Origin of the sequence: Castellaniella sp. (assembly GCF_034674885.1) — a bacterium.
GTDB lineage: Bacteria > Pseudomonadota > Gammaproteobacteria > Burkholderiales > Burkholderiaceae_B > Castellaniella.
The window spans coordinates 1-56808 of record NZ_JAUCDS010000009.1 but is presented as its reverse complement, the minus strand read 5'-3'; the positions used below and the strand labels follow the sequence as shown (position 1 = coordinate 56808).

Sequence of the window (56808 nt, the reverse complement as noted above, 5' to 3'; positions counted from 1 at the left end):
TGGCAGCCACCAGTTCGTGGGGGAAGGCTGCGAACAGCGCGACGACGGTAGCCCCGAAAATACCTGTCAGCAGGTAGAACGCGCCGGCCCAGACGGAAGCCTTGTAGCGTTCGCGGGTATCCGGATCGGCGTCGGGGCTCATGCAGATGGCCGCCGTGATGGCCGCCAGGTTGTAGGCGAACCCGCCGAACGGCGCCAGGACGATGCCGGTCAGGCCAGTCCAGGAAATCAGCGGCGAAGCGGGCACCCTGGCATAGCCGTTGGCCCGCAGCACGGCCAGGCCCGGCACGTTCTGAGAAGTCATCGTCACGATGAACAGGGGCAGCGCCACGCCAACCAGGGCGGATACGGAAAATGCGGGCGCCATCCAGACCGGGTGGGCGGGAGTCCAGTCCAGCCCACCCAGGGACAGCGTGCCTTGCAGGATCGCGCAGACCATGCCCGCCAGCAGGGCCAGCGGCACGCTGTAGCGTGGCAGCAGGCGCCGTGCGGCGACGAAGGTCGCAAACATGGCGATGACCAGCGTCGGCTGGCCTTGCATGGAGGTGAAGAGATCCATGCCGAAGCGCAGCAGGATGCCGGCCAGCATGGCCGATGCCAGATGGCGTGGCACCCAATCCATGATTTTCTGGAACCAGCCGGTCAGGCCGCAGAGCGTGATCAGCAGGGAACTGGCGATGAAGACCCCGATCGCCTGGGCCAGTCCGATATCGCCCAGGCTGGTGGCCAGCAGGGCGGCGCCTGGGGTGGACCAGGCAGTCAGGACGGGTGCCCGCCAGGCCAGGGACAGGCCGATGCAGGTGATGCCCATGCCGATGCCAAGCGCCCACATCCAGGATGCCAGTTGCGCGTCCTGCGCTCCGGCCGCGCTGGCCGCCTGAAAGACGATGGCCACCGAACTGGTGTATCCCACCAGCACGGCGATGAATCCCGAGGCAACGTGCGAGATCCGCAACCATCCGGCCAGCCCGCGTGACACGGGCTGGCCGGAAGATGACGCTGGGTCGGACGGTGTGGTCATGGGGCGGCGCGGGTGATGCCGTGCGCCCAGATGAAGGCCTGCTGAATCAAGGGGTTGACCTGCTCGGCCTGGATACCCATGGTCTGCAGCAGAGGCGCTGGATCTTCGGCTATGTCGCGGTCCGAGGGGAAGATCAGGGTGGCCAGGCGCAGATCGGTGCCCAGGGCGCCTTCGTGTCGCAGCAGGGCGTCGCGGATGGGGACGTCGACGTTCACCTGAGCCAGCAGATCCTTCATGGTGCCCTGGAAGAGCTGGTCCATGATGGACAGGATGCCGGTGGTGAAGGCCGATTCCGCCCGGACCGGCTGGTCAGGGTAGCGCAGCGTGGACATGGATTCCATCAGGTGGGCCCGGGCGCTGGCCTGGATCAGGATGGGGGACAGGTACCCCGCTGGCCGGCCGGCCTCGGTGTACATCAGGACCTGGATCCAGCGTTGCAGCTGGCGGCGTCCCAGCAGCATGATGGCCTGGCTCAGGGATTCGATTTCCTGGCTGAGCCCATAGGCCGGAGTGTTGACCATGTCCAGCAGGGTCTTGACCAGCTCGGCGTCCTGCTTCAGGCAGGCTTCGATTTCGGGGGCTTCGCCCTCGCCCATGATCAGAGTGATCAGGCGCAGCAGGGTTTTCTGGCGCGGCGTCAGTGAAGCTGCAGCCACCAGGTCCGTGGGCCAATGCCCTTGGAACACCGTGAAGCCCAGCAACTGGAAGTTGTCCAGGGTGGCCTTGTCGGGGGTGTTGATCGCCATCAGCAGGCGGCTGGCTTGCTTGTGCTGGAAGCTTTGGCGGAAGATCTCGGCCTTGGTGCTGCGCGCGGGGTCGAAACCCACGACCTTGACGAAGGGCAGCAAGGCTGCGCGTTCGGCTTGCGCCGCCAGGTCGCCGCGCAGGGAAAATTTCAGGCCTGTGTGGGCCAGCCCCTGCAGGGACTGGATCAGTTCGGGCGTGATTTCCAGCGATTCGGGAAATTCCAGATAACAGCGGTTGCGCGGCAACGTCAGGGTGAAGGCATTATGCAGCAGCGCCGGAGTCGCATCGATCCAGTGCGGCGCATAGGCCAGGAAACTGCCGGCGCCGTGTTCACTGGCCTCTTTTATCAGGGCGGCGCCCGGGTCGATGTCGGCTGATTCGGCGTCTGTCCATAGAATACGCAGCCGATAGCCGCTCAGGCCTCGGTTCTGGTCCAGGATGGGTTCCCGGCGGATCAGGTGGGGGGGGACGATGGCGGGGGCCTCGTGGTGTGGTGCGGCTGCGTCTGGCTCGGCCATCAGGGTTGTCTCCATGGTTGCTCGTCTTGGTGCAGGGGCAGCTTTTGGTGGCTGCCCAGCTCTTAGCGCATGACATTATATGGAAGTCTACAATCGGAAGGTCCTTTAACTGGAGAAACCCATGCCAGGATTGCTACCCCAGGTCGACCCGGATGGTTTGCTGGAATATTCCGTGGTCTATACCGATCGCGCCCTGAATCACATGTCCCAATCGTTTCAGGCGGTCATGCGCGATATTTCCAGCACGCTGAAGAGCGTGTACGGCGCTCATTCCGCCATCGTGATACCCGGCAGCGGCACATTCGGCATGGAAGCCGTGGCCCGCCAGTTCGGCACCGGCAAGCGCTGCCTGGTGATCCGTAATGGCTGGTTCAGCTATCGCTGGACGCAGATCTTCGAAGCCGGCGACATCCCGTCCGAATCGCGCGTGCTCAAGGCCCGCCCGGTCGAATCCGGCGCCCAGCCGCATTTCGCGCCGCCGCCTGCGGACGAAGTCATTGCGGCGATTCGGGAATTCAAGCCCGACGTCGTCTTCGCGGCCCATGTGGAAACGGCGTCCGGCATCATGCTGCCGGACGATTACATCCGCCGGGTAGCCGATGCCGTGCACGCCGAAGGCGGCCTGTTCGTGCTGGATTGCATCGCATCGGGCACGATCTGGGTCGATATGCGGGATGTGCGCGTGGACATCCTGATTTCGGCCCCGCAAAAGGGCTGGACCTCGTCGGCCTGCTGCGGTCTGGTCATGCTGGGCGAGGCTGCCCGCCAGAGCATCGAATCCACGCAGAGCACCAGCTTTGCCTGCGACCTACGCAAATGGCTGGGCATCATGGAGGCCTACGAAAAGGGCAGCCACGCCTACTACACGACGCTGCCCACGGATTCCCTGACCGTGCTGCGCGACGTCATGGCGGAAACCGGGTCCTACGGCTACGACCGCGTCAAGGCCGAACAGCAGCAGCTGGGCAATGCCGTTCGGGCCCTGTTGCGCGAACGCGGCTTCAAGAGCGTCGCGGCGCCAGGCTTCGAAGCCCCCGGCGTGGTGGTCAGCTACACCACCGACGACGGCATCCAGTCCACGCGCAAGTTCGCCGAGGCCGGCCTGCAGGCGGCCGCCGGCGTGCCCCTGGCCTGCGATGAGCCGGCGGACTTCAAGACCTTTCGCATCGGCCTGTTCGGCCTGGACAAGCTGCACAACATCGAACGCACCGTCGGCACCCTGGCGCAGGCGCTGGACCGCATGCAATAGACCTGCCCTGGCCTGCGCCTGCGCAGCGTGGGGGCTTTTTTACCGCCGGGCCGCCCCAAGGTAAAAACGCCCCCTCGGGGGGCAGCAAGCGGGCGTCAGCCTGCGCAGCGTGGGGGCACAACACCCCACCCCTAGGGGCGCAGCCGGTAGCCGGTGCGGAAGATCCAGGCGACGATGGCCAGGCATGCCGCCAGGAACAACGACGTCATGCCCAGGCTGAGCCAGATGTTGACGTCGGCCAGGCCGAAGAAGCTCCAGCGAAAGCCGCTGACCAGGTACACCACCGGGTTCAGCAGCGTGACCTGCTGCCAGAAGGGCGGCAGCATGTCGATGGAATAGAAGCTGCCCCCCAGGAATGTCAGGGGGGTGACGATCAGCAGCGGCACGAACTGCAGCTTTTCGAAATTGTCGGCCCAGATGCCGATGATGAAGCCCAGCAGGCTGAACGTGAAGGCCGTGAGCACCATGAAGGCGATCATCGCCAGGGGGTGGTCGATGCGCAGCGGCACGAACAGCGTGGCCGTGGCCAGAATGATGACGCCCAGAATGATGGATTTCGTGGCGGCCGCCCCGACGTAGCCCAGCAGGATGTCCAGGTAGGACAGCGGTGCTGACAGGATTTCGTAGACGGTGCCCGTGAACTTCGGGAAATAGATGCCGAAGGCCGCATTCGAGATGCTGTGGGTCAGCAGCGACAGCATGATGAGGCCTGGCACGATGAAGGCCCCATAGCTGACGTCGCCCACCTGCTGGATGCGCGAGCCGATGGCCGTGCCGAACACCACGAAATACAGCGACGTCGAAATCACCGGTGCGATGATGCTCTGCATCAGGGTGCGCCGGGTGCGGGCCATCTCGAAACGGTAGATGGCATAGATGGCGGGCCAGTTCATGCCGGACTCCTGATGAGGTCGACGAAAATGTCTTCCAGGGAACGTTGTTCGGTATCGAGGTCGGCGAGCAGCAGCCCCTCGGCCTGCAGCGCGGCCATCAGGGCGGGAACCTCGGCGCCGGCCTGCGGCGATTCGTAGCGATAGCGCAGCGCGCGTCCGTCCTCCGTCAGATCCAGCGGCCAGGACTTCAGGCCGTCCGGGATGCGGGGCAGGGGGTCTTGCAGGTGCAGGGTCAGGCCCTTCTGGCCCAGCTGGCGCATCAGGCTGGATTTCTGCTCGACCAGAAGCAGCCGGCCCTGGTTGATGATGCCCACCCGATCGGCCATTTCCTCGGCTTCCTCGATGTAGTGAGTCGTGAGGATGATCGTCACCCCGGTCGCTCGCAGGGAACGCACCAGGTTCCACATGTCCTTGCGCAGGGCCACGTCCACACCTGCCGTCGGTTCATCGAGGAACAGGATGGCGGGTTCGTGCGACAGGGCCTTTGCGATCATCACGCGCCGCTTCATGCCGCCGGAAAGCGCCATCAACTGACTGTCGCGCTTTTCCCAGAGCGACAGGGACCGCAGGATGCGTTCCAGGCCGACGGGGTCCGGCGCCATGCCGAACAGTCCGCGCGTGAAACAGACGGTGTCCCAGACGGTCTCGAAGGCATCGGTGGTCAATTCCTGGGGCACGAGCCCGATGGCGGAGCGGGCCGCCCGATAGTCGCGTACGATATCGTGGCCGGCCACCTGAACCGTGCCCGTGCTGGGGTTGACCAGGCCGCAGACGATGCTGATCAGCGTGGTCTTGCCAGCGCCGTTGGGGCCCAGCAGGGCGAAGATCTCGCCCGCCCGGATGTCCAGGTCGATCTGTTTCAGGGCCTGGTGTCCCGAGGCATAGGTCTTGCTCAGGTTCCGGATGGCGATGACCGGGTCGGCCAGGCGCGCGCGCGTAGGTAGGGCTGTAGTCTCTGGCATGGTGCGAAGGATTCCCGAAAACCCCTTAGCGTAACCCGGATGAACGGAGAAATCAGTGCGATCCAGCATCACCTTCAAGCTGTTTCTGGCGATTCTGGCAAGCTGCATCCTCGTGGCGCTGGCCATGGGTGTCGCGGTGCGTGTCAGTTTCGACAGCGGCTTTGACGATTACGTGCAGGAACGCGAACATCAGCGTCTGGATGCGCTGGCGCAACTGCTGGCGACGGACTACGCCGAAGCCGGCAGCTGGGAATTCCTGTCGGATCGGCGCGACCGCTGGTGGCGCAGTCTGCGGTTGTCGCGGCGCGACCTGTCCGATGATCGAGGCCATGACGGCCCTCCGCTGCGGGTGACGCTGGTGGATGGCCAGGGCGACTGGCTGGCGGGGCCCCGGGTGCGGGCGGATGCCGGCATGCGCCGGGTCCCGATCGTGTCCCAGGGGCGAACCGTGGGGTGGTTGCTGACGCCGCCATTCGTGCCGCGCGTGGTCAATGACGATATCGATCAGCAGTTCCAGTCCCGGCAGTTGCGGGCGACCTGGGTGATCGTAGGGCTGTCGGTGCTGCTGGCGGCGCTGGTCAGTCTCCTGCTGGCCAGGGTCCTGCTGGTGCCGGTGCGGCGCCTGGCTCAGGCTACGCACCGGCTGGCCGGTGGGGACTATCGGACGCGAGTACGGGTAGGGGCGCTGGATGAACTGGGTCGCCTGGCCCGGGATTTCAACCGCCTGGCTCACAGTCTCGAACGCCATGAACAATGGCGGCGCGAGCTGATGGCCGACGTTTCGCACGAATTGCGCACGCCGCTGTCGGTCCTGCGTGGCGAGATCGAGGCCTTGCAGGACGGACTGCGTCCGCTGGACCAGACAGCACTGTCCTCGCTGGCGCATGAAGTCGGCCAGCTCAGCGAACTGATCAATGATCTCTACGAATTGTCGCTGGCCGATGCCGGAGCCCTGACTTACCACATGGAGCCCGTCGATCTCGGAGCCGTGGTGTCGCAGGCGGCAGATGCCGTGCGGGATCGCTTTGATCGCCATGGCCTGGCGCTGGACTTGCAGGTGGCCCCTGGCTTGGTCATGCAAGGCGATGTGCGGCGCTTGTCCCAACTGGTGGGCAATCTGCTGGAGAACAGTCTGCGCTACACCGACAGCCCGGGGCGGGTGCGCGTGCGAGCCGGCCGCCAGGGGCAGGACCTGCTGCTGGAAGTCGCCGACACGGCCCCCGGCGTCGCTGCCGAACATCTGCCCAGGCTGTTCGAACGCCTGTACCGGGCCGAGGCATCCCGCAGCCGCCAGCATGGCGGCGCCGGCCTGGGGCTGGCGATCTGCCGCCATATCGTGCAGGCCCATGACGGGCAGATCAACGCGTCCGCGTCCGATCTGGGAGGGCTGGCCATCCAGATCCGCTGGCCGGCCAATGACACGAACGAGGAAACCGCATGAACATTCTTGTCGTCGAAGACGAACCCAAGCTCGCTGACGTCCTGCGCACCTACCTGGAAGCTGCCGGCTATGCCGTCCGTTGGGTGGACAATGGCCTGGAGGTCATGGACGTGGTGGCGCAATGGGCGCCCGACCTGGTGCTGCTGGACCTGATGCTGCCAGGGCGCGACGGTCTGGACGTCTGCCGCGACATCCGCGCCAGGACCCGCATCCCGGTGATCATGGTGACTGCTCGTACCGAAGAGATCGACCGCCTGCTGGGCCTGGAACTGGGGGCCGACGACTACATCTGCAAGCCCTACAGTCCTCGTGAAGTCGTGGCTCGGGTGCGGGCCGTGTTGCGGCGCTTCGAGACGGTTCCTCCGACGGCGCAACTCGAGGCGGCCGGACTGTTGGTCCAGGCCGATGCCTGGCAGGCGCGTCTGGACGGTGTGGTGCTGGATCTGACGCCGGTGGAATTTCGCCTGCTCGCCCTGCTGGCCAGTCAGCCCGGGCGGATCTTCACCCGCGACCAGGTGCTGGACGGCCTGTACGACGACCACCGGATCGTGACCGACCGCACAGTGGACAGCCACGTGAAGAACCTGCGCCGCAAGCTGGCCGAGGTGCGGCCCGGCGACGATCTGATCCGCTCTGTGTACGGGGTCGGGTACCGGCTGGACCTGCCTGCCGATGCCTCGTGACGCTGTCCGGCCCTGGAGAGGAGCCGGACAGCACGTTGCCTTACATGGGCTTGGGGTCGTGCCCGCTCAGGCGTCCGCCTGATGGCGTGGATCCGGCGCCCAGCACGATGCCGTTGATCTTCTGGCCGTACAGATCGTGTTTGCCACCGTGGTGGTCCTTGGTCGTGGCCTGCAGGTCGCCCGTGTAGCGTGGGTCCTGGGGGCGTTCATGGGCGTTCATGAAATACGCCACGTCCCAGGCTTGTTGTTCGCTGAGGCTGCCGCCGCGACTCAGGGGCATGTTGGCGTGGATGAAGGCGGCCGCCGTGCTGATGGAGTGCATGCCGGCGCCCCAGTTGAAGGAATCGTCTCCCCAGAGGGCGGGAAACACCATGCGGCCTGTGGCATCGTGCTGGCCTTGGCCTTGCGCTCCGTGGCACAGGGCGCATTGCTGTTCGAAGACTTTCTGGCCGCGCACATAGTCGGCCGGCTGTGCGGGCTCGGCCAGTTTCGGGAAGCCTTGACCGGCCAGTTTGACGCCGGTGGGCGCGCCCTGCGCCATCCAGTACATATAACTTTCGAGATCGACGATGGCGTCGCTGTCGGCGGGCGGCATCTTGCCGTTCATGCTGAACTGGAAGCAACCCTGCAGGCGTTCTGCCAGGGTATTGACGTGACCGTTCTTCGAACGGTAGGCGGGATACAGCACATAGGCTGCCCACAGGGGGGACGCGCCCGCCTGGCGGCCTGCATCCATGTGGCAACTGGAACAGTTCAGGGAATTGCCCGTGTAGTTTCCGGCGAATTTCTCGGTATGCAGGAAGATATCCTGGCCGCGCCGCACGGCATCGCCGAAAGGCCCGTCGGGGATCGTGTCTGCGGGCGGAGGCGTGAATTGCGGCGCGGGGGCCGCCGCCTGAGCGGGCTGCAGGGCGAAGATGGCAGCGCCGATCAGCGTGCCCGCAAGTTGCGTGCAAAATGGTTTCAGCGTCATTGTTTGGCTCCGGTAGCGGGGGCTGCCGCCTGGGGCAGGCCGGCAAAGTACGTGGCGACGGCGTCGATCTGCGTGTCGTCCAGCCGTTTGGCGATGTCGCCCATCAGCTCGCCCGGGCCGCTGGCGCGCTGGCCTTGGCGCCAGAGCTTGAACTGCTCAACGATGTAGGCCTTGCTCAGACCGGCAATGGCCGGGAAATCTTCGCCCACGCCGATGCCTCCTGCGGCATGGCATTGGGTACAGGCCGGCACCTGCTTGGACCAGTCGCCGCGATTGGCCAGCCATGCGCCGGCATCCTTGACGTCCGGGTAGGTCTGCGCCTGATCGGCCACCCTGGCGGGATCCCAGGGGTGGGGCAGGGATGCGACATAGGCTGCTACGGCTTGTCGTTGCGGGACCGACAGCGCCGAGGCAATCGGTTTCATGATGGCGTTCTGGCGGCTGCCGTCGGCCAGTGCCTGCAATTGTTCCTGCAGGTAGACGGCGCCCTGGCCTGCCAGGTACGGAAAATTGGCGGCGGCGGAGCCTTCGCCCTGGGCGCCGTGACAGGCCAGACAGGCGGGGGCGCCTGCCACCCCCTGGGTGTAGATCTGCTTGCCCTGGTCCAGCAGCGCGTCGGCCTGGACAGTGGACAGGGCCGACAAAGTCAGGCAACCTGCCAAAATAGATTTCCATCTCAGGCTTGGCCTGAGACCGTGGCGTGTATTCATGCTTCTTCCTCGGTATGGCATGGGGTCTATATGCCTCAATATTATAAACATGGACATTTTGGTCATTAAGGGGCGGCAGGGCTGTATTGCTCGTGTTGGCCGGCGCATGGCGCAGCTGTGGCTGATGATGGGGGCAGCGGCCATTCTGGTGGGCTGTGCCGGGCCTGCGGGTACCGGGCACACCAGCCGGGCGCTGTCGCCGATCAATCCCGCCGAGCGGACAGAGGTCGTGATGACGGCGCTCAGCCTGTTGGATACCCAGTACCGCTACGGCAGCGCCCGTCCGGCGCGGGGCTTCGACTGCAGTGGCCTGGTCAAATACGTATTTGCCACGGCAACGCGCACGGCACTGCCGCACAACACCGATCAGATCGCGCAGCTCAGCCGGCCGATCGCCCGCAGCAGGCTGCAGCCGGGCGACCTGGTGTTTTTCAATACGCTGGGCCAGCCCAATTCCCATATGGGGATTTATGTCGGGGATGGGCGTTTCATCAACGCGCCGTCCTCGGGCGGGCAGGTGCGTATCGATTCCCTGGACAACCCGTATTACCGCAAGCACTTCCAGTCGGTCGGGACCTTGTTCGGCAGCTGATCGTTGTCCAACAGAAAGGCCCCCGCAGGGGCCTTGGAAGTGATCAGGGAGAATGCGCCAGGATCAGGATTTCGTCGTCTTGGCTGTGCCCTTGTCCTTGCGTTGATGGTGTTCCGCCAGTGTCTGGCGCTGTTCGGGTGTCAGCACGGCGCGGATCTGTGCCATGGATTGCGCCCGCAGCAGGGCCAGCTGCCCCTGGGCCTGACCCAGGGCGTCGGCGGCCTGTTTGGCCTTCGCCTGATCGAACGAGTCTGCGCGGCCCAGTTCGCGCAGCGTGCCGGCAGCGGCCTTCACGGCTTTTTTCTGATCGTAGACGGCCTGTTCCTGATCATGGCGGATCTTGAAGATCTGGTCTTGCTGGTCCTGGGTCAGGTCCAGGCCACGCAGCCAGCGGTCGCCGTGCATGGATCGTGCGTGATGGTCTGCCCGCTGATGGGTGCGCATGCCTTCGGATTGCGGGCCGGGGGCCGCGCTGGCGGCCAGGGGCGCGGCGACGATGGCAGTTGCCAGGGCCAAAACGGAAAGAGTGCGGGAAGCGTGGATCGTCATGGTCGGTGTCCTTCTGATTTGACCGCGCCAGGGTGGTGCGGCGATGGAGACAGATTACGGACCGACTGCGGCGCAACCGTGGACGAAATGTGAAAAAAATATGAATCCCGCATTGGCCGTGAAGCAGGCCGCCGGAGCGCCGGCACCGACGGTAGCCGGACGCGGCGGCTGGCCACTGCGATTGGTCACTGCGGCTTGGCGGCGCCTTCGGGCCAGTAGTAGCTGTCTGGCAGCGCCCGCGAACCGAAGATCGCCTGGCCCACGCGCACGGTAGTGGCGCCTTCTTCGATGGCCCATTCGAAGTCTCCCGACATGCCCATCGACAGCTCGGCGAAGGCCTCGCCCTGGGGGGCGTCCTGGCGCAGTTGGTCGCGCAGGGAACGCAGCAGCACGAAACAAGGCCGTACATGGCTTTCGTCGGACGAGAACAGCGCCAGCGTCATCAGACCGCGCACCCGCAGGCTGCCATAAGCCGGCAGGGCGCGGACGAAATCCAGGACCTGGTCGGGCGGCAAACCGAATTTGCTGTCTTCGTTCGAGGTATTGACCTGCACGAATACGTCCAGGCTGCGGCCTTCTTCCTGCAGCCGGCGGTCCAGGGCTTCGGCCACGCGCAGGTTGTCCAGGGCCTGGAATTCCTGCGCGAAGCGGGCCACGAACTTCGCCTTGTTGGTCTGCAGGTGTCCGATGACCGCCCAGTGCAGGTCGTCCAGGTCGCTCATGGTTTCCCATTTGCCGTAGGCTTCCTGGACCTTGTTTTCGCCCAGCAAGCGGCAGCCCGCCGCATAGGCCATGCGGATCCGGGACTCATCCACGGTCTTGCTGACCGGCAGCAGGCGTACCTCGGCCGGGTCGCGGCCGGCGCGGGCGCAGGCACTGTCGATCCGGTGCCGGATGTCGGCCAGATTGGCCTGGATTTCTTCCTGGGAAGACGCCGTCTGGTAGGCCGGACGGATCGGGGAAACAGCGCTCATGGACAGCCTCGGGTCATGCGGTACGAAACCCATTAAGGATACCCTCAATTGCCGGCTGGGATCCGGGTCGGCAGCTGGCTTTGCGGGCCGGATCCCGTATCATGCTGCTGTTGAGGACAGGAGGTGCGAATGCGGGAACCGGCGACGGATCTGATGCCAGGCCTGGTGCTGGTGCACGGCAACCGGGCCGAACAGCTGCGCGACGTCCTGGTGGCCTGGATGCGGCACAACCCGCTGGCCCCGCTCGAAAACGAATGCCTGCTGGTACACAGCAACGGCATTGCCCAGTGGCTGCGCCTGGCGCTGGCTCAGGATGCCCATGGCGGCATCGCGGCAGCCCTGGATTTCCTGCTGCCCTCGCGGTTCATGTGGCAGGCCTATCGCAGCGTGCTGGGGGCCGGCGCCGTGCCGGAAGACTCGCCGCTGGACAAGGACGCCCTGGTCTGGCGCCTGATGCGCCTGCTGCCCGCAGTGCTGGATCGGCCCGAATACACCGTGCTGCAGCAGTTCCTGGCCGATGATGCCGACGTGCGCAAACGTTATCAGTTGGCCGGCCGCCTGGCAGACCTGTTCGATCAGTATCAGGTCTATCGGGCCGACTGGCTGCAGGCCTGGTCCGAAGGCCGCATGGTGCTCCCCGATGGCCGGGGGCAAGATCAGGACTTGCCCGCGACCCAGGCCTGGCAGGCGCATTTGTGGCGAGCCTTGCTCGATGACCTGATTGCCCGGCCAGATATCCCGGCCGCACAGGGGGACCGGGCCGGCCGCGCCGCCATCCACGAAGCCTTCATGTCCCGGGTGCTGTCGGCCGATGCGGCGGATCGCCCTGCCGGCCTGCCGCGCCGCATCCTGGTGTTCGGCATTTCCGCCATGCCGCGTCAGACCTTCGAGGCCTTGGCCGGCCTGTCGCGCTGGGTGCAGATCCTGGTCTGTGTCCATAATCCTTGCGCCCATTACTGGGCGGACATCCAGGGCGACCGGGACTTGCTGCGAGCACGGTTTCGCCGACAGGCCCGCCGGCCGGGCATGCCCGACGTCCTGGACGACGCGGCCCTGCATCAGCAGACGCATCCGCTGTTGGCGTCCTGGGGACGCCAGGGGCGCGACTATATCGGCATGCTCGACGATTTCGACGACCCTGCCCAGCGAGCCCGCTGGGATCCGCAATTCGCCGTCCTGCACCGACGCATCGACGCCTTCGAAGAACTGCCCGGCGCCAGCCTGCTGGCCCAGTTGCAGGACGACATCCGCGATCTGCGGCCGCTGTCGGAGACCCGGACGCTTTGGCCCGACGTGGACCCGGCACGCGATATGTCCATCCGCTTCCAGGTGGCCCACAGCGCTCAGCGCGAAGTCGAGATCCTTCAGGACCAGCTGCTGGCGGCCTTTCAGGCGGATCCCACCTTGCAGCCGCGTGACATCATCGTCATGGTGCCCGACATCGAGGCCTATGCGCCGCACATCCAGGCCGTGTTCGGCCTGTACGGTTCGCGCGACTGGCGCCACATCCCGTATGCCCTGGCAGACCGCAGTTCGCGCCGCGCCGATCCACTGGTGATCGTGCTGGAACAGCTGCTGTCGCTGCCGCGCCTGCGTCTGGGGATCAACGAAGTCCTGGAATGGCTGGAAGTTCCGGCCTTGCGGCAGCGCTTCGGGATCGCCGCCGAGGATCTGCCGTTGCTGCAGACCTGGGCTCGGGAATCCCAGGTCCGCTGGGGGTTGCATGCAGATCATCGGGCAGTGTTCGATCTGGATCAAAGCCCCCAGGCGGCGCATCGCCATACCTGGGATTTCGGCCTGCGACGCATGCTGCTGGGCTATGCGTCCGGCGACGACGCCCCCGCCTGGCAAGGGATCGAACCTTACGACGAACCTGCCGGCTTGCAGGCTGCCGTCCTGGGCGGGCTGGCCCATTTCCTGGATACCCTGGATCACTACTGGCGGCTGCTCAGCGAGCCCGCCAGCCCGTCGGCCTGGGGCAGTTGCCTGCAGGCCCTGCTGGATGATTGCTTTGCGCCGGATCAGGATGCCGATGCCTTGGTCCTGAGCCGTTTTCGCGAGAGTCTGCAGACGTGGCTGCAGCAGTGCCAGGCCGCCGGCCTGGACGAACCCTTGCCCTCGGCCATCGTGGTCGAGCATTGTCTGGGGGGGCTGGATCAGGGGGGGCTGTCCCAGCGGTTTTTTGCGGGCGCCGTGACCTTTGCCACGCTGATGCCGATGCGGGCCATTCCATTTCGGCGGGTCTGCCTGCTGGGCATGCAGGATGGCGCTTTTCCTCGAATCCGGCCGCCGTCGGACATGGATCTCATGGCCACGCACCCGCGTTCGGGGGACCGCTCGCGGCGGGAAGACGACCGCTACCTGTTTCTGGAAGCCCTGCTGTCGGCGCGCGAGCAACTGAGCATCTCCTGGATCGGCCACAGCATCCAGGACAATGCCGAGCAGCCGCCGTCGGTGCTGGTGGCCCAGCTGCGGGAACATCTGGATCGGGGGTGGCGCGGCGTGGATGCGAAGTCGTCCCTAGCCGAATCCCTGACCTGCCACCATCCCTTGCAGCCGTTCAGTCGGCGATACTTTTCCCTGCGGCCGGACGACGGCCAGCAGGGCCTGTTCACCTATGCCGTCGAATGGCGCATCGCGCAGTTGGCTGCCCGACAGGCGCCCGATACGACAGCCGCCATGGCTGGCCTGCTGCCGCTGGCGCCGTCCGACGCACCCCTCACCCTGGGGCGGCTGGGCGCCTTCCTGGCGCATCCTGTCCGGAATTTCTTCCAGCAGCGCTTGCAGGTCAGCTTCCGGGATGCCGATGCGGCGCTCGACGAGGATGAGCCCTACGTGCTTGATCAGCTCGAACGCTGGCGCCTGAACCAGGAACTCCTGGATGCCGCTGTCGCGGCAGAGCGAGGAACGTCGAAAAGGGACAGCCAGGAAGGCGTGGGGCCCCTGATCGATCAGGCGCTCGACCAGGGCCTGCAGCGCCTGCAGCGGCGCGGCGCTCTGGTCGACGGCGCTTTGGGCCGGGCGGCTGCCGGTGCCCTGCGCCGAGCGCTGGATCCGGCGCTGACGGCCTATGTGAAGGCTTGCGAAGAGTGGCCTGTCCAGGTGGCGGAGCCCCTGCGCCTGTGCACGGCGGCGCCAGTGGCGCAGAGCGAGGACTGGCGCTTCGAGGATGTCCTGAACGGCTGGCGGCGCGACGATCAGGGCGGCTGGTGCCGCGTGCTGTTGCAGGCCGGGCATCTGGTCAGCGACAGGAACCGGTACCGTTTCAAGGCCCTGTTGGGGGCCTGGGTGGAACACGTCGCGGCGCACGTGCAGGGCCGTTCCCTGACGACGCTGCTGATCAGCCCCAAGGGGCAAGTCACCTTCGAACCCTTGTCGCCGGAGGCGGCCCAGGCGATCTGGCAGGATTGGTGGGCCTGCTGGCGCACCGGCATGCAGGCGGCCCTGCCGGTGGACGTCAACGCCGCAGGCGCCTGGCTGCGCTCCGGATCTGATCCTCGGGAAGACGGCGGGGCCTGGCAAGCCGCTCGCGAAGCCTACGACCGGACCATCGAACGGGATCTGTACCTGCGCCGCTGCTACCCTGATTTCGCAGCCCTGGCCGAGAATGGGCAGTTCTTTGTCCTGGCCCGGTCCCTGTATGGCGCGCTATCGGACGAGCTGCCGGCGGATGCACGTCGGCGTGCCGCGCGGGCGGGCTCGGCATGATGGCTGATATGGCTCCGATCCCCCGTCAACCGCCTCAGGTGGATCCGCTGCGCTTCGTGCTGCAGGGCAGCCATCTGATCGAGGCCAGCGCCGGCACCGGCAAGACCTGGACGATTGCCGCGCTGTACGTGCGGCTGGTGCTGGGGCATGGCGGACAGGCGGCCAGGCTGCCCGGGCAGATCCTGGTCCTGACCTTCACTGATGCGGCCGCCCAGGAACTGCGCGACCGCATCCGCAGCCGCCTGTCCGAGGCGGCCGCCGGTTTTGCCAATGATGGCGATTCTCTCGACGCGCCGCCGCTGGACGATCCGTTCCTGGAAGCTTTGCGGGCCGAGTATCCGCAGGATCAGTGGTCCGCCTGCGCCCGGACCCTGGACCTGGCCGCCCAGTCCATGGACGAGGCCGCCATTTCCACCATCCATGCCTGGTGTGCCCGGATACTGCAGGAACACGCGTTCGACAGCGCCAGCCAGTTCGAACAGGAATTGCTGACCGATCTGAACGAGCTCAAGCGCCAGGTCGCCTGGGATTACTGGCGGGCCTGCGTTGCCGCGCTGGACGACCGGGCGCTGGCTGAAGTGCTGGCGGTCTGGGCCACGCCCGACGCGCTGCATCAGGCGCTGGCCCATCTGTTGACACAGGAGGGCCTGCCATCGCCTGAGGGCGGCACCCTGGCGCAGGTCTGCGCAGAGACGCTGGCCGGCCGCATGGCCGCCTTGCAGGCGCTCAAGGAACCCTGGGGCGTGCAGGCAGATGCCTTCCTGGCCTGGCTGGAATCCCAAGGCAAGCAGATCAAGATCCGGCCCAACGATCGCGGCAATTGGCTGCAGAGCCTGCGGGACTGGGCCGCCCAACCGGATCAGATCGAGCCTGCGCTCAGCAAGACGGCCTGGGATGCGCTCTCGCCCGAGGGGCTGCTGGGCCGCTGGCAGGGGGATGGCCCCGCGCCGGAACCTCCGGCCGCCAGCCTGGCCCTGCAGCGGCTGCAGCAGGATCTGCGGCGCCTGCCAGCCCTGCAACTGCCGGCGCGCAGGCATGCGCTGGCCTGGATGGCCGATCGGCTGCGGCAGATGCTGAGCCGTCGCGCAGCCATGGGTTTCGACGGCCTGCTGACCGGCCTGGATGCCGCCTTGCAGGGCACGCGTGGCGATCCCCTGGCGCACACTCTGCGCCAGCAGTTTCCTGTGGTGCTGATCGATGAGTTCCAGGATACGGATCCCGTCCAGTATCGGATCTTCGACCGGATCTATTGCGTGGCGTCGCCGCAGCCCCAGACGACGCTGATCTTCATCGGCGATCCCAAGCAGGCCATCTACAGTTTTCGGGGCGCCGACGTGCAAACCTACCTGCGGGCGGCCCAGGCCTGCGGCGACCGGGTGCAGACTCTGGATTGCAACTACCGCTCCGCGCGATCGTTGGTGCAGGCCGTCAATCATTGCTTCGACCGACAGGACGGCGAACCTGTGTTCCCGACGGGGCTGCCGGGGGAAAGCATCGCCTTTCATCCGGTGCAGGCACAGGGCAGGGACGAGATCTGGACGATATCCGGCCACCTGCCGCCCGCCTTGCAGGCCTGCTGGATCGAGACCGAAGGCGAGGGGCCTTTGGGGGTTGGCGTTTATTGCGATCAGGCGGCCCGAGCCTGCGCCCGGCAGGTGGCCGTCTGCTTGCAGATGGGGCGAGAAGGCCGCGCCGGTTTCCGTTCGGCGCAGGGTCTGCAAGCCGTCCAGCCCTCGGATATGGCCATTCTGGTGAACAGCCGCGATGAGGCCGGACTGGTTCGGGACGCTTTGGCGGAACTCGGTTTGCGCAGCGTCTACCTGTCCGATCGGCGGTCCGTTTATGAATCCGGGACGGCCCTGGAACTGGGTTTCATCCTGAACGCGTGCGCGCATCCGGACGATGAACGGGCCATCCGCGCGGCCCTGGCCACTTCCTTGTTGGGGCTGGAAATATATCAGTTGGCGAAGCTGGTCGAAGACGAGTGGGCCTGGGACGAGCAGGTGGAACGCTTCCAGTCTTATCACGGACGCTGGCGGCAGCGCGGCGTGCTGCCGATGCTGCGCTGGGTGCTGCAGGATTTCGGCGTCCCGTCGCGTCTGTTGGCGCAAGGCGCGGAAGGCGAGCGCCAGCTGACGGACTGCCTGCACCTGGCCGAATTGCTGCAGCAGGCCAGCGTCCAGCTGGACGGGGAAGAGGCGCTGCTGCACTACCTGCAGCGCCAGCGCGAATTCCTCGATGCCGACGCCGATGCCGAAGGTGCCCGCCGCCTGCGCCTGGAAAGCGACGAGGCGCTGGTGCGTATCGTGACCGTGCACAAATCCAAGGGCCTGGAATATCCCCTGGTCTTCCTGCCCTTTGTCTGCCGTGGCCGTTCGGCGCAGCTGAAGGCCGGGCCGCACGCCCTGCACTGGGAAGGGCGGCGGCAATGGCTGCTGGAGCTCAATGCCGAACAGGTGCAGCAGGTGCTGCGCGAACAACTGGGTGAGGAGACCCGCAAGCTCTATGTGGCCCTGACCCGCGCCCGGCATGCGGTCTGGATGGCGCTGGGGGATACAGGACGCGACAGCGGCATGGCGCACGTGCTGGGCGGCGATGTGCGGCAAGCCTGGGATCGGCGCTGCCAGGATTATCCAGACCAGTTTGCCTGGGATCCGGCTGCGGATGATGCCGCGCACAGGGTCTTGGATGCCGGGCCGCAGGCGTTGCGTACTGAAGATCTAGGGCCGGCCAGGCGCCTGAGCGGATTCGCTGTGGGAGAGCCCTGGTGGGTCGCCAGCTATTCCTCGCTGCAATTGGCGGATCGGTCCGCGCGTGGCGCCGAACGGCCGGATGCATCGCCTGACACGGCGCTCGAGGACGTGCTGCGGGAAGAGCAGGGCGTGCGCCAACCGGCGACGGTGTTGCCGCGCGCACCGTCGGCTGGCGCGGATGATGCTGTGTCGGGCGCGATGCTGCCGCAGACCGGCCTGTCCGGTTTCCCCCGAGGCAGCGAGGCCGGTACCTTTTTGCATGGTCTGCTCGAATGGGCGGCGCAACGGCGCTTCCGGCATCTGGACGGCATGCGCGACATGGTCGCGCGCCGCTGCGCGGTGCGCGGCTGGGAGGCGCATATCGATGAACTGCATGCCTGGCTGTCGCGCTTTGCGCAGACCGAGTGGCGCCCGCAACTGCCGGGCGATCCGGTCATCCGGCTGGACAGCGTGCCTGCCTGCCTGCCTGAAATGGAGTTCTGGCTGCCTGTGCAGCGGCTTGCAGTGGCTGAACTGGACCGCCGGATCACGGTGGGCACGTTCGATGCGGCGCCGCGCCCGGCACTGGCGGAGCAAACCCTGGGCGGGCTTTTCAAGGGTTTCATCGACCTGACGCTGCAGTCTGGCGACCGCTATTACCTGATCGACTACAAGTCCAACCATCTGGGGCCGCGTCTGGCCGATTATGCTGCTCCGGCCCTGCGTCAGGCCATGCGGGCCAGCCGCTACGATGTGCAGATGCTGATGTACGTGCTGGCCCTGCACCGGCAATTGCGTGCGCGCCTGCCCGACTATGACTACCAGCGTCATATGGGCGGGGCGGTCTACATGTTCCTGCGCGGCCAGGATGCGCCGGGGCAGGGGTTGTTGTCGCTGTGCCCGCCGCAGGAATTGATTGAATCCCTGGATGCCCTGTTCGCGGGGTCGGAAACCAATGAGCACGAGTAAACAATCTCCCGCGTGGCCGGCATGGCTGTCCTATGGACAGGCCGATGCCGTCCAGGATCTGGAGGTCGCCTTTGCCCGCCTGCTGGTCGAGCAGTGTCCGGACGCGCCCGAAGCGGCGGTTCGCCTGGCCATGCGGTGTTGCGCTCAACTGGCCCAGGGCCATCCCTGCCTGGACCTGCGCGCCGAGCCGGACGGCCTGGCACTGGATGCTGGTCTGGCTCAGCTTGCTGCTGCTTCCTTCGTCGGCGACGGCAGCGGCGATGAACCGGTGGTGCTGCATGGTTCCCGCCTGTATCTGGCCCGCTACTGGCGGGCCGGCGAGCGCATCCGGCAGGCGATCGAAGGGCGCCTGCGGTCAGCCACGGACGCGCTGGCGGATCCCGTGCTGGCGCGGCAATGGCTGGATCGCCTGTTTCCGCCTGCTGCCGGCGCTGCGTTGGATTGGCAGAAGCTGGCCTGCGCGGTGATGCTGGGGCAGCGCTTTGGCATCATCACCGGGGGGCCGGGCACCGGCAAGACCACCACCGTGGTCCGTCTGCTGGCCGTGCTCCAGGGCCTGGCCCAGGCTCGGGGCCTGGCGCAGGGGCTGCGCATCCGTCTGGCTGCGCCCACGGGCAAGGCCGCTGCCCGCCTCAACGAATCCATCGCTGGCAAGCTGCAGGATCTGGGCAGGGATGGCGATCAGGAACTGCGCGCCGCGCTGGGCTGCGTGCCGTCCCAGGTCGTGACGCTGCATCGCCTGCTGGGCAGCCGGCCAGGCACGCGGCGCATGAGCCATCATGCCGGCAACCCCCTGGACCTGGACGTGCTGGTGATCGATGAAGCCTCGATGATGGACATCGAGATGGCGGATGCCGTGCTGTCGGCTCTGCCGCCCGCTGCGCAACTGGTGCTGCTGGGGGACAAAGACCAGCTGGCCTCGGTCGAGGCCGGCGCGGTGCTGGGGGAACTCTGCGCTCGTGCCGAGAGCGGGCACTACACACAGGCCACCTGCGAACGACTGGCAGCCCTGTGCGGCCAGGATCTGCTGGCTGCGGCCGGCAAGCCTGCTCTGGCTGGGGTAGAGGCGGGAGTCCTGCAGTGCCCGGACCCGGCCGGCACGCCTCTGGATCAGGCAGTGGTGATGCTGCGACGCAGCATGCGTTTCGGTGCAGGCAGCGGTATCGGACGCTTTGCCGAGGCCGTCAACCGGAATCAGGCCGCCCAGGCAGACGCGCTGCTGCAGGCGGGGCTGGCGGATCTGGACTGCGTGACACTGGCTGGTGTGGCGGCGGCCGGCGATCCTGCAGACCGGGATGCAGCCGACAGCTGGCTGCGCGCTGCCGGAGTCCTGGCCGAGACCGCCTATCCGGCGATCTTCGCCCATTTGCAGGCCTGTCGGCCGGGCGCAGGTGCGCCGCTGGCGGACTGGGGCCAGTGGGCGCTGGACCTGCTGCGCATCCAGGCGCGTTTCCAGGTGCTGTGCGCCGTCCGGCAGGGGCCCTGGGGGGTTCAGGGCCTGAATCAACTGATCGAATCGCGCCTGCGGTCCGCCGGCCTGATCTCTGCTGCTTACGGCCTTTGGTATCCGGGCCAACCCGTGCTGGTGCGCCGCAATTTGCCCGCTCTGGGCCTGGCCAATGGGGACATGGGCCTGGTGCTGCCAGTGCCAGCCCCCGGCAGGCCGGAGGGGCGCTTGCGGGTGGCCTTTTCCGGCGCCCGACAGGGCACGGTGCGCTGGGTTTCTCCGGCCCGCCTGGCGGATACGGAAACCGCCTACGCCCTGACAGTGCATAAATCTCAGGGTTCCGAATTCGATCGGGTCGTGCTGGTCTTGCCGGATCGTCCAGGGCCGCTCGTGACGCGTGAATTGCTCTATACCGGTGCGACCCGCGCGCGCCGGTCGCTGACGCTGGTGTTGCCGCAGGGCGCGTCCATCGTCCGGCATGCCGTGCAGCACCCGACTCGGCGCGCCGGCGGGGTCTGGAATCCCTGATTGTTTGCGCCGACGCAGAGAATCCGTCCGCGCCGGGCCGTTAAAATGACAGTGACCTCCGAAGGAGACATTCATGGTTTCGATATACGATCAGGATTTGCCCCAGACCTCCGCCAATTTCGCACCTCTGACGCCACTGCTGTACCTGGAGCGTGCTGCCGACGTCTACCCGCATCGCCTGGCCGTCGTGCACGGTCTGGGCGACTCGGCCATTCGGCGCACCTGGGCCGATCTGTATCGGCGCTGCCGCCGCCTGGCCGGCGCGCTGCAGGCCCGGGGCATCGGCCCCGGTCAGACGGTGGCCGTCATGCTGCCCAACGTGCCGGCCATGGTCGAGGCCCATTTCGGCATTCCCATGAGCGGCGCGATCCTCAATACCCTGAATACTCGTCTGGATGCTCAGACGCTGGCCTTCATGCTGGATCATGCGGAAGCCCGCGCCGTCATCGTGGACCGGGAATTTTCCCGCATCATGAGCCAGGCGCTGGCCCTGCGCACACGCACCGAGCCCATCCTGGTCATCGATGCCGACGATCCGCAATACGACGGCCCGGGCCAGGCCATTGGATCCCTGGATTACGAGGCCCTGCTGGCCGAGGGCAATCCTGAATATGCCTGGCGGATGCCGGTATCCGAGTGGGATGCGATTTCGCTGAACTACACCAGCGGCACGACCGGCAACCCCAAGGGCGTCGTCTACCACCATCGGGGTGCGGCCATCAATGCCGTGTCGAACATTCTGGAATGGGACATGCCCAAGCACGCCGTCTATCTGTGGACGTTGCCCATGTTCCATTGCAACGGCTGGTGCTTCCCCTGGACGGTGGCCGCCCGCGCCGGGGTCAACGTCTGCCTGCGGCGGGTGGAGGCGGCAGCCATGATCGACCGCATGGTGGAACACGGCGTCACGCACTATTGCGGCGCGCCCATCGTGCAGAGCATGCTGGTCAATGCCCCGCAGGCGCTGCGAGAACGGATTCCCGCCGGCATCAGCGCCATGGTGGCCGGCGCCGCGCCGCCGGCGTCGATGATCGAGGGCATGGAATCCCTGGGCATCGACCTGACACACGTCTATGGCCTGACCGAAGTCTACGGGCCGGCGACCGTCTGCGCCAAGCGCGAGGACTGGAATGCGCTCGACATCGGCGAGCGGGCGCGCCTGAATGCCCGGCAAGGGGTGCGCTACCATCTGGAGAAGGCCGCCAGGGTCCTGGATCCGGTCACGCTGCAGCCGGTCGCGGCGGATGGCGAGACCATGGGTGAGATCATGTTCCAGGGCAACATCTGCATGAAGGGTTATCTGAAGAACCCCCAGGCCACCCAGGAGGCATTTGCCGGCGGCTGGTTCCACAGCGGCGATCTGGCTGTCATGGACCCGGACGGCTACATCAAGATCAAGGACCGCTCCAAGGACATCATCATTTCGGGCGGCGAGAACATCTCCTCGATCGAGGTCGAGGACGTGCTGTACCGCCACCCGGCCGTGCTGGCTGCGGCTGTCGTGGCGCGGCCCGACGAGCGCTGGGGGGAGACGCCCTGCGCCTTCGTCGAACTCAAGGCCGATGTGCAAGTCAGCGCCGAAGACATCGTGGCGCATTGCAAGGCCCATCTGGCGGGCTACAAGGTGCCGCGCCTGGTCATCTTCGGCGAACTGCCCAAGACTTCCACCGGCAAGATCCAGAAATTCGAACTGCGCCAGCGGGCGCTCAAGGCCGTATGAACGACCGGTGCGCCGACGACGGCGTTCTGCTCAGCCCTGCTCAGATGGCGGCAGCCGACCGGGCGGCCATGGACGCGGGCATCAGCGGCCAGCGCCTGATGGCGGCGGCGGGCGAGGCCGTCGCCCAGGCGATCCAGAGCCGCTGGGCACCGACGTCGGTGCTGGTGCTGTGCGGCCCCGGCAACAATGGCGGCGATGGCTTCATCGTCGCCCAACGGCTGCGAGCAGCAGGGTGGCCGGTGCGGGTTGCCCTGATGGGTGATGTCGCTGCCCTGCGTGGCGATGCCGCCTGGGCAGCCCGAGGCTGGACGGGGGCGGTCGAATCCGCCGATCCGGCGTCTCTGGCAGGGTCCGGCCTGATCGTCGATGCTCTCCTGGGCGCGGGTTTCAGCCGCGCCCCCGATGCGGCGCTGGATGCACTGATCCGGGCCGTGAATGCGGCTGGCGTGCCGGTGTGCGCGGTCGATGTGCCCACTGGCCTGGACGGCGCGACCGGCCAGTGCCCGGGGGCCGTCGTCCAGGCTGATCTTACCGTCACCTTCTTTCGCCGCAAGCCGGGGCATCTGCTGCTGCCCGGCCGGGCGCTTTGCGGCGAACTGCGCTGCACCGACATCGGCATCCCGCCCGCCGTGCTGGGGCCGATTGCAGCACAGGTCTGGGCCAATGAGCCCGATCTGTGGCTGTCGCACTTTCCCTGGCCGGGTTCCGGCGACCACAAGTACCGGCGCGGACACGTGCTGGTGGTCGGCGGCGCCCGCATGCTGGGGGCCAGCCGTCTGGCCTGCCTGGCGGCTGGCCGCATCGGAGCCGGCCTGGTGACGCTGGCAGTGCCGCCTGAGGCCTGGGCCGTCCAGGCGGGGGCGCTGACTTCCGTGATGGTCGAATCCCTGCCTGGAGACGGGGACCTGCAACCGGCGCTGGCGGATCCTCGACGTAATGCGCTGCTGATCGGCCCGGGCCTGGGTCGATCCGATGCGGCTGGGCACCAGGTGCTGGATATGCTGGCCACCGAGCGGCCGTGCGTGCTGGATGCGGATGCGCTCAGCGTCTTCGCCGACCGGCCCGATACGCTGCTCGACGCCCTGCATCCCCGGTGCGTCCTGACCCCGCATGAAGGCGAGTTCGCCCGTCTGTTCTCGCTGTCCGGCGACAAACTGCAGCGAACGCGCGCAGCCGCGCAGCGCAGCGGCGCCGTGCTGGTGCTCAAGGGCGCGGACACCGTGATCGCAGCAGCCGACGGGCGCTGCGCCATCAACGACAATGCGCCGCCCACGCTGGCCACAGCCGGTGCGGGGGACGTGCTGGCCGGTTGCATTGCAGGCCTGCTGGCCGCCGGCATGCCGGCCTGGCACGCCGCCTGTGCCGCCGTCTGGCTGCACGGTCTGGCCGCCGACCGGCTGGGTTGGGGGTTATTGGCCGAAGATCTGCCCGGCGCCCTGCCGGGCGCGCTGGCCTCGCTGGCGCAACTGGCCGAACATCGGATGGAATAGACAATGGCTGACGTGATTGCCCTGGTTTTCGATTTCGACGACACGCTGGCGCCGGACAGCACCTCCGGTTTTCTGCAACACCTGGGGGTGGACGTCGACGCCTTCTGGCACGACCGGGTTGACCCCCTGCTGAACGAGCAGGACTGGGATCCGGTGCCGGCCTATCTGTACCGCATGCTGGAATTGTCCCGCAGCGGCCCCCGCAGCCGCATCACCCGCGAAGGCCTGCAGGCCTGGGGACGACAATTGCCCCTGCACGAGGGCGTCAATACATTGTTCAAGCGCCTGCGCACGCGCCTGCATCAGGCGCATCCCACCGTGCAGCTGGAGTTCTACCTGATTTCCAGCGGTATCGGCGACGTGTTGCGCAGCACGCCGATTGCGGACCAGTTCGCCGACATCTGGGCGTCCGAATTCCATTACGACGAGTCTGGCGCCATCGATTTCCCGCGCCGGATCGTCAGTTTCACGGACAAGACCCGCTACCTGTTCCATATCCAGAAGGGCATGATCGGGCCGGAGTCGCGCAACAAACCTTTCGAGGTCAATCGCAAGGTCGATGCGGACAAGCTGCGCGTGCCTTTCGATCAGATGATCTTCGTGGGCGACGGTTATACCGATATTCCCTGCTTTTCCCTGATCCGCCGATCAGGCGGGGTGGCGTTCGGCGTCTGGGATCCGCGCCACAAGGAAAAACGCAGCCGGGCCTGGGGCTTCATCGAAGACGGGCGGGTGTCCAATCTGAACCAGGCGCGGTTTGGCGAAGACGCCGAACTCTATCAGTGGCTGGAAGCCGCCGTCGAAAGCCTGGCGTCCAAGATCGTGCTCAAGGCGCGAACCTATCGTGGCTAGTCGTCCTCGATCCGGGCAGGGTTCGCCACAGACCGACGTGGCCGCAGGCGCCGGGTCCCACGCAGACGGGCCGGTGCTGGACGATGCCGCCGCCATGGCCCTGGCGCTGGACCAGGCCCGGCAGGCGGCAGGCCTGGGCGAGGTTCCGGTCGGCGCCGTCGTGCTGGACGAGGATGGCCGCCTGCTGGCTGCGGGCCACAACCGCACCATCCTGGATCGCGACCCCACGGCGCATGCCGAGATCGTCGCCTTGCGCGCCGCTGCCCGCCGCCTGGATAATTACCGCCTCGGCGGCGCGCGGCTGTTCGTGACGCTGGAACCCTGCGCCATGTGCCTGGGCGCCATGTTCCACGCCCGGCTGGCGGATATCGTCTATGGTGCGGCCGACCCCAAGACCGGCGCCTGCGGCGGGGTGGTGGACCTGACCCGGCAGGCCCGCCTGAATCACCACGCCACGGTGCGTGGCGGCCTGTGCGCCGACACCTGTGGCGAACTGTTGCGCGCGTTTTTCCGTACGCGGCGCCAGGCCGCGCGCGATGCCCGCCAGGGCCGCGCAGCGGCCGGTGCCGCCGCTCATGCAGACCCCGCATTCTCGTCAACCGCTTCCATTCATTCCAGCTCATCGACCATGAAAAAAGCCTCTTCCGCATTGGCACCCTCTGAACACAGCCAGGCCCCGCAGCGTGCGTCGCGCCCGGAAGACGAGAGCACCCATCACGCCACGCACACGCACTGGGCCTGCCCCGACGACGACGCCCATCACCACCACCATGAAGCGCCCTCGGGCATCTATCTGATTTCCCCTTCGGGCGCCGTCCCCGATCCCGCCGTGCTGGATCTGTCGGTCCAGCGCCTGAAGGCCATGGGCTATCGCGTCACGGTCGATCGCACCGCGCGCGCCGTGCACGAACGGTTCGCGGGCACGGACAAACAGCGCCTGGCCGGCATTCAGCGCGCCCTGAAGCAGAAGCACCCGGTGGTCATGGCTACGCGTGGCGGCTACGGGCTCAGCCGTCTGCTGCCCTTTATCGACTGGCGGGCCGTAGCCGACAGCGGCAAGACCTTTATCGGCCAGAGCGACTTCACGGTCTTCAACCTGGCCCTGCTGGCGCAAACCGGCGCGGTCAGCCTGGCCGGCCCCACCGCCCTGTTTGACTTTGGCGGCAAGAAAGTGGACGACCTGACCCAGGCGCTGTTCCAGGAAACCCTGTCCGGCGAACTGGAGATCCTCAGCTTCGAATCCCCGGATGCGGATCCTGTGGATGCGCGGGGTATCCTGTGGGGCGGCAACCTGGCCATGGTGGCGTCCCTGGTGGGGACCCCGTACCTGCCGGACGTCCAGGGCGGCATCCTGTTCCTGGAAGACATCGCCGAACATCCGTTCCGTGTCGAACGCATGCTGACGCAGCTGTGGCATGCCGGCGTGCTGCAAAAACAACGCGCCATCGTCCTGGGGCATTTCACCGACTATCGCCTGGCGCCGCACGACAATGGCTACGATCTGCCGTCGGTGGTCGCCTGGTTGCGCAAGACCGTCAAGATCCCGGTCGTCACCGGCCTGCCGTTTGGCCACGTCAAGGTCAAGGCCACGCTGCCGATCGGCGCGCGCGTGGGCATGGCCACGGAAGACGGCATGGCGCATCTGGTGCTGCAGGAACACGAACACTGATCGCCGCCGGGGCTTGTAGAATCGTCACATATTCCAGAGCGTACCGAGAGGGTTGAGACATGGCGTTGAAAGACTACCTGGGCGAACAGCTGCTGGGCGTGCTGGCGTCCTACCAGCATCAGGGCATCGTGCATCATGTGGGCGTGGTGTATCCGCGTGCGAACAATGAACTGCGGGTGTTCATCCCCAAAGGTCATGCGCTGGCGGTCGGGTCGCTGGTCACCCTGCATCTGGATAATCGCACCGGGGTGGATGAGCTGGATGCCGAATTGCGCGTGTATCGCACCTCCTACAAAGGCCGGGTGCTGGGAATTGACGAAAGCTGGGTGACGTTGCAGCCCGTTGAATTCATGCTGGTTCATGGTCTGCGGGTCGTCGAGCAGTTTCGCGAGCCGGGCTATGACTTTCCTGCGGATGACCGAACGGAATCCGATCTGCCCATCACGCCCCTGCGGCATCTGGGGCCCGTTCAGGAAAAAGAGCACCACAACAAGGTCGGTATTCTGACTACGTTGGCGGTCGATCAGCCCCACACGACCGTCCTGGCCTTTTTGAATACCGAGGCTGATGACGTGTTTCTGGTTTCCGTGCCAGGCACCTTCAAGCAGCATCAGCTGGACCGGAATCCGCATTGTTTTTTCATCATTGACGAGCGCGCCAAGTTCACCTTCGAACAGGCGATCGACTGGAACTACACCATTCTGGAAATGCAGGCCTGCCAGGTGCCGGCGTCGCTGCCCTTGTACGAGCAGGTCCGGACAGCCTTCGTGCTCAAGAACCCCTGGGAGGCCGATTTCTTTCTGATGGACGGCCTGGAGATGATCCATCTGCAATGCCGATCGATGGTCTTTGCCGGCGAACCCCGGCCGATCCGCAGCGGCCGCGCGTAGGCGGGGTTGGAACGGGCGCGCGCACCGATTTGCTCGACGGCAGAGGACCTGTCGTCGGCCCGCTGTTAGAATGCCAGGTTGTTTTGACCCTTATTTTCCAAGCCACCCACCGTGATCTCCACCAATAATCTCACTATCCAGTTCGGCGCCAAACCTTTGTTCGAGAACGTCAGCGTCAAGTTCGGCGACGGCAACCGCTACGGCCTGATCGGCGCCAACGGCTCGGGCAAGTCCACCCTGATGAAGATCATCGGCGGCGACCTGGAACCGTCTTCCGGCAATGTGGCGCTGGACCCGGGTGTGCGCCTGGGGAAATTGCGCCAGGACCAGTTTGCCTTCGAAGATGTGCGGGTGCTGGACGTAGTGATGATGGGACACGTGGAAATGTGGCAGGCCATGACTGACCGCGATGCCATCTACGCCAACCCGGACGCCAGCGAAGACGACTACATGCGGGCCGCCGAACTGGAAGGAAAATTCGCCGAGTACGACGGCTACACGGCCGAATCGCGCGCCGGCGAACTGTTGCTGGGTCTGGAAATCCCGGTTGAGCAGCACGAGCTGCCCATGCGCGAGATCGCACCGGGCTGGAAGCTGCGGGTGCTGCTGGCTCAGGCGCTGTTCTCCAACCCCGACGTGCTGCTGCTGGACGAACCCACCAACAACCTGGACATCAATACCATACGCTGGTTGGAAAATGTGCTGAACGGCTACGACAGCACCATGATCATCATCAGCCACGACCGCCACTTCCTGAACGAAGTCTGCACCCACATGGCCGACCTGGATTACGGTGAACTGCGCGTCTATCCGGGCAACTACGACGACTACATGCTGGCATCGACCCAGGCTCGCGAGCGCCAGGTGGCCGCCAACGCCCGGGCGAAAGAACGCGTCAGCGAGCTGCAGGATTTCGTGCGCCGCTTCGCAGCCAACAAATCCAAGTCCCGTCAGGCCACGTCGCGCCTGAAGCAGATCGACCGCATCAAGTCCGAGACCGTGCAGGTCAAGCCGTCCTCGCGCCAGAACCCCTACATCCGCTTCGAGGTCAATAAGGTCCTGCACCGCCAGGCCGCCCATATCGAAGACCTGTCAAAGGCCTACGACCGGCCCATCATCCAGGGCCTGAGCACCATGATCGAGGCCGGCCAGAAAGTCGCCATCATTGGCGCCAACGGGGTGGGGAAGACCACGCTGCTGCGCCTGCTGGCGAGCAACCTGGCGCCTGATGACGGCCATGTCCGCTGGTCGGAAAATGCCGACATCGGCTATATGGCGCAGGACGTCTCTGATCAGTTCGATTCCGATCGCGACCTGTTCGACTGGATGACCGACTACCGCCAGGCCGGTGACGAGGATCAGTCCATCCGGTCCGTGCTGGGGCGCCTGCTGTTTTCGGGCGACGAGATCACCAAGGCCGTACGGGTGCTGTCCGGGGGCGAGAAAAACCGCATGAGCTTCGGCCGCCTGATGCTGGGCCGGCACAACGTCATGCTGATGGACGAGCCCACCAACCACCTGGACATGGAATCCATCGAATCGCTGCAGTACGCGCTGGAACAGTACCAAGGCACGCTGGTGTTCGTGTCGCACGACCGGCAGTTCGTGTCCGGCGTGGCGACCCGCGTGATCGAGATCCTGCCCGACGGCCGTTTGAACGACTATCCCGGCACCTACGAGGAATATCTGGCCTCGCAGGGTATCGAGGCCTGATTGCCGCATACGCTGGCCGGCCTGGTCCGCCATGAGGCGGACATCCGCAAAAGCCGCTTCCTGGCGCTGGCCGCGCCCATCGATTCACCCCAGGCGGCCCAAACCTTTCTGGATGCGCATCGTGACCCCCAGGCCACGCACAACTGCTGGGCCTGGCAGTTGGGAGGCCAATACCGCTTCAGCGACGATGGCGAGCCCGGCGGCACAGCGGGCCGGCCCATCCTGCAGGCCATCCAGTCCCAGGATTGCGACCGGGTGGCCGTGCTGCTCATCCGCTGGTTCGGCGGCATCAAACTTGGCACCGGCGGCCTGGCGCGCGCCTACGGCGGCACGGCCGCCGAATGTCTGCGGACGGCTGAAAAGATTCTGATCCGGGAAGAATGTCGTGTGCGCTGCAGTTGCCCGTATGCCGAGATAGATCGCATTCAGGCCCGGCTGCTGGCCGCCGGATCGCGGATCGAGGCGGCGCAGTTCGGTGCCGATGGTGTCGTCTGGGACCTGAGCGTGCCCAAGGCCGAGGCGCCGGCCCTGGAATCCCTGTACGTGGATCTGACCCGGGGGCAGGGCACCTGGCAGGTCCAGGGCGAGGAAGCGCCCTAGGGCCTGCTCCTGCTAGCTTTGGTGCTGGTATCCGCCGCGCCCGGAGGGCAGCACCAGCCAACGGGTGACCAGCAGGTAGACGACCGCAGCCACCAATGCGGAGGGGAAGCTCGCCGACACGTACTGATAGGGAAAGTGCGACTGATAGGTCAGCGGGTTCAGCAGATACAGGTAGGCGGCGAATCCTGCTGCGATTCCCAGGAATCCGGCCGGATTGATGCCGCCCCAAAAGTGGTATTTCGTGCCGGGTCCGGTCAGGAACATTGCCTTGACGTCCACGCCGCCGCGTTGGCGCCGCAGGCCGTAGTAATCCGCGATCTGGATACCGCACAGAGGAGCGAACGAGACGCCCACGAAGGCCAGGAAGGTGCCGAAATTGTCGAAGAACAAATTGGGCATCAGGATGACGATGGCAAAGACTGGCGCCAGTGACAACCCTGTTGTCGTCCGCCAGCCGCAGCGTTGCTGCACCCAGGGGATGCGCTTCAGTCCGACGGAACTGACATAGGCGCCCACCAGTACGGTGCCGACATTGGCCAGCACGATGAACAGCAGCGCCGTGATGCCGCCCCAATAGCCGCCCAGGTTGATCAGGAATGCCGTGGGGTCGCCACCCGATCGAGGAAAGGCCAGGCCGGAAAAGAAACCGACAATGGAGATCACCGACAGTGGCAGGCCCAGGCCTGCCACTGTCGGCCACAGCGCCTTGCGGGCGCTGGGAACCAGGCGCACCAGGCCGCCCACGTAGGGCCACCAGCCGATGCTCGCCACGACCAGCACTTCAAAGCCAGTGGCGTAGTTCCAGGCGCGGTCAGGCGAGGGCTCGGACGGCGAGGCCTGCAGCAGATGCGTCCAGCCGACGTGCTCGACCAACAGGTACAGGATGTACAGGCCCAGGATGACCACCGTGATGGAAATGACTGGTCCGGCGCTTTGCAGCGCGCTGGGACCGCGCCATAGCAGGAACCAGACGGCGAGGGCACCCAGCAGCGAGAAGCCGATCACCAGCGTATCGCGGGCACCGGGGTCCATCCACCCCAGGGAAATCACAATTTCCGCTACGGCGCGGCCCAGGAAGATCAGCAGCAGGCAGTTCCAGCCTGCCATGGTGATGAACATCAGGAAGACAGCGTAGTAGGAGCCGCGTGTCCCCAGTTGTGGGATCGTGCTGGTGGCCGAGTCCACGCCGTGGCGGCCGGTGACCGGTAGCAGCGCCAGGGCAATCAGCAGCATGCCGGCCAGGCCGCCGGCCAGAATCACCAGAATGCCTGGTCCGGCCGACAGATAAAAGGACACGAACCCGCCGATGATGTAGACCCAGGTGGCCACCCCGGTGGCGGCGGCATTGCCGAACAGGGCCATGACGCCCCAGTTGCGTTCGTGGGGCAGGGCGGGCCACGCGTCCTGTCCCACTTTGCCGGAGAAGGTCGGCGTGTCCGTGCCAATCATAGATACCACCCCGCGACCATCATCAGGGCGGGCGCGAGGACGGTCACAGCCAGCAACCAGGCATAGTCCTGGCGCCGGAGATCTTCGCCCATGTTCTGGCGCTGACTGGCAAGTTTCAGCCGCTGCGCCAGTTGGGTGTCGAGGGTCGAGTCGGCGTTTTGCATAGAATCTCCTTCTGTCGGGACGAAAGCATCCAACGGGCACGAGCCGTCGCGGCCTTTGCCCCGTGGGTGCATTCGATACACCGGATGTTGATACCGGACGCGGCTTTCCGGCATGTGCGGAAAGCGCCAGGCTGGCATGGTGCCGGCCCGGTCCGACGGGATCAGGTGATCCCGGGATCAGCGCATGGCACCCGCGTGGGCACCGGCAATCGCAGCAACGACTGCATCGATGGGGATTGCCCCCGTTCCAGGCTGCTCGGACATATTCGCCCGGCGATCTGGATGCGCGCTGATCAAAGCAGGAATCGGGGGCGCCCCAAGGAACGCCCCGATCAATCTATATAAAATGAAGGATTGAGAAAAAGCTGTCAAGCGTTTTTACTCAGTCGGCGCGACCTCTGCGCCCTGGATGCCGTGTCGGGCCAGGGCGTGGGCCACGAAGCCCGAGGCCTTGGCGTCTTCCACGAAGCGTGTCAGCCCTTCGGCCAGGCCTGGGTCGCGGCTGCGCGATATTCCCAGGGCCTGGCGGATGAGCATGAAGTGGCCGTCCAGCAGGCGCAGGCCCCCGAATTCCAGGGCGCCCATTTCCAGTTGCTGGCGCACGCCCGCCGCGACGTCCGCGCCCATTTCCAGAAATGTGCTGACCACTGCGGGCGAGGTCGGTGCGCGCACGATGCTGGCGTGTTTCAGGTCGCGCGACAGGAACAGGTCGTAGGCGCTGGCCCGCCCGACCACCACGGTGCGCCCCGCCTGGTCGACTTGTGCGTTGTCCGTCAGCGGGGAATCCTGGCGCACCAGGTAGCTGCCTTCGATCAGCACGTACGGGGTCGTGAAGGCGATCTGCTCGCCGCGTTTCGGGTCGATGGCAAAAAAGCCGAAGTCGGCTTCATCCCGGGTGACTCCTTCCACGGATTTGCCCGCCGTGTCGTAGGTCACCAGGCGCAGGTCCAGCCCCAGCAGCCCGGCCAGCCGCTGCGCAAGGTCGACGGAAACGCCCCGGGCTTGTCCGGTGGCGGGATCCAGCCCTGCAAGAATGGGGTTGCCGATGTTGATGGCAGCCCGCAAGGTTCCGGTGGGCGCCAGCGCCTGCGTGTCGATGTCGAATGTGTTCATGGTGCGTGTGTCCTGCTCGGTATCCTGAAACTGTAAGGGATAGGTGCAGGCCTGGACAAGCCCTGCGCGCTTGGCCCCGAATAGGCTGTGGGGACCTGGGGTATTGCCCCGATTGACCGGCGCAACTTTCCTTTACACTTGCCTTTTCAGCCTATTGATAGGAAGAGGTTCCCATGAGCCCCACCCAGAACGTCGTGGATGACCGCGCCAACCTGGCCGGTACCAACCGGTTTGAACTCCTGCTTTTCCGCCTGGGTGCCAACAACGAATCCGGTCAATCGGAACTCTACGGCATCAACGTGCTGAAGGTGCGTGAAATCGTCACCATGCCCACGGTCACCGCCGTGGCGGGGGCGCCCAAGTATTCCCTGGGGGTGGTGCAGCTGCGCGACCAGGTCATCCCTGTCTTCGATCTGCCGGCCATCGTGGGTTGCAAACTGCCTGCCGCGCCGTCCTTGATGCTGGTCACTGAGTTCGGCCGCACCACGCAGGCCTTCACCGTCGAATCCGTGGACGACATCGTGCGTCTGGACTGGAATCAGGTGATCTCGGCCGAATCCAGCGGCACTTCGCAAAGCCTGGTCAGCAGCATGGCGCGGCTGGACGACACCGCCGACAATACTCGCCTGGCTCAGGTGCTGGACGTCGAGGCCATCTTGCAGATGGTCACACCCGAAAAGGACCGCCATCAGGTCGACCAGAAAGACGTGGGCGAAAAGATCAGCCTGAAACCCGGGGCCGTCGTCCTGGTCGCCGACGATTCCTTCGTCGCCCGTTCCCTGCTGGAACAGGCGCTCAAGGCCATGGGCGTGCCGTATGAAATGGTGAAATCCGGGCGCGAGGCCTGGGACCGCCTGAACGTGCTCAAGGCCGCCGCCGAGGCCGAGGGCAAGACCATCCTGGACAAGGTCAGCCTGATGCTGACCGACCTGGAAATGCCCGAGATGGACGGCTTCACCCTGACGCGCAACATCAAGCAGGACACCCGCCTGCGGGTGCTGCCGGTGGTGATCCATTCATCCTTGTCGGGTTCGGCCAACGAGGACCACGTGCGCAGCGTCGGCGCTGACGGCTATGTGGCGAAGTTCTCGGCCGAGGAACTGGCCGACGCCCTGCGCAAGGCGCTGTCCCGGTTGAAATAAGCTGTGTGTTCCGGGCCGGAGAATTCCGGTCCGCCTCTACCCGCTGAGGCTGCCGATGCGCTACCATATTCTCATTTGCTGCGGTGCAGCACTGCTCACGGAGACATCATCATGCAGGATATCGTAGTCGTACAAGCGTGCCGCACGGCGGTCGGGGATTTCGGTGGAGGCCTCAAGGACATCGCGCCTTGTGAACTGGGAACGCTGGTGGTGGGCCAGGTCCTGGAGCGCGCCGGTGTGGCGCCTGCCGATGTCGGCCACGTGGTGTTCGGCCATGTCATCAACACGGAACCGCGCGACATGTATCTGTCGCGGGTCGCCACCATCAATGCCGGCATCCCGCAGGCAACACCGGCTTTCAATGTCAACCGGCTGTGCGGGTCCGGCCTGCAGGCCATCGTGTCGGCTGCTCAGGTCCTGATGCTGGGCGATGCCGAAGTCGCCATCGGCGCGGGTGCCGAAAGCATGAGCCGCGCGCCTTACGTCGCGGTCGGCCAGCGCTGGGGCTCGCGCATGGGGGATTCCCGCCTGGTGGACATGATGACGGGCGCCTTGTCGTGTCCGTTTGAAAAATATCATATGGGCGTGACTGCCGAGAACGTTGCGCAGAAATACGGCATCAGCCGCGAGGACCAGGACGCCCTGGCCCTGGAATCGCACCGCCGGGCCGCCCATGCCATCGAGCAGGGCTATTTCAAGTCCCAGATCGTGCCCGTCACACACAAGACCCGCAAGGGCGAAGTCGTCTTCGATCAGGACGAGCATGTGCGCTTCGACGCCACTCCGGACAGCTTCAACAAACTCAAGCCCGTCTTTGCCAAGGAAAACGGCACGGTCACGGCCGGCAATGCTTCGGGGCTGAACGACGGCGCCGCTGCCGTGCTGCTGATGACGGCCAGCGCTGCACAGGCCCGGGGTCTGAAGCCCATGGCGCGATTGGTGTCCTATGGCCATGCCGGTGTGGACCCCCAGTACATGGGGATTGGTCCGGTGCCGGCCACGCGCCAGGCGCTGCAGCGCGCGGGCCTGACACTGGATCAGATCGATGTGATCGAGGCCAACGAAGCCTTTGCGGCGCAGGCCTGCGCGGTGTCCCGCGAACTGGGTTTCGATCCGGCCAAGGTCAACCCCAACGGCAGCGGCATCAGCCTGGGCCACCCGATCGGCGCCACTGGGGCGCTCATCACCGTCAAGGCCTTGCACGAACTGCAGCGCATCCAGGGCCGTCACGCCCTGGTCACGATGTGCATCGGCGGCGGGCAGGGGATCGCCGCCATTTTTGAACGCCTGTAAATCAGGGTGTCATCCACCGGCGGCGCCCCGATGGGCGCTGCCGGCCGCAGGAATCTCTTTCATGTCTCGAAGCCACAGCCAAGCGGCTGCGCGGCAGGCCGCCATCGATGCGGACCTGCCCACCCTGTCCGAGCAGGACGGCATCCGGTATCTTCATTTCAATTCCGAATGGATCCAGGGCGCCATGCGAGTGGCCCGCCCGTCGGAACTGGTGCTGGCCTATACCCAGCAGATGATGGCCTGGCTGCTGTTCGTGCAGCCGGGCGAGCGCGACCGCTTGGGCATCCTGGGCCTGGGGGCCGGGTCGCTGCTGCGCTTCACCTTGCGCCATACGCGATCCCAGGTGGACACGGTCGAGCGCAACCCGGCTGTCACTGCCATATGCCGGGCGTATTTCCGCCTGCCGGGCAGCGAGCGGTCCGTCATTGATCATGCCGATGCCCGCGACTGGGCGGCAGAACCCCATCGGGCAGGGCGCTATCGCGCCCTGATGGTGGATCTGTATGACAGCCAGGCCCAGGGGCCGGTCTGCGACGAGGTGTCGTTTTACCGGGATTGCTACCGCATCCTGGATGAACCCGGCGTCATGGCCGTCAATCTCTTTGGCGAGCACGACAGTTTCGGCCGCAACCTGCAGCGTATTCGCGATGCCTTCAACGGCCGGGTGCTGTGCCTGCCCGAAATCGACGAAGGCAACACCGTGGCGCTGGCCTTCAAGGGGCACGCGCTGGACGGCTCGGCCGCCGATTTGCTGGATCGGGCTGCGCGGGTCGAGTCCCGCACCGGCCTGCCTGCTCAGCGCTGGGCGCGGTCTTTGCTGGCGTTGATGTAGACAGTGCGTGAAAGGGCGCGGGACGTTGGTTTCCGGTCTGCTGGCCTGATTTGACAGCCTGCTGAATCACCCATACAATCACGTTCTTTCTTCAGGCGGTTAGCTCAGTTGGTTAGAGCGCTACGTTGACATCGTAGAGGTCGCTGGTTCGAATCCAGTACTGCCTACCAGAATTCAAAAAAGCCGTTGTCGCCCCCGGGTGACAGCGGTTTTTGTCTTGTATGCAACAATAATCGGCTGGCGGGGTCCGCAGGACGCTGCGATCCCGCTCCCGAGACCCTGTGAAATTGATTGTTGCGGGCCCCGTTGCTAAACTTGCTTCATATCCTTCCTGCATGGCAATATCGACTTTTACCGACGCGGCGCAGGCCGCGTTTTGTATTTTCAGGACACACATTCATGGTTCGCATCACCTTGCCCGACGGCTCACAACGTGAGTTCGATCATCCTGTTTCCGTGCTCGACGTCGCGCAGTCGATCGGGACTGGGTTGGGCAAGGCCGCGCTGGGGGGCAAGATCACGGTGGACGGGCAGGCCGCCCGGTTGGTGGATACCAGCCATGTCATCGATCAGGATGCGGCGCTCAGCATCGTCACGGACAAAGACCCCGATGGCCTGGACCTGATCCGCCATTCCACGGCGCATCTGCTGGCCTATGCGGTGAAATCCCTGTTTCCCGATGCCCAGGTCACGATCGGCCCGGTGATCGACAACGGCTTTTACTACGATTTTTCGTACAAGCGGCCCTTCACGCCCGAAGACCTGCAGGCCATCGAAAAGAAAATGGCCGAACTGGCGAAACGCGACGAGATCGTCGTGCGCGAGGAATGGGACCGCGACGAGGCCGTCAAGTTCTTCCACGGCATCGGCGAGGCCTACAAGGCCGAAATCATCGCCTCCATTCCCAGCAATGAAAAGATCAGCCTGTATCGCGAGGGCGATTTCATCGACCTGTGCCGAGGGCCGCACGTGCCGTCCACAGGTCGCCTGAAGGTCTTCAAATTGATGAAAGTCGCGGGCGCCTACTGGCGCGGTGACAGCAAAAACGAGATGCTGCAGCGCATTTACGGCACGGCGTGGGCGCGCCAGGCCGACCAGGATGCCTATCTGCACATGCTGGAACAGGCCGAACTGCGCGACCACCGCCGCATCGGCCGCGAACTGGACCTGTTTCATTTCCAGGACGAAGCCCCCGGCCTGATCTTCTGGCACCCAAAGGGCTGGACCGTCTGGCAGCAGGTCGAACAATACATGCGCCAGGTCTACCAGGACAACGGCTACCAGGAAGTCAAGGCTCCGCAGATCCTGGATCTGTCCCTGTGGAAGAAAACCGGTCACTGGGACAACTACCAGGAAAACATGTTCACGACGGAATCCGAAAACCGCGTGTATGGCTTGAAGCCCATGAACTGTCCTGGTCATGTGCAGATCTTCAATGCCGGCCTGCATTCCTACCGCGAACTGCCGCTGCGCTATGGTGAATTCGGCCAGTGCCACCGCAACGAACCGTCCGGGTCGCTGCATGGCATGATGCGGGTGCGCGGCTTCACCCAGGACGATGGCCACATCTTCTGTACCGAAGACCAGCTGCAGGACGAATGCGCGGCCTTTACCCGGCTGCTGCAGAAGGTCTATGCCGATTTCGGTTTCACCGAGATCCTCTACAAGGTCGCCACCCGTCCCGAAAAGCGCATCGGCGCCGACGAAGTCTGGGACAAGGCCGAAAAGGCGCTGATGGACAGCCTGGACCTGTCGCACTGCACCTACGAAGTCTCCGAAGGCGAGGGCGCCTTCTACGGCCCCAAGATCGAATACACCCTGAAGGACGCCATCGGCCGCCATTGGCAGTGCGGCACGATCCAGGTGGACTTCTCCATGCCGGCGCGCTTGGGGGCCGAATACGTGGATGCCCAGGACCAGCGCCGCACGCCGGTCATGCTGCACCGGGCCATCCTGGGATCATTGGAACGTTTCATCGGCATGCTGATCGAAAACCATGCCGGTGCGCTGCCCGCGTGGCTGGCTCCTTGGCACGCCGTCGTCTGCTGCATTTCCGACAGTTCGGCCGATTATGCCGATCAGGTTTCCAAAACCCTTGTTAAACAAGGGTTTAGGGTCTCTTCCGATTTGCGTGGTGAAAAAATCACCCGTAAAATTCGCGAGCACAGCCTGCAGAAAATTCCGTATATTCTAGTCGTGGGCGACAAGGAACGCGAAAGCGGCGCCGTCGCCGTGCGCGGCCGTGGCAAACTGGACCTGGGCACCATGCCAGTCGCTGATTTTGCCACGCGCCTGCAGCAGGAAATCGTTTCCCGTTACCAGGGGGGAGATTCGGGTCAGGCCTGAACCCTCCATTTCTTCAACATCTAGGAGTCTTTGACATCGCAACCGAAAAGAAACACCGCATCAACGGTGAAATCCGTATCCATGAGGTCCGTCTGCTTGGCGTAGACGGCGAACAACTGGGCATCGTGCGCACATCCGACGCCCTGGCTCAGGCCGAACAGAACGACGTCGATCTGGTCGAGATCTCGCCGACGGCTGATCCCCCGGTCTGCCGGCTGATGGATTACGGCAAATTCAAGTACCAGGAACAAAAGCGCCAGGCCGAAGCCCGCGCACGCCAGAAGGTCATCCAGGTCAAGGAAGTCAAATTCCGTCCCGGCACCGACGAAGGCGACTACCAGGTGAAACTGCGCAACTTGCGCCGCTTCATCGAAGACGGCGACAAGGCGAAAGTCACGCTGCGGTTCCGGGGCCGCGAAATGGCCCACCAGGAATTGGGCATGCGGGTGCTCGAACGGGTGCGCGACGATCTGGGCGAACTGGTGCAGGTCGAAGCCATGCCCAAGCTCGAAGGCCGTCAGATGGTGATGGTCCTGGCGCCGCGCCGCAAGGCCGGCAAGCAGGGCGATGCGGCCTGATACCGGCGCTTGACCGGTGGGCCGCCGTGGCGGGTCGTTTGTTCATCCATAGGTTTCTGTCATGCATGTCCTGTTTGTCATCGATCCGCTGCCCGGCCTGAAGGCCTGGAAGGATTCCTCCGTGGCCGTCATGCGCAGCCTGGCGGCGCGAGGGCACACGTTCAGCTTTGCCACGATGGGCGATCTGTTCGTGGACCAGGGGCGGGTGCGCGCGGCAGCGACGGCCATGCGTCTGCGCGGGGATGCCGATTGGCGCGGGCACGCCTGGTGGACCCAGGACGACACCGCGCAGGACTGCGATCTGGCGGATTTCGATGCGGTCCTGATGCGCAAGGATCCACCCTTCGACATGGAATATGTCTACGCCACGCACCTGTTCGATTATGCGCAGGCACAGGGCGCCCGGGTATTCAACGCTGGCTCGGCCATCCGCAATCACCCTGAAAAGCTGGCGATCACGGAATTCGCGCAGTACACGTCGCCGACGCTGGTCAGCCGCGACATGGACCGCCTGCGTGCGTTCCATGCGCGGCAGGGCGACGTGATCGTCAAGCCTCTGGACGGCATGGGCGGCAGCGGTATTTTCCGCCTGCGGCCCGACGAACCGAACCTGGGGGCCATCCTGGAATCGCTCACCGACCTGGGGACGCGCACCATCATGGCGCAGCGCTACATTCCGGAGATCGTCCAGGGCGACAAACGTATCCTGATCATCGGCGGCGAACCTGTACCCTACGCGCTGGCGCGGATACCGCTGCAGGGCGAAACCCGGGGCAATCTGGCCGCCGGCGGGCGCGGGGTGGCCCAGCCGCTGTCCCCGCGCGACCTGGAACTGGCGCGTGCCGTGGGTTCCCGCCTGGCGGATCGCGGCTTGCTCCTGATCGGCCTGGACGTCATCGGCGACTACATCACGGAAATCAACGTCACCAGCCCCACCTGTTTCGTCGAAATCACCGAACAGACCGGCTTCGACGTGCCGGGCCGCTTCGTCGACGCGCTGCAGCAGGCCCTGGGGGCGCCATGAAAACCCGTCTGGCCCTGGTGATGCATCAGCCTTTGGGGTCGGCATTCACCGCCTGCGCCGAGCACGTGCTGGGCCGGGTGCCCGATCTGCAGGTCTTTGACATCGCACCCGACGCGCCGCCTCAGGAACAGACCGATCGGGTGCTGGACTGGGTGCATCAGGGGCCGACCGAGGAACCCGTCCTGCTCCTGTGCGACCTGTACGGCGCCACGCCGTTCAACATCGCCGCCCAGGCGTTGCGCCAGGCTCTCGAAGAAGGCTATATCATTCATTTGCTGACCGGCACCAATGCCTGCATGGTGCTCAAGGCCTTGACCGATCAGCAGGAAAATCCGGAATCTCTCAGCGAACGCGTGCGACAGGGGGCGCTGCGCGGGATCGTCAATGCGGACCCCCCTCCCGACTGCTAGCCAGGAGTTTTTGCCCATGCCCATGATCGATCTGGTGATTTCCAACAAGCTCGGCTTGCATGCCCGCGCGGCGGCGAAACTGACCCAATTGGCCGGCCGCTTCAAAAGCGATGTCTTCATTTCCCGTGGTGCGCAGCGCGTCAATGCGAAGAGCATCATGGGTGTCATGATGCTGGCTGCCGGGCTGGGCGTCACCGTCAGGATCGAGGCCCTGGGGGCCGACGAGGACCAGGCCCTGGGCGACATCCGCGCTCTGTTCGACGGCAAGTTCGGGGAAGCCGAATGATCCACGCGGTTGCGGGCGCGCGTTTTGTACAAGTTCTGGCATGACTGCGCCTGATTCGACATCGACAGTCCTGCATTCCACCTTGTGCCTGTTCGGACAAGGCGTCGTGCGCGGCTATGCCATCGGCCATGCGGTCGTCATGAGCGCTGCCGCCCTGGAAGTCGCTCACTACCGGATCACGGAAGAAGACACTGTTGCCGAGAAGCGGCGCCTGTGCCAGGCGGTCGACGCCGCCGTCCATGATCTGCACCAGATGGTCGAGACCCTGCCTGACGACGCGCCCCGCGAACTGGGGGTGTTGCTGTCTGTGCATGCCATGCTGCTGCAGGACCCCATGCTGGTCCAGTCCGTCTGCCAGCTGATCGACGAGCGCCAGGTCAATGCCGAGTGGGCCCTGACCACCCAGGGCCAGACCCTGGCGGAACAATTCGCCCTGATGGAGGACGCCTATCTGCGCGAGCGCAGCGCCGACGTGCGCCAGGTGATCGAACGGGTCCTGCGCGTCCTGTCGGGGTCGGCGCAGTGGCTGCCCGACCTGGATCAGGTCGACACCGACGGCAGCCTGATCGTGGTGGCGCGCGATATTTCGCCTGCCGACATGATGCGCCTGCGAGGTGGCAAATTCGGCGCCTTCCTGACCGATCTGGGCGGGGCGACTTCACATACGGCCATTGTTGCGCGCAGCATGAACGTGCCTGCCGTGGTCGGCATGGGCCAGGTGCGGGCGCTGGTGCGCGATGGCGACCTGCTCATCGTCGACGGCATTCAGGGCCTGGTGCTGGTCAATCCGTCGGCGGCCATCCTGAGGGAATACCAGGAACGTCAGGCTGCATTCCTGCGTGAACGCGACGAACTGAAATCGCTGCGTTTCGCGCCTGCCATGACGCTGGACGGGATCCAGATCCGCATGGAAGCCAATATCGAGCTGCCCGAAGAAGCCGCAGACGCCGTAGCGGCGGGCGCCGAAGGCATCGGCCTGTTTCGCAGCGAATTCCTGTTCATGGGGCGCGCGGAGCTTCCCGGAGAAGACGAACAATACGAGGCCTATGCCGCTGTCGTGCGCACGATGGCGGGGCGCCCCGTGACGATCCGTACGCTGGATATCGGCGCCGACAAGACCCTGGATGGCGAGGCGACCGTGGCCACCAACCCGGCGCTGGGCCTGCGGGCCATCCGCTACTGCCTGGCCAATCCGGAACTCTTCAACATTCAGCTGCGGGCGCTGTTGCGGGCGGCAGCGCATGGCCCCATCCGGATCCTGGTGCCCATGGTGTCGCACATGCACGAGGTCGTCGCCACCCGCCGGGCCCTGGCGCGTGCGGCTGAAGAACTGCGGGACGCCGGGCTGGCCCACGAGGCCTGCGTGCAGCTGGGCGCCATGGTCGAGATCCCCGCCATGGCAATTGCCATCGAGCCCTTCGCGGAAACGCTGGATTTCCTGTCCATCGGCACCAACGACCTGATCCAGTACGTCCTGGCCATCGACCGGGGGGACACGGACGTCGCTTCGCTGTACGACCCCATGCATCCGGCCGTGCTGCGCCTGATCGCCCACACCATCAACGTCGGTGAACGCGTGGGCAAGCCCGTATCGGTGTGCGGCGAGATGGCCGGTGATGTGCGGGTCACCCGCATGCTGCTCGGGCTGGGATTGACGGGGTTTTCCATGCATCCGCAACAGCTGCTGGACGTCAAGAAGGAAATCCGCAAGGCGCACTCCAATGCCCTGCGGGTCAAGGTCGCTTCGGCCCTGAACCGCGCTGAACGCATCGATCTGGCGGCTTTGTCGGCTTGATTTGGATCAAGCTTGCCGCAGGTTTTGCCGGCCTTCGGATCCTTCCCTCGAACCAGGCCCATTACACTGGGTTCATGCTGCGGGCCTGAACCGCCAGCCCGTCGATCTCGAGGCTCCGATGACTGCTTCTACACCGGCGAAACGCCAGCTGCCAGATTTTCCCTGGCCCCGGACGCTCAAGCAGAAGGTCATCCTGTCCTTCGTGCTGGTGGTGTTGCTGGCCGTTGGCAATATCGTCGTGGTCCGGTCCCTGCTGCACGAGTCGGACGGCCTGGCCGTGGCGGTCAACGTGGCGGGCAAGATGCGCATGCTCAGCCAGCGAATCACCCTGGAGGCGCTCGCCGGCGCTGCAGCGCCGGAATCGCACGTCAGCCGCCTGCAGCAACATCGGGATATGTTCAACCAGGCCTATCACGCCTTGATGTCCGGCGGTCAGGCGTATGGCCTGACCGTACCGCAGGTGAGGCTGTCGCAGGCGCGGCAACTGGCTGCCGTGGGGCACGACTGGCAGGTCTATCAGGAACTGATCGCCTCCATCACGCCGGGTGCCAAGATGCTGCCTGCGGCGCAGGCAGCCATGGTCCGGGATCCTGAACCGCTGCTGGCGGCCGGTGATCAATTGCTGGGCAGTGCGGAGGCGCTGCTGGATTCCCTGGTCCGGCATGCGCGCGATGTCCAGCAGCGGGCCCTGCACAGTTCGTATGCCTTGTTCGTGCTGGATCTTTGCCTGCTGCTGCTGGCCTATGCGCTGGTGTCTCGCCAGGTGCTGCGCCCGATCCGCTTCCTGGTAAGGCAATGCCAGGAACTGGCGTCGGGCAATTTCACGGCGCGCTCCGGCCTGCGACGCCGTGACGAATTGGGGCGCCTGGGACAGGCGCTGGATGAATCTGCCGAACACATCGAACACCTGCTGACCGAAATCGCCCGAGAGCGGGTGTCACTGCAACAGGCGGCGCTGGTGTACGAGCACACCAGCGAGGCCATGGTGGTCACGGACGCCGATGGCTATGTCCGCAACATCAATCCGGCTTTCACGATCATCACAGGCTATGAAGCGATCGATATCGTGGGCAAGCGCCTGAACGTGCTCAGTTCGGGGCGCCACGGCCGGGATTTCTACCAGGGCATGTGGCACGGCCTGATGAGCACCGGTCGCTGGAGCGGCGATATCTGGAATCGACGCAGATCCGGCGAGGAGTTCGTCGAGCGCCTGACGATCAATACCTCGTACAACGCGGACGGCAGCGTGAATTGCCGCGTGGGCCTGTTTTCCGATGTGACGGAAAAGCGTCGCCGCGAGGCCATGATCTGGCACCAGGCCCATTACGACCATCTGACGCAGTTGCCCAATCGGCAGATGTTCCAGGCCAGCCTGCAGCAGTGTATCGATGAGTCGGGCGACGGTGGTCCGCCTTTCGCCTTGATTTTCCTGGACCTGGATCTGTTCAAGGAGATCAACGACACCTTCGGTCACGACGAGGGCGACGAATTGCTGCGCCAGGTGTCCCGGCGCCTGACGGGGTGCGTGCGCGAATCCGATCTGGTGGCCCGCCTGGGTGGTGACGAGTTCACCCTGATCATCCGAGGGCTGGGCGATCCGGAAGGCGTGCGGCCGATCTGCCGGAAAATACTCGAAGCCATCGGACAGCCCTATGTGCTGGGGGGCAATATCGCATCCATTTCAGCCAGCGTCGGCGTGACGTTTCATCCGCGCGATGCAGGCGATGCCATGACCTTGCTCCGGCATGCTGATCTGGCGATGTATGCGGCCAAAGAAATGGGCAGGAGCCAATACTGCCTGTTTTCGCCGGACATGCAGGAGACGGCCTTGTTGCGCCGTGATCTGCTGCACACGCTGCAGCCCGGCGATCCAATCGCCGAGCCGCAGTAGTGTTCGCCTCAGGCCGGGTAGGCAGTTTCGCCGTGGTCCACCTGATCCAGGCCCTGGCTTTCTTGTTCGCTGCTGGCGCGCAGCCCGATCAGGCGGTCGGCTGACCAGACCGACAGCGCGGCCGTCAGGCCCGCCCAGAGCACGCTGACCAGAACGGCCTCGGCCTGCAGCCAGGTTTGCCAGAGCAGGGCGCTCCAGCCTGTGGGGCCGGGCCCGCCCAGGCTGCCAGAGTAGAACACGCCCGTCAGAAGCGCACCGACGATGCCGCCCACTCCGTGGATCCCGAATACATCGAAGGCGTCGTCGACTCCCAGGCGCCGTTTCAGCCCATTGACGCCGTACAGCGCCGCCCAGGCGGCCAGCGCGCCGATCAGGGGGGCGGCGCCGGGCGCCACCAGGCCGGCGGCCGGCGTGATGCCCACCAGGCCGGCAATGGCGCCGGACACCGCGCCCAGCAAGGACGCCTTGCCCTTGAGCAGGCGTTCCGCCAGCGCCCAGGCCAGGATGCCGCTGACGGCGGCCAGCAGGGTGTTGGCCAGCGCCAGCACTGCTTGCTCGTTGGCGGCCAGGGCCGACCCGCCGTTGAAGCCGAACCAGCCGACCCAGAGCAGGGCTGCGCCCACCAGATTCAGGGGCAGGTTGTGCGGCGGCATGGCCTGGCGGCCATATCCCCGGCGCGGCCCCAGGTAACGGGCTGCGACCAGGCCGGCTACGCCGGCGCTGATGTGGACCACGGTGCCGCCTGCGAAGTCCAATGCCCCTCGCAGGTGCAGCCAGCCGTCTGCCGCCCAGACCATGTGGGCGATGGGCAGGTACCCCAGGGTGAACCACAGGCCGGCGAAGCACAACACCGCACCGAACCGCGCCCGTTCGGCGATGCTGCCGGTGATGAGCCCGCAGGTGATGGCGGCGAAAGTGGCCTGGAACAGGGCGAACAGCAGTTCGGGGATCGTCCCCAGCAGGGGGAGAGTGACCGTGGCGCCAGGTTGGTAGAGGCCTGCCAGGCCCAGGCGTGACCAGCCCCCCAGTCCGCCGAAACCGGGCGAGAACGTCAGGGAATAGCCGTACAGAAACCACAGCATCACGGCCAGGGCGCAGACTGCCAGCGTCTGGCTCATGACGGACAGCACATGGCGTCCTCGGGCCAGGCCGCCGTAGAAGAGCGCCAGTCCGGGCACGCACATCAGCCAGACCAGCAGGGTGGATGCCATCATCCAGACGACGTCGGCTTTATCCATGATTGGGGCTCCTGTATTCAAAGGGCGGCATCGCCGGTTTCGCCGGTGCGGATGCGCACGGCCTGGTCCAGCGGAGAGACAAAGACTTTCCCGTCGCCGATCTTGCCGGTGTGAGCGGCCTGGCACAGACATTCCAGCGTCAGTTCCACCCAGTCGTCGGGTACCGCGACCTGGACCTGCAGCTTGGGCAGAAAATCCACCTGGTATTCGGCGCCTCGGTACAGTTCCGTATGGCCTTTCTGGCGGCCGAAACCGCGTGCCTCCGTGACCGTCATGCCCTGGATGCCGGATGCGACGAGCGCAGCATGCACTTCGTCCAGTTTGAACGGCTTGATGATGGCGGTGATGAGTTTCATGAGCGTTCCTTGTTGAAGCGGGATGCAGAACACTCTTAGCAAAAGCCGTGCCAGGTGGGTGCAGGCCTGTCGTTCGGGGACGCATGAGGGGATGGCGCCCCATCTTGGCGCAATCCTGCGGTGCGGCGCCCCAGGCTGGGGCAGGTGGCCGGTCGTGATTCGATGACGAAAACGTGCGGGACGCCTTGTGTTTTGTGTCGAGTTGTAGAACCGGCGGCGTAGCGGTTCTCCGTTGCAGTGACGGATTCTCCCTGGGACCTGCGCCAATGGGCAATCGGATGCTGCCGGCGCGACTGAAATCAGTCTTTACATGTCAGGGTTTACCCTGTGGGCCGGACCGCTAGAATTGTAACCAACCCGGTTCTCACAAACCGGCCTTCGAGAATGATCCGCGATGTACTGCAAGCGGAATTTTGAATAGGGAAGATCATGAACACGATGCGCAAAACGCTGACGATGGCCGCTGTAGTGGCCTCTCTGGGCCTGCTGGCGGCTTGCTCCAAGAGCGAAGAGCCTGCTGCTCCGCCGGCTGCTCCCGCCCCCTCGACGACTCCCACCCCGGCTCCGGTTCCCCCGGCGGCTCAAGACCAGTCGGCAGCGCCGCAGGCCGACCAGCAATCCATGCAGGACAAGATCAAGGAATCCGCCGAAGCCGCCAAGGACAAGGCTGGCGAGCTGGCCACCAAGGCAGGCGAGGCCGCTGACAGCGCGCGCGAGTCGGTGAAGGAAGGCGCCGCCAAGGCGGATGCCGCCATCCAGAATGCCGTGGGCAACGGCAGCAAGTAAACCGTCGGCTCCCTCGCCTCGCGAGGGGATGACAAAAAGGGCGCATTCGCGCCCTTTTTCCTATGTCCGCCCCGTATAGTGCAATGCAGATCCATTGATGTGGGGAAACGACATGTCGCTTGCAGTGCTGGCCAGTCGGGCCGTGTTTGGCCTGCAGGCCCGGCAGGTCCAGGTCGAGGTTCACGTGGGCAGCGGCCTGCCGGCTTTTTCCCTGGTAGGGCTGCCCGGCGTCGGTGTGCGCGAGAGCCGCGAGCGGGTGCGCTCCGCCATACTCAGTTGTGGCTTCGATTTTCCCGCCGGGCGGATCACCGCCAATCTGGCTCCGGCAGACCTGCCGAAGGATTCCGGGCGCTTCGATCTGCCCATCGCCCTGGGTGTGCTGCTGGCCTCGGGGCAGGTTGCCGACGGGCAGGGCGGCAGCCCGGACGTGCGCCACTATGTGCTGGCCGGCGAGTTGTCGCTGACGGGAGCCCTGGTGCCTGCCGACTCCGCTCTGGCAATTGCCCTGGCGGTGGCGCAGGACGATCCGCAGGCGATCCTCGTCATGGCGCCGCCCGCTGCGGGGATTGCCGCCCTGGTGCCTGGGTTGCGGGTACTGGCGGCCGGCAGCCTGGACGAGGTCGTGGCGCATTTTGCGGGCCACAGTCCTCTGCCGTGCGCGATGCCGGCGCCGCTGCAGGACGAAGTGGACCGGGCTCCGTGCCTGGGCGATGTGAGAGGCCAGGCGCTGGCCCGCCGGGCGCTGGAAATCGCGGCTGCAGGGGGGCACAGCCTGTTGATGAGCGGGCCGCCCGGGGTGGGCAAAAGCATGCTGGCCCAGCGCCTGCCCGGCTTGTTGCCGCCCCTGACGCAGCGTGAAGCCCTGGAAGTCGCTGCCGTCCAGGGCCTGGTGCAGCCCTTGCGGGCCCTGCCGGGCACGCCGCCCTTCAGGGCGCCTCATCATGGCGCTTCGCGATCCGCGTTGGTGGGCGGGGGTGCCTACCCCCGGCCCGGCGAGATCAGCCTGGCACATCACGGCGTGTTGTTCCTGGATGAGCTGCCGGAATTCGAGCGTCGAGCGCTGGAGGCCTTGCGCGAGCCGCTGGAAACTGGCCAGGTGACGGTGGCGCGAGCGGCGGGCAGCTGTCACTTTCCAGCGCGTTTTCAACTGGTGGCGGCGATGAACCCGTGCCCCTGCGGCTGGCTGGGGCATCCGCGTCAGGTATGTCGCTGCCCTCAGGAACGAGTCGCGCGCTATCGGTCGCAAGTGTCTGGGCCGCTGCTCGACCGCATCGATCTGCACGTCGCTCTGTCCGTCGAGGGCGCCTGGCACAAAACGCCGATGGGGGAACCTTCGGCCCAGATCCGCCCCAGGGTAACTGCGGCCCGCGCCCGCCAGCTGGGCCGCCAGGGTTGCCTCAATGCCCATCTGGATGCGCCCGCGCTGGCCAGGCATGCCGATCTGGATGTCGCCGGCCAGGCCTTGTTGGCCCGAACGGTCGAAGCCTGGGGCTGGTCGGCCCGGGCGACCCAGCGGGTGTTGCGGGTGGCGCGCACCCTGGCGGATCTGCAGGGAGAGTCCAGGGTCGGTGTGGCGGCGCTGGCGCAGGCAATCCAGTTCCGGCCAGATGCCGGCCCGGCGTCCTGAACCGGTAAAATAGGCTTTTCCCTGCAGCAGGAGGCCGCGATGATCGCCCCCAATCAATGGTTCGATGATTTCCAGAAGAACATGTCCGATTTGCTGGCCAAGACCCCGGCCGCCGATATCGAACGCAACATGAAGGCCCTGATGGCGCAGACCTTTGCCCGCATGGACCTGATTACCCGGGAAGAGTTCGACGTGCAGGCGGACCTGCTGGCCCGAGCGCTGGAACGGGTCCAGGCCCTGGAGGCCCGGGTGCAGACACTGGAACAACAATTAGACAAAGCCGAATAAATCGTCCTATAATCAAGGGCTTTTCCCAGTGTCCACGAGGTTTTTTTGCGTGTTCGTTGGGGATAGGGAATGGGGCCTTGTCCGTGCACGTTGCGCATGGCGGGTCCATCAGACTGGCGAATATCAGGTCAGACAAGCGCCCGATGTGTCGGGCCACCTGGGTTCGCCCAAGCCAACAGAGTAATCGTCATGCCCAAGATGAAGAGCAAAAAAGGCGCTTCCAAGCGCTTTAAGGTGCGCGGCAGTGGTTCCATCAAGCGCGGCCAGGCTTTCAAACGTCACATCCTGACCAAGAAAACCACGAAGAACAAGCGTCAGCTGCGTGGTTCCGCCGCTGTCCATGAAACGAATATCGCCTCCGTAAAGGCGATGTTGCCTTTCGCCTGATCGGAGATCTCTCATGCCTCGCGTCAAACGCGGCGTCACGGCTCGTGCACGCCATAAAAAAGTTCTCAAGGCCGCCAAAGGCTATCGCGGCCGCCGCGGTAATGTTTTCCGGGTCGCCAAACAGGCGGTCATGCGCGCCGGCCAATATGCCTATCGCGATCGCCGCAATAAAAAGCGCACCTTCCGCGCTCTGTGGATTACCCGCATCAACGCGGGCTGCCGCGAACTCGGCGTGACCTACAGCGTGTTCATCGCTGGTCTGAAAAAGGCCTCGATCGAACTCGACCGCAAGGTCCTGGCCGACATGGCCGTCAAGGACAAGGCCGGCTTTGCCGCCATTGTGGCCCAGGCGAAGTCCGCACTGGCAGCCTAATCGATACAGTTTCGTTTTCGATTCTGTCTCATCGCAAACGGAGCTCACCTGGGCTCCGTTTGCGTTTTGGAAGGAACTATGGACACGACGCTCGACGAGCTGATCACCCAGGCACGGGGCCGTTTCGCCCAGGCGCGGGATGCGGCCACGCTGGAAAATGAAAAAGCGGCCTTTCTGGGCAAGCAGGGTTCCCTGACGGCGCTGCTCAAGGGCCTGGCAGGCCTGCAGGGCGAGGAAAAGCGCACGCGCGGGGCACAGATCAACCAAGCCAAGCAGCAGGTCGAAGCCCTGTTGAATGCGCGTCGTGCCGAACTGGTCCAGGCAGCGCTGGACCAGCGTCTGGCCGCCGAGACCATCGACGTCACCCTGCCAGGGCGCGGACGGGGCACGGGCGGCGTCCATCCCGTCATCCGCACCTGGCAGCGTGTCGAACAGATTTTCCGTTCCATCGGTTTCGATGTGGCCGACGGCCCCGAGATCGAAAACGACTGGACCAATTTCACGTCCCTGAACAATCCCGAAAACCACCCGGCGCGGTCCATGCAGGACACGTTCTACGTGGACATGAAGGACGCCGGGGGCCTGCCGCTGGTGCTGCGCACGCATACCAGCCCCATGCAGGTGCGCTATGCCCGCATGAACAAACCTCCGATCAAGGTCATCGCTCCGGGGCGCACCTACCGCGTGGACAGCGATGCCACCCATTCGCCCATGTTTCATCAGGTCGAGGGCCTGTGGATCGCCGAAGACATCTCCTTTGCCGATCTGAAGGGCGTCTACACCAATTTTCTGCGCGCGTTCTTCGAGACCGACGACCTGACCTTGCGTTTTCGGCCGTCCTTCTTTCCGTTCACCGAGCCGTCGGCCGAGATCGACATGATGTTCACCTCGGGGCCGAATCAGGGCCGCTGGCTGGAGATCTCCGGCTCGGGCCAGGTGCATCCCCAGGTGGTGCGCAATTTCGGACTGGACCCGGAACGCTACATCGGCTTTGCCTTCGGGTCCGGGCTGGAACGCCTGACCATGCTGCGCTATGGCGTCAACGACCTGCGCCAGTTCTTCGAAGGCGATCTGCGCTTTCTGCGCCAGTTCAACGCCTAGTGTCCTCGCGTAACGGAATCTGAATCATGCAATTTCCAGAATCATGGCTGCGGGCCTGGGCCGACCCCGCAATCGACAGTCAGACCCTGTCCCATCGGCTGACCATGGCTGGCCTGGAGGTCGAAGACGCCGATCCCTATGCGCCGCCGTTCTCCGGGATCGTGGTGGCGCGGATCGAATCCGCCGAGCCTCACCCGAATGCCGACAAGCTGCGGGTCTGCCAGGTCAATGATGGCTCGGGCAGTCTCTTGCAGATCGTCTGCGGCGCGCCCAATGCGGCGGCCGGGCTGCTGGTCCCCCTGGCGCGAGTGGGCGCGGAACTGCCGGACGGCATGAAGATCGGCCCGGTCAAGATGCGCGGTGTCGAGTCCAGCGGCATGCTGTGTTCGGCACGCGAGCTGGGTCTGTCCCAGGATCATGGCGGCCTGTTGGAACTGCCTGCGGATCTGGCGCCTGGCGCCGATCTGCGCCAGGCGCTGGATCTGGACGATACGATCTTCACCCTGAAGCTCACGCCCAACCGGGCCGATTGCCTGTCCATCCTGGGGGTGGCGCGGGAAGTCGCGGCCCTGACCGGCTGCGACCTGCGGCCTCTGGACGTTCCGACGGTGCCCGTCACGATCGACGACCGCCTGCCGGTACGGGTGCAGGCGCCTGATCTGTGTGGCCGCTTCGCAGGGCGCATCGTGCGCGGGGTCAATGCCCGCGCCGCTACGCCCGACTGGATGAAGGCCCGACTGGAACGCGCCGGTCAGCGGTCCGTGTCCGCCTTGGTGGACATCTCCAACTACATCATGCTGGAACTCGGGCGGCCCACGCACGTGTTCGATCTGCAGCGCATCCAGGGCGGTCTGACCGTGCGCTGGGGCCGGGACGGCGAACAGCTTGAACTGCTCAATGGCCAGACTGTCACGCTGGCACCGGACGTCGGGGTCATCGAAACCGAACGCGCCCTGGAAAGCCTGGCCGGCGTCATGGGTGGCCAGGCGTCTGCCGTGACGCTGGATACCACGGACGTCTTCCTGGAAGCCGCCTTCTGGTGGCCCGAGGCCATCATGGGCCTGACGCGCCGCTTCAAGCTTACGTCCGAGGCTGCGCACCGCTTCGAGCGCGGCGTCGACTTCTCGACGATTCCTGCGCATCTGGACATCATGACGCGGTTGATCCTGGACATCTGCGGTGGCCAGGCTGGCCCCCTGGACGATCAGATCGTCCGGCTGCCCGCTCGTGAACCGGTGCGCATGCGCCTGTCGCGCTGCACCCGGGTGCTGGGCGTCGCGCTGTCGTCCGAACAGGTGGCCGACGTCTTCAATCGCCTGGGCCTCGATTTCGAGCAGCAGGGCGATACTTTCCTGGTGACGCCGCCGGCTGCGCGCTTCGACCTGACGATCGAAGAAGACCTGATCGAGGAAGTCGCCCGCATCTACGGCTTTGACCGTATTCCCGACCAGCCGCCGGTGGCGCCCGCCCGCATGCGCGTGCAGCCGGAAACCCTGTACGGCCCGCATGCCATGCGAGCTGCAATGGCAGCGCTGGACTTCCAGGAAGTCATCAACTTTTCCTTCGTCGAAGAAGCCTGGGAACGCGATTACTGCGGCAATGATCAGCCTATCCGGCTGCTGAACCCGATCGCCAGCCAGTTGGCCGTGATGCGTTCCAGCCTGATCGGCGGCCTGCTGGCCAATATCGCCCACAACGCCAAGCACCGGCAAAGCCGGGTCCGTGTCTTCGAACTGGGCCGCGTCTTTTCCCGGGATGCCTCCGTGGTCGATGGCGATCTGTCGGTAGCAGGCGTGTCCCAGCCCACCTATCTGGCGGCAGCGGCCTGGGGGCCGGCCTTGCCCGAACAGTGGGGTGAAGCCAACCGCGCCGTCGATTTCTTCGATCTCAAGCGCGACCTGGAATCGCTGCTGGGGGCCCGGGTTTCGGGCTTGCGCTGCGAGGTGGCCGCCCATCCTGCCCTGCATCCTGGCCGCAGCGCCCGGGTGCTGCTCGACGGCCAGCCCATCGGCTGGCTGGGCGAGGTCCATCCCCGCTGGGCGCAGGCGCTGGATCTGCCACACGCCCCGGTGGTGTTCGAACTGGACGCCGAAGCGATCGCTCAACGGGTCTTCCCCAAGCCGGCTGAACTGTCCCGCCAGCCCGTCGTAGTGCGGGATCTGGCCATCTGGGTGGATGCCGACCAGCCGTGGCAGTCCCTGCTTGATACACTTGAACACCAGATTGCAGCTGATCCCGCGCTGGCTGTCGTCAAAGACATTAAACTGTTCGACATTTGGCGCGATGCGTCGTCGGGGGATCAACGCAGCCTGGCTTTGCGGTTCTGGTTCCAGGGGCAGAACGCCACGCTCGACGAACAGCAGATCGAATATTGCATGCAGGGCCTGATTGACGCGCTGTCCCGGCACCACGGGGCACGCTTGCGCACATAGGAGAATTTCGGGTGAATACGGATCGGACGCTGACCAAAGCACATCTGGCCGAACTGCTGTTCGAGCAGGTAGGCCTGAACAAACGCGAAGCCAAGGACGTGGTGGACACGTTCTTTTCCGAAGTCCGCGACGCCCTGGTCCAGGGGGTCGAGGTCAAACTGTCGGGGTTCGGCAGTTTCCAGGTGCGCAACAAACCCCCGCGTCCGGGCCGCAACCCGAAAACCGGCGAGGTCATCCCGATCTCCGCCCGCCGGGTCGTCACGTTCCACGCCAGCCAGAAGCTCAAGGACGGCATTGAAATGGCCGGAGACCGCGCATGACGCCCGTCACGCCCACCACGGTGCTGCCGCCCATTCCCGCCAAGCGCTATTTCACCATTGGCGAGGTCAGCGAACTGTGCGGGGTCAAGCCGCACATCCTGCGCTACTGGGAACAGGAATTCGCGCAACTGAAACCGGTCAAGCGCCGGGGTAACCGTCGTTACTACCAGCACCATGAAGTGCTGCTGGTGCGCCGCATCCGCGATCTTCTGTACGAGCAGGGCTTTACCATTGCCGGCGCTCGCAACCGCCTGGGCGAAGGTGGCGATGTTCCCCACGATCAGGACGCCGCCGTGCGGCTGAGCGGTGCCGAATTGCAGGCCTTGCGGGGGGATCTCCAGTCGATCCGCGACAGCCTGGGTCAGGCTTTGAGCCAGGGCCGCCAGGGCCAGGCCAACCAGGCCGACGGCCTGCTGAACCTGTAGCGGCAGGCAGCGCCTAGTTCGATTGCAGTTGCAGCGGCTGCTGCACCAGCGTGCCGGTTGGCGCGGGTCTCAGGCTGGCCCAGGTCAGTAGCGCGATCAGGACAACAGCCACGCCGATGCCAATGGCTATCGACACGCGGCGCCAGGACAGGCGCCGCACACGTCGGCGGGTCGCCTGCCTGCCTGCGGTTTTGTCATCCGGTTCGGCCGTCTGCTGGGGCAAGCGCGGCTCCGCCGTGATTGGCATGTCCTCCATGCCCAGGGTCGCCTGGATCTGCAGCAGCAGTGCTTCGGGTGGCTCCGCCGGGGGCAGGGCGTCGACGATTCCCAGAAAGCAGGCTTCCCATTTCAGGGCGCAGGCGGCGGCCGCGTCGTCGTGGGCCAGGCGGGCCTGGAGGTCGTTCGCGTGGCCCGGCATGTCCAGCCCCAGGACATAGCAGGCGATTTCGTGATCGGAATACGAGCGGTGCTGTTTCATGCGCGCACGGCCTCGTCGATGTGCGTCAGCACGGATTCGATAGAGGCCTGGATGTCGGGTTCCGAGCGATCCAGGCGGTCGGCGATTCGTGCCGGGTCGCCGCCGTGCAGGTATGCCTGCAACAAGGCGTCGAGCTGCGGCGCGGGCAGGGCGGCCAGCACACCCTGGACGGTGCCGGGCAGGCTCGCGCCAGGCAGCGACAGTTCGGGCAAGGCCTGCTGTTCGGCCGTAGTATCGCCTGCCAGGCGCTGGCGGCGCAGGTGGTCCAGCGCCCGGTAGCGCAGGATGCTGTACATCCAGGCGCGGGCGGTGCCGATGGTCGAGCTGTATCCGGCGGCATTGCGCCAGATCAGCACGAAGGCCTCGTGCAAGACCGCATCGGCCGTATCGGCCGCGCCCAGCATCGCCAGCGCCAGCGCCCGCATGACGGGGGCCTCGTGATGGTACAGCGTGTGAAAGGCCGTGCGATCCCCGGCCGCGCAGGCAGTCAGTTCCGCCTCGTAATCGAATACCGAAACAGTCATACAATCTTTCCGGCCTTGCCGGGTTCTCGTCAATGCTCCCTATTGTATGCGCAGCCCCCCGCTTGTCCCGATGGGCAGGCGGGCAGATTGTCACCCTCGATTTCCGGACGTTTCCATGCGTTTTTTCCATACCGGCCCGGCGCCAGATCGGCGCAATGACTGGCAGACCCTGAAGAATCTCTGGCCCTACGTATGGGCGTTTCGTGGCCGGGTGCTGCTGGCCTTCGCCTGTATGGTCGTGGCCAAGGTCGCCAATGTCCTCACGCCGATCTACCTGAAGGACCTGGTCGACGCGCTGGGGGCGGCACCGACGCTGCTGACCCTGCCCCTGGCGGCCCTGGCGGGCTACGGCCTGGCCCGGCTGCTGACGGGCGTGTTCGGCGAACTGCGCGATGCCTTGTTTGCGCGGGTGACGCAGGGCGCCATCCAGCAGGTGGCAAGCCAGTTGTTCGCCCACCTGCTGTCGCTGTCGCTGCGATTTCATTTGGGGCGGCGCACCGGAGGGCTGACGCGTGACATCGAACGCGGCACCAAGGGCATCGGCTTTCTGCTGAACTTCACAGTGTTCAACGTACTGCCCACCTTGCTGGAAATCGCCATGGTGACGGGCGTGCTGCTGTGGCGCTATGACTGGGTGTTCGCAGCGCTGACGCTGGCCACGATCGCGGCGTACGTGCTGTTCACGCTGCGGGTCACGGAACGGCGCATGGTGTACCGGCGCACCATGAACACGCTGGACAGCCAGGCCAACGGCAAGGCCATCGATGCGCTGTTGAACTATGAAACCGTCAAATACTTCGGCAACGAGACCTACGAAAGCCGGCGCTACGACACGGATATGCGCAGTTGGGTGGATTCGGCCGTGCGCAATCAGGTCTCTCTGAATCTGCTGAACATGGGGCAGAGCCTGATCATCACGATCGGCATGACGGCCTTGTTGTGGCAGTCGGCCGAGGGCGTGGTCCAGGGGCGCATGACCGTGGGTGACGTGGTGCTGGTGTCGGCCTACCTGACGCAGTTGTACGCCCCACTGAACTTCCTGGGCTTCGTGTACCGGGAAATCAAGCATGCCCTGGCGGATATGGAACGCATGTTCGACCTGATGGCCCATCAACAGGAAGTGGCCGATCGGCCCGATGCGACGCCTTTGCGGGCGGATCGGGCCAGCCTGGATTTCGATGCCGTCGATTTCGGCTATCAATCCGACCGGCAGATCCTGCACCAGGTCAGCTTCAGCGTGCCGGCCGGGGGATCCCTGGCCGTGGTTGGGGCGTCGGGGGCGGGCAAGTCCACTCTGTCGCGCCTGCTGTTCCGCTTTTACGATCCGACTGGCGGGGCCGTGCGCGTCAACGGCCGGGATGTCCGCAGCTACACCCAGGACAGCCTGCGGGCCCATATCGGCATCGTGCCCCAGGACACGGTGCTGTTCAACGACACCATCGGCTACAACATCGCCTACGGTCGTCCCGATGCCGATCGCGAAGACGTCATCCAGGCCGCTCGGGCCGCCCACATCCACGATTTTGTCTCGTCCCTGCCACAGGGCTACGACACCCCGGTGGGCGAACGCGGACTGAAGTTGTCCGGTGGCGAAAAGCAGCGGGTCGCCATTGCCCGGGCGCTGCTGAAGTCGCCGCCCATCCTGGTATTCGATGAGGCGACCAGCGCCCTGGATACGCGCACGGAACGGTCCATCCAGGACCAGCTGGAACGCATCGCGCAGGGCCGCACCACGTTGATCATCGCGCACCGCCTGTCCACCATCGTGCATGCCGACCATATCCTGGTGCTGGACGCCGGCCGGGTGGTCGAGCAGGGCACCCATGCGCAGCTATTGGCGCAGCAGGGCCGGTATGCCCGCATGTGGCAACTGCAGCAGGCGGATGGCGACGCGGATGTGGCTGGAGATGCCCCATAAAAGCCATTAGGGTTTGACCTATACCGTACCAAAGCAGTACTATTTGGTTTCCCGAATTCTCCCTGGAACAGCCGATGCTGCGGATCAGCAAGATCGTCGATTACGGAATCCTTGTGCTCACGCACATGGCTGCCCGTCCGACGCATGTCTGCAGCGCGGCTGAATTGGCCGCCAGCCTGGGGCTGGGGCAGCCCGTCGTCAGCAAGGTCCTGAAACTGCTGGCCCAGCACCGCCTGGTGGCCAGCACGCGCGGTGCCCACGGCGGCTATCGCCTGGAACGCGACGCTGACCAGATCAACGTAGCTGAAATAATCGACGCGCTGGAAGAGCAGCCCTTCGGCCTGACCGAATGCACGGCCGTGCCCGGTGCCTGCAGCGTCGAAGCCGGCTGCCACATCCGCACCCACTGGCAGCGTATCAACCTGATCGTGCGGCGCACCCTGGAATCCGTCACCTTGGCCGACATGCTCGACGAAGGCCGGCCGGTTCCCGCATCGGTGACGCCCGCCATGGCTGCGACGTCTGCCGCACGGCCCATCCCAAATACCCCGAACTGGAGTCTGTCCAAATGAGTACTGTCAACGACAAGCTCGATTCCTTCC

General features: G+C 65.3%; 50 protein-coding genes, 1 tRNA gene and 1 pseudogene (1 of these 52 only partly in view). 37 read left to right on the top strand and 15 right to left on the bottom strand.

What is annotated here, in order from left to right; genetic code table 11:
• Together VDP74_RS07280 and VDP74_RS07275 are read right to left on the bottom strand one after the other, a co-directional pair.
• Positions 1–1021 carry the 5' portion of a benzoate/H(+) symporter BenE family transporter gene (locus VDP74_RS07280; protein WP_322998967.1) on the bottom strand. 194 nt of this gene lie to the left of the window's left edge, so 1021 of the gene's 1215 nt are visible here — the first part of the coding sequence; the start codon lies at positions 1019–1021; the stop codon falls past the left edge of the window.
• The gene (locus tag VDP74_RS07275) at positions 1018–2301 is read right to left on the bottom strand and encodes an EAL and HDOD domain-containing protein (RefSeq protein ID WP_322998966.1); all 1284 of its coding nucleotides are present in this window, start codon (positions 2299–2301) and stop codon (positions 1018–1020) included. The genes VDP74_RS07280 and VDP74_RS07275 overlap by 4 nt, the downstream gene beginning before the upstream one ends.
• 106 nt (positions 2302–2407) lie before the next feature.
• Between VDP74_RS07275 and VDP74_RS07270 the strand changes: the two genes are divergently transcribed.
• Positions 2408–3535: an aminotransferase class V-fold PLP-dependent enzyme gene (locus VDP74_RS07270; RefSeq protein WP_322998965.1), complete on the top strand. Its 1128-nt coding sequence runs from the start codon at positions 2408–2410 to the stop codon at positions 3533–3535.
• Between the two features lie 131 nt (positions 3536–3666).
• Here the strand turns inward: VDP74_RS07270 and VDP74_RS07265 are convergent, their stop codons facing one another.
• Positions 3667–4428: an ABC transporter permease gene (locus VDP74_RS07265; protein WP_322998964.1), complete on the bottom strand. Its 762-nt coding sequence runs from the start codon at positions 4426–4428 to the stop codon at positions 3667–3669.
• Positions 4425–5390, bottom strand: a complete 966-nt coding sequence (locus tag VDP74_RS07260) for an ABC transporter ATP-binding protein (RefSeq protein ID WP_322998963.1) — start codon at positions 5388–5390, stop codon at positions 4425–4427. Before VDP74_RS07260 ends, VDP74_RS07265 begins: the two co-directional genes overlap by 4 nt.
• 55 nt (positions 5391–5445) lie before the next feature.
• On the opposite strand from VDP74_RS07260, the gene VDP74_RS07255 reads away from it, so the two are divergent.
• Entirely contained in the window at positions 5446–6831 is a 1386-nt protein-coding gene (locus VDP74_RS07255; protein WP_322998962.1) for an ATP-binding protein, read from the top strand.
• A complete protein-coding gene (locus tag VDP74_RS07250) occupies positions 6828–7514 on the top strand; it encodes a response regulator (RefSeq protein ID WP_322998961.1) in 687 nt (228 codons plus the stop codon). The genes VDP74_RS07255 and VDP74_RS07250 overlap by 4 nt, the downstream gene beginning before the upstream one ends.
• Positions 7515–7554: 40 nt before the next feature.
• On the opposite strand, the gene VDP74_RS07245 is transcribed toward VDP74_RS07250, so the two are convergent.
• Positions 7555–8487 carry a c-type cytochrome gene (locus VDP74_RS07245; protein ID WP_322998960.1) on the bottom strand — a complete coding sequence of 311 codons (933 nt, stop codon included), beginning with the start codon at positions 8485–8487 and terminating at the stop codon, positions 7555–7557.
• On the bottom strand, positions 8484–9149 hold the full coding sequence (locus tag VDP74_RS07240; protein ID WP_322998959.1) for a c-type cytochrome: 666 nt from the start codon (positions 9147–9149) through the stop codon (positions 8484–8486). The genes VDP74_RS07245 and VDP74_RS07240 overlap by 4 nt, the downstream gene beginning before the upstream one ends.
• A gap of 154 nt (positions 9150–9303) precedes the next feature.
• Here VDP74_RS07240 and VDP74_RS07235 point away from each other — a divergent pair, with 154 nt between their 5' ends.
• Complete coding sequence (locus VDP74_RS07235; RefSeq protein WP_322998958.1) at positions 9304–9789, top strand: C40 family peptidase; 486 nt, start codon at positions 9304–9306, stop codon at positions 9787–9789.
• Positions 9790–9852: 63 nt separating this feature from the next.
• Here the strand turns inward: VDP74_RS07235 and VDP74_RS07230 are convergent, their stop codons facing one another.
• Together VDP74_RS07230 and VDP74_RS07225 are read right to left on the bottom strand one after the other, a co-directional pair.
• Positions 9853–10338 carry a Spy/CpxP family protein refolding chaperone gene (locus VDP74_RS07230; protein ID WP_322998957.1) on the bottom strand — a complete coding sequence of 162 codons (486 nt, stop codon included), beginning with the start codon at positions 10336–10338 and terminating at the stop codon, positions 9853–9855.
• A 185-nt stretch (positions 10339–10523) separates the two neighbouring features.
• Positions 10524–11312: a YggS family pyridoxal phosphate-dependent enzyme gene (locus VDP74_RS07225; RefSeq protein ID WP_322998956.1), complete on the bottom strand. Its 789-nt coding sequence runs from the start codon at positions 11310–11312 to the stop codon at positions 10524–10526.
• 129 nt (positions 11313–11441) lie between these two features.
• On the opposite strand from VDP74_RS07225, the gene recC reads away from it, so the two are divergent.
• From recC to VDP74_RS07170, 11 genes and pseudogenes are all read left to right on the top strand, one after another.
• On the top strand, positions 11442–15020 hold the full coding sequence (gene recC / locus VDP74_RS07220; protein WP_322998955.1) for an exodeoxyribonuclease V subunit gamma: 3579 nt from the start codon (positions 11442–11444) through the stop codon (positions 15018–15020).
• Between the two features lie 8 nt (positions 15021–15028).
• A complete protein-coding gene (gene recB / locus VDP74_RS07215) occupies positions 15029–18721 on the top strand; it encodes an exodeoxyribonuclease V subunit beta (protein WP_322998954.1) in 3693 nt (1230 codons plus the stop codon).
• Positions 18708–20696, top strand: a complete 1989-nt coding sequence (gene recD, locus VDP74_RS07210) for an exodeoxyribonuclease V subunit alpha (protein WP_322998953.1) — start codon at positions 18708–18710, stop codon at positions 20694–20696. The genes recB and recD overlap by 14 nt, the downstream gene beginning before the upstream one ends.
• Before the next feature lie 73 nt (positions 20697–20769).
• Positions 20770–22416: an acyl-CoA synthetase gene (locus tag VDP74_RS07205; RefSeq protein WP_322998952.1), complete on the top strand. Its 1647-nt coding sequence runs from the start codon at positions 20770–20772 to the stop codon at positions 22414–22416.
• The gene (locus VDP74_RS07200) at positions 22413–23906 is read left to right on the top strand and encodes an NAD(P)H-hydrate dehydratase (RefSeq protein ID WP_322998951.1); all 1494 of its coding nucleotides are present in this window, start codon (positions 22413–22415) and stop codon (positions 23904–23906) included. Before VDP74_RS07205 ends, VDP74_RS07200 begins: the two co-directional genes overlap by 4 nt.
• Positions 23907–23909: 3 nt before the next feature.
• Positions 23910–24758 carry an HAD family hydrolase gene (locus VDP74_RS07195; protein WP_322998950.1) on the top strand — a complete coding sequence of 283 codons (849 nt, stop codon included), beginning with the start codon at positions 23910–23912 and terminating at the stop codon, positions 24756–24758.
• A pseudogene (gene tadA / locus VDP74_RS07190) lies at positions 24751–25296 on the top strand (tRNA adenosine(34) deaminase TadA); the annotation flags it as partial. The gene VDP74_RS07195 and the pseudogene tadA, both read left to right, overlap by 8 nt.
• A 90-nt stretch (positions 25297–25386) precedes the next feature.
• Positions 25387–26427 carry an LD-carboxypeptidase gene (locus VDP74_RS07185; RefSeq protein WP_322999014.1) on the top strand — a complete coding sequence of 347 codons (1041 nt, stop codon included), beginning with the start codon at positions 25387–25389 and terminating at the stop codon, positions 26425–26427.
• A gap of 59 nt (positions 26428–26486) precedes the next feature.
• Positions 26487–27317, top strand: coding sequence for a hypothetical protein (locus VDP74_RS07180; protein WP_322998949.1), 831 nt, complete (start codon positions 26487–26489; stop codon positions 27315–27317).
• 111 nt (positions 27318–27428) lie between these two features.
• Positions 27429–29030: an ABC-F family ATPase gene (locus VDP74_RS07175; protein ID WP_322998948.1), complete on the top strand. Its 1602-nt coding sequence runs from the start codon at positions 27429–27431 to the stop codon at positions 29028–29030.
• Positions 29031–29630 (top strand): YigZ family protein, encoded by a 600-nt coding sequence (locus VDP74_RS07170; protein WP_322998947.1) that lies wholly within the window; start codon positions 29031–29033, stop codon positions 29628–29630.
• A 12-nt stretch (positions 29631–29642) separates the two neighbouring features.
• On the opposite strand, the gene VDP74_RS07165 is transcribed toward VDP74_RS07170, so the two are convergent.
• From VDP74_RS07165 to VDP74_RS07155, 3 genes are all read right to left on the bottom strand, one after another.
• The gene (locus VDP74_RS07165) at positions 29643–31079 is read right to left on the bottom strand and encodes a hypothetical protein (RefSeq protein ID WP_322998946.1); all 1437 of its coding nucleotides are present in this window, start codon (positions 31077–31079) and stop codon (positions 29643–29645) included.
• Complete coding sequence (locus VDP74_RS07160; protein WP_322998945.1) at positions 31076–31243, bottom strand: hypothetical protein; 168 nt, start codon at positions 31241–31243, stop codon at positions 31076–31078. The genes VDP74_RS07165 and VDP74_RS07160 overlap by 4 nt, the downstream gene beginning before the upstream one ends.
• A 378-nt stretch (positions 31244–31621) precedes the next feature.
• Entirely contained in the window at positions 31622–32356 is a 735-nt protein-coding gene (locus VDP74_RS07155) for an ABC transporter substrate-binding protein (RefSeq protein ID WP_322998944.1), read from the bottom strand.
• A gap of 173 nt (positions 32357–32529) precedes the next feature.
• On the opposite strand from VDP74_RS07155, the gene VDP74_RS07150 reads away from it, so the two are divergent.
• From VDP74_RS07150 to VDP74_RS07100, 11 genes are all read left to right on the top strand, one after another.
• A complete protein-coding gene (locus tag VDP74_RS07150; protein WP_322998943.1) occupies positions 32530–33498 on the top strand; it encodes a chemotaxis protein in 969 nt (322 codons plus the stop codon).
• Between the two features lie 111 nt (positions 33499–33609).
• Positions 33610–34791 (top strand): beta-ketothiolase BktB, encoded by a 1182-nt coding sequence (bktB, locus tag VDP74_RS07145; protein WP_322998942.1) that lies wholly within the window; start codon positions 33610–33612, stop codon positions 34789–34791.
• A 61-nt stretch (positions 34792–34852) separates the two neighbouring features.
• Positions 34853–35623, top strand: a complete 771-nt coding sequence (locus tag VDP74_RS07140; protein WP_322998941.1) for a spermidine synthase — start codon at positions 34853–34855, stop codon at positions 35621–35623.
• A gap of 93 nt (positions 35624–35716) precedes the next feature.
• Positions 35717–35793, top strand: a tRNA-Val gene (locus VDP74_RS07135).
• A gap of 229 nt (positions 35794–36022) precedes the next feature.
• Positions 36023–37969, top strand: coding sequence for a threonine--tRNA ligase (gene thrS / locus VDP74_RS07130; RefSeq protein ID WP_322998940.1), 1947 nt, complete (start codon positions 36023–36025; stop codon positions 37967–37969).
• Entirely contained in the window at positions 37966–38547 is a 582-nt protein-coding gene (gene infC, locus VDP74_RS07125; RefSeq protein WP_322999013.1) for a translation initiation factor IF-3, read from the top strand. Before thrS ends, infC begins: the two co-directional genes overlap by 4 nt.
• 61 nt (positions 38548–38608) lie before the next feature.
• Positions 38609–39571 carry a glutathione synthase gene (gshB, locus tag VDP74_RS07120; protein ID WP_322998939.1) on the top strand — a complete coding sequence of 321 codons (963 nt, stop codon included), beginning with the start codon at positions 38609–38611 and terminating at the stop codon, positions 39569–39571.
• Positions 39568–39981: a PTS sugar transporter subunit IIA gene (locus VDP74_RS07115; protein ID WP_322998938.1), complete on the top strand. Its 414-nt coding sequence runs from the start codon at positions 39568–39570 to the stop codon at positions 39979–39981. Before gshB ends, VDP74_RS07115 begins: the two co-directional genes overlap by 4 nt.
• A gap of 16 nt (positions 39982–39997) precedes the next feature.
• On the top strand, positions 39998–40267 hold the full coding sequence (locus VDP74_RS07110; protein ID WP_322998937.1) for an HPr family phosphocarrier protein: 270 nt from the start codon (positions 39998–40000) through the stop codon (positions 40265–40267).
• 139 nt (positions 40268–40406) lie between these two features.
• Complete coding sequence (ptsP, locus tag VDP74_RS07105) at positions 40407–42062, top strand: phosphoenolpyruvate--protein phosphotransferase (protein ID WP_416232952.1); 1656 nt, start codon at positions 40407–40409, stop codon at positions 42060–42062.
• A 118-nt stretch (positions 42063–42180) separates the two neighbouring features.
• On the top strand, positions 42181–43953 hold the full coding sequence (locus VDP74_RS07100) for a diguanylate cyclase domain-containing protein (RefSeq protein ID WP_322998935.1): 1773 nt from the start codon (positions 42181–42183) through the stop codon (positions 43951–43953).
• An 8-nt stretch (positions 43954–43961) separates the two neighbouring features.
• Here VDP74_RS07100 and VDP74_RS07095 read toward each other — a convergent pair whose 3' ends face one another.
• Positions 43962–45191, bottom strand: coding sequence for an ammonium transporter (locus VDP74_RS07095; protein ID WP_322998934.1), 1230 nt, complete (start codon positions 45189–45191; stop codon positions 43962–43964).
• Positions 45192–45208: 17 nt separating this feature from the next.
• The gene (locus VDP74_RS07090; protein ID WP_322998933.1) at positions 45209–45547 is read right to left on the bottom strand and encodes a P-II family nitrogen regulator; all 339 of its coding nucleotides are present in this window, start codon (positions 45545–45547) and stop codon (positions 45209–45211) included.
• 429 nt (positions 45548–45976) lie between these two features.
• Between VDP74_RS07090 and VDP74_RS07085 the strand changes: the two genes are divergently transcribed.
• The 9 genes from VDP74_RS07085 to VDP74_RS07045 all read left to right on the top strand — a co-directional run bounded on the left by VDP74_RS07085 (position 45977) and on the right by VDP74_RS07045 (position 53286).
• Complete coding sequence (locus tag VDP74_RS07085; RefSeq protein WP_322998932.1) at positions 45977–46333, top strand: hypothetical protein; 357 nt, start codon at positions 45977–45979, stop codon at positions 46331–46333.
• A gap of 112 nt (positions 46334–46445) precedes the next feature.
• Positions 46446–47960: a YifB family Mg chelatase-like AAA ATPase gene (locus VDP74_RS07080; protein WP_322998931.1), complete on the top strand. Its 1515-nt coding sequence runs from the start codon at positions 46446–46448 to the stop codon at positions 47958–47960.
• Positions 47961–47999: 39 nt separating this feature from the next.
• Complete coding sequence (locus VDP74_RS07075) at positions 48000–48248, top strand: accessory factor UbiK family protein (protein WP_322998930.1); 249 nt, start codon at positions 48000–48002, stop codon at positions 48246–48248.
• A gap of 189 nt (positions 48249–48437) precedes the next feature.
• Complete coding sequence (gene rpmI, locus VDP74_RS07070; RefSeq protein WP_298015901.1) at positions 48438–48635, top strand: 50S ribosomal protein L35; 198 nt, start codon at positions 48438–48440, stop codon at positions 48633–48635.
• A 13-nt stretch (positions 48636–48648) separates the two neighbouring features.
• The gene (rplT, locus tag VDP74_RS07065; protein ID WP_322998929.1) at positions 48649–49008 is read left to right on the top strand and encodes a 50S ribosomal protein L20; all 360 of its coding nucleotides are present in this window, start codon (positions 48649–48651) and stop codon (positions 49006–49008) included.
• Between the two features lie 78 nt (positions 49009–49086).
• The gene (pheS, locus tag VDP74_RS07060; RefSeq protein WP_322998928.1) at positions 49087–50109 is read left to right on the top strand and encodes a phenylalanine--tRNA ligase subunit alpha; all 1023 of its coding nucleotides are present in this window, start codon (positions 49087–49089) and stop codon (positions 50107–50109) included.
• 26 nt (positions 50110–50135) lie between these two features.
• A complete protein-coding gene (gene pheT, locus VDP74_RS07055; protein ID WP_322998927.1) occupies positions 50136–52541 on the top strand; it encodes a phenylalanine--tRNA ligase subunit beta in 2406 nt (801 codons plus the stop codon).
• An 11-nt stretch (positions 52542–52552) separates the two neighbouring features.
• A complete protein-coding gene (locus tag VDP74_RS07050; protein WP_322998926.1) occupies positions 52553–52861 on the top strand; it encodes an integration host factor subunit alpha in 309 nt (102 codons plus the stop codon).
• Entirely contained in the window at positions 52858–53286 is a 429-nt protein-coding gene (locus VDP74_RS07045; RefSeq protein ID WP_322998925.1) for a MerR family transcriptional regulator, read from the top strand. The genes VDP74_RS07050 and VDP74_RS07045 overlap by 4 nt, the downstream gene beginning before the upstream one ends.
• A 13-nt stretch (positions 53287–53299) precedes the next feature.
• Here VDP74_RS07045 and VDP74_RS07040 read toward each other — a convergent pair whose 3' ends face one another.
• Both VDP74_RS07040 and VDP74_RS07035 read right to left on the bottom strand, forming a co-directional pair.
• Positions 53300–53764, bottom strand: coding sequence for a hypothetical protein (locus VDP74_RS07040; protein ID WP_322998924.1), 465 nt, complete (start codon positions 53762–53764; stop codon positions 53300–53302).
• Positions 53761–54288, bottom strand: a complete 528-nt coding sequence (locus tag VDP74_RS07035; RefSeq protein ID WP_322998923.1) for a sigma factor — start codon at positions 54286–54288, stop codon at positions 53761–53763. Before VDP74_RS07035 ends, VDP74_RS07040 begins: the two co-directional genes overlap by 4 nt.
• 115 nt (positions 54289–54403) lie before the next feature.
• On the opposite strand from VDP74_RS07035, the gene VDP74_RS07030 reads away from it, so the two are divergent.
• Both VDP74_RS07030 and VDP74_RS07025 read left to right on the top strand, forming a co-directional pair.
• Complete coding sequence (locus VDP74_RS07030) at positions 54404–56206, top strand: ABC transporter ATP-binding protein/permease (protein WP_322998922.1); 1803 nt, start codon at positions 54404–54406, stop codon at positions 56204–56206.
• 74 nt (positions 56207–56280) lie between these two features.
• Entirely contained in the window at positions 56281–56778 is a 498-nt protein-coding gene (locus tag VDP74_RS07025) for an SUF system Fe-S cluster assembly regulator (protein WP_322998921.1), read from the top strand.
• Positions 56779–56808 lie beyond the last annotated feature (30 nt).

What these genes read in the sequence shown, in the direction of transcription:
- VDP74_RS07275 (WP_322998966.1), bottom strand. Translation starts at nt 2,301, where the DNA reads ATGGAGACAACCCTGATGGCCGAGCCAGACGCAGCCGCACCACACCAC.
- VDP74_RS07270 (WP_322998965.1), top strand. Translation starts at nt 2,408, where the DNA reads ATGCCAGGATTGCTACCCCAGGTCGACCCGGATGGTTTGCTGGAATAT.
- VDP74_RS07265 (WP_322998964.1), bottom strand. Translation starts at nt 4,428, where the DNA reads ATGAACTGGCCCGCCATCTATGCCATCTACCGTTTCGAGATGGCCCGC.
- VDP74_RS07260 (WP_322998963.1), bottom strand. Translation starts at nt 5,390, where the DNA reads ATGCCAGAGACTACAGCCCTACCTACGCGCGCGCGCCTGGCCGACCCG.
- VDP74_RS07250 (WP_322998961.1), top strand. Translation starts at nt 6,828, where the DNA reads ATGAACATTCTTGTCGTCGAAGACGAACCCAAGCTCGCTGACGTCCTG.
- VDP74_RS07245 (WP_322998960.1), bottom strand. Translation starts at nt 8,487, where the DNA reads ATGACGCTGAAACCATTTTGCACGCAACTTGCGGGCACGCTGATCGGC.
- VDP74_RS07235 (WP_322998958.1), top strand. Translation starts at nt 9,304, where the DNA reads ATGGCGCAGCTGTGGCTGATGATGGGGGCAGCGGCCATTCTGGTGGGC.
- VDP74_RS07230 (WP_322998957.1), bottom strand. Translation starts at nt 10,338, where the DNA reads ATGACGATCCACGCTTCCCGCACTCTTTCCGTTTTGGCCCTGGCAACT.
- VDP74_RS07225 (WP_322998956.1), bottom strand. Translation starts at nt 11,312, where the DNA reads ATGAGCGCTGTTTCCCCGATCCGTCCGGCCTACCAGACGGCGTCTTCC.
- recC (WP_322998955.1), top strand. Translation starts at nt 11,442, where the DNA reads ATGCGGGAACCGGCGACGGATCTGATGCCAGGCCTGGTGCTGGTGCAC.
- recB (WP_322998954.1), top strand. Translation starts at nt 15,029, where the DNA reads ATGGCTCCGATCCCCCGTCAACCGCCTCAGGTGGATCCGCTGCGCTTC.
- recD (WP_322998953.1), top strand. Translation starts at nt 18,708, where the DNA reads ATGAGCACGAGTAAACAATCTCCCGCGTGGCCGGCATGGCTGTCCTAT.
- VDP74_RS07205 (WP_322998952.1), top strand. Translation starts at nt 20,770, where the DNA reads ATGGTTTCGATATACGATCAGGATTTGCCCCAGACCTCCGCCAATTTC.
- VDP74_RS07200 (WP_322998951.1), top strand. Translation starts at nt 22,413, where the DNA reads ATGAACGACCGGTGCGCCGACGACGGCGTTCTGCTCAGCCCTGCTCAG.
- VDP74_RS07195 (WP_322998950.1), top strand. Translation starts at nt 23,910, where the DNA reads ATGGCTGACGTGATTGCCCTGGTTTTCGATTTCGACGACACGCTGGCG.
- VDP74_RS07185 (WP_322999014.1), top strand. Translation starts at nt 25,387, where the DNA reads ATGAAAAAAGCCTCTTCCGCATTGGCACCCTCTGAACACAGCCAGGCC.
- VDP74_RS07180 (WP_322998949.1), top strand. Translation starts at nt 26,487, where the DNA reads ATGGCGTTGAAAGACTACCTGGGCGAACAGCTGCTGGGCGTGCTGGCG.
- VDP74_RS07165 (WP_322998946.1), bottom strand. Translation starts at nt 31,079, where the DNA reads ATGATTGGCACGGACACGCCGACCTTCTCCGGCAAAGTGGGACAGGAC.
- VDP74_RS07160 (WP_322998945.1), bottom strand. Translation starts at nt 31,243, where the DNA reads ATGCAAAACGCCGACTCGACCCTCGACACCCAACTGGCGCAGCGGCTG.
- VDP74_RS07155 (WP_322998944.1), bottom strand. Translation starts at nt 32,356, where the DNA reads ATGAACACATTCGACATCGACACGCAGGCGCTGGCGCCCACCGGAACC.
- VDP74_RS07150 (WP_322998943.1), top strand. Translation starts at nt 32,530, where the DNA reads ATGAGCCCCACCCAGAACGTCGTGGATGACCGCGCCAACCTGGCCGGT.
- bktB (WP_322998942.1), top strand. Translation starts at nt 33,610, where the DNA reads ATGCAGGATATCGTAGTCGTACAAGCGTGCCGCACGGCGGTCGGGGAT.
- VDP74_RS07140 (WP_322998941.1), top strand. Translation starts at nt 34,853, where the DNA reads ATGTCTCGAAGCCACAGCCAAGCGGCTGCGCGGCAGGCCGCCATCGAT.
- thrS (WP_322998940.1), top strand. Translation starts at nt 36,023, where the DNA reads ATGGTTCGCATCACCTTGCCCGACGGCTCACAACGTGAGTTCGATCAT.
- gshB (WP_322998939.1), top strand. Translation starts at nt 38,609, where the DNA reads ATGCATGTCCTGTTTGTCATCGATCCGCTGCCCGGCCTGAAGGCCTGG.
- VDP74_RS07115 (WP_322998938.1), top strand. Translation starts at nt 39,568, where the DNA reads ATGAAAACCCGTCTGGCCCTGGTGATGCATCAGCCTTTGGGGTCGGCA.
- VDP74_RS07110 (WP_322998937.1), top strand. Translation starts at nt 39,998, where the DNA reads ATGCCCATGATCGATCTGGTGATTTCCAACAAGCTCGGCTTGCATGCC.
- ptsP (WP_416232952.1), top strand. Translation starts at nt 40,407, where the DNA reads ATGAGCGCTGCCGCCCTGGAAGTCGCTCACTACCGGATCACGGAAGAA.
- VDP74_RS07100 (WP_322998935.1), top strand. Translation starts at nt 42,181, where the DNA reads ATGACTGCTTCTACACCGGCGAAACGCCAGCTGCCAGATTTTCCCTGG.
- VDP74_RS07095 (WP_322998934.1), bottom strand. Translation starts at nt 45,191, where the DNA reads ATGGATAAAGCCGACGTCGTCTGGATGATGGCATCCACCCTGCTGGTC.
- VDP74_RS07090 (WP_322998933.1), bottom strand. Translation starts at nt 45,547, where the DNA reads ATGAAACTCATCACCGCCATCATCAAGCCGTTCAAACTGGACGAAGTG.
- VDP74_RS07085 (WP_322998932.1), top strand. Translation starts at nt 45,977, where the DNA reads ATGAACACGATGCGCAAAACGCTGACGATGGCCGCTGTAGTGGCCTCT.
- VDP74_RS07080 (WP_322998931.1), top strand. Translation starts at nt 46,446, where the DNA reads ATGTCGCTTGCAGTGCTGGCCAGTCGGGCCGTGTTTGGCCTGCAGGCC.
- VDP74_RS07075 (WP_322998930.1), top strand. Translation starts at nt 48,000, where the DNA reads ATGATCGCCCCCAATCAATGGTTCGATGATTTCCAGAAGAACATGTCC.
- rpmI (WP_298015901.1), top strand. Translation starts at nt 48,438, where the DNA reads ATGCCCAAGATGAAGAGCAAAAAAGGCGCTTCCAAGCGCTTTAAGGTG.
- rplT (WP_322998929.1), top strand. Translation starts at nt 48,649, where the DNA reads ATGCCTCGCGTCAAACGCGGCGTCACGGCTCGTGCACGCCATAAAAAA.
- pheS (WP_322998928.1), top strand. Translation starts at nt 49,087, where the DNA reads ATGGACACGACGCTCGACGAGCTGATCACCCAGGCACGGGGCCGTTTC.
- pheT (WP_322998927.1), top strand. Translation starts at nt 50,136, where the DNA reads ATGCAATTTCCAGAATCATGGCTGCGGGCCTGGGCCGACCCCGCAATC.
- VDP74_RS07045 (WP_322998925.1), top strand. Translation starts at nt 52,858, where the DNA reads ATGACGCCCGTCACGCCCACCACGGTGCTGCCGCCCATTCCCGCCAAG.
- VDP74_RS07040 (WP_322998924.1), bottom strand. Translation starts at nt 53,764, where the DNA reads ATGAAACAGCACCGCTCGTATTCCGATCACGAAATCGCCTGCTATGTC.
- VDP74_RS07035 (WP_322998923.1), bottom strand. Translation starts at nt 54,288, where the DNA reads ATGACTGTTTCGGTATTCGATTACGAGGCGGAACTGACTGCCTGCGCG.
- VDP74_RS07030 (WP_322998922.1), top strand. Translation starts at nt 54,404, where the DNA reads ATGCGTTTTTTCCATACCGGCCCGGCGCCAGATCGGCGCAATGACTGG.
- VDP74_RS07025 (WP_322998921.1), top strand. Translation starts at nt 56,281, where the DNA reads ATGCTGCGGATCAGCAAGATCGTCGATTACGGAATCCTTGTGCTCACG.